General features: G+C 73.1%; 51 protein-coding genes. 26 read left to right on the forward strand and 25 right to left on the reverse strand.

What is annotated here, in order from left to right; all coding sequences use genetic code 11:
* Positions 1-153: 153 nt before the first annotated feature.
* From ACZ49B_RS04640 to ACZ49B_RS04650, 3 genes are read right to left on the reverse strand one after another with little or no spacing between them, the layout of a single operon-like run.
* Entirely contained in the window at positions 154-1,095 is a 942-nt protein-coding gene (locus tag ACZ49B_RS04640; protein ID WP_468300389.1) for a 3-oxoacyl-ACP reductase, read from the reverse strand.
* A gap of 14 nt (positions 1,096-1,109) precedes the next feature.
* On the reverse strand, positions 1,110-2,189 hold the full coding sequence (locus ACZ49B_RS04645; RefSeq protein ID WP_468300391.1) for a Zn-dependent alcohol dehydrogenase: 1,080 nt from the start codon (positions 2,187-2,189) through the stop codon (positions 1,110-1,112).
* Between the two features lie 34 nt (positions 2,190-2,223).
* Complete coding sequence (locus ACZ49B_RS04650; protein WP_468300393.1) at positions 2,224-3,078, reverse strand: MaoC/PaaZ C-terminal domain-containing protein; 855 nt, start codon at positions 3,076-3,078, stop codon at positions 2,224-2,226.
* A gap of 287 nt (positions 3,079-3,365) precedes the next feature.
* Here ACZ49B_RS04650 and ACZ49B_RS04655 point away from each other — a divergent pair, with 287 nt between their 5' ends.
* Positions 3,366-3,782 (forward strand): response regulator, encoded by a 417-nt coding sequence (locus tag ACZ49B_RS04655; protein WP_468300764.1) that lies wholly within the window; start codon positions 3,366-3,368, stop codon positions 3,780-3,782.
* Here ACZ49B_RS04655 and ACZ49B_RS04660 read toward each other — a convergent pair.
* The 8 genes from ACZ49B_RS04660 to ACZ49B_RS04695 all read right to left on the reverse strand — a co-directional run bounded on the left by ACZ49B_RS04660 (position 3,757) and on the right by ACZ49B_RS04695 (position 13,579).
* Entirely contained in the window at positions 3,757-4,293 is a 537-nt protein-coding gene (locus tag ACZ49B_RS04660; protein ID WP_468300395.1) for a YcxB family protein, read from the reverse strand. The two genes, ACZ49B_RS04655 and ACZ49B_RS04660, sit on opposite strands and share 26 nt — an antisense overlap.
* Before the next feature lie 43 nt (positions 4,294-4,336).
* A complete protein-coding gene (locus ACZ49B_RS04665) occupies positions 4,337-5,527 on the reverse strand; it encodes a lipid-transfer protein (RefSeq protein WP_468300397.1) in 1,191 nt (396 codons plus the stop codon).
* A gap of 12 nt (positions 5,528-5,539) precedes the next feature.
* The gene (locus ACZ49B_RS04670) at positions 5,540-7,672 is read right to left on the reverse strand and encodes an acyl-CoA dehydrogenase (RefSeq protein WP_468300399.1); all 2,133 of its coding nucleotides are present in this window, start codon (positions 7,670-7,672) and stop codon (positions 5,540-5,542) included.
* Between the two features lie 72 nt (positions 7,673-7,744).
* On the reverse strand, positions 7,745-9,391 hold the full coding sequence (locus tag ACZ49B_RS04675) for a serine/threonine-protein kinase (RefSeq protein ID WP_468300401.1): 1,647 nt from the start codon (positions 9,389-9,391) through the stop codon (positions 7,745-7,747).
* Between the two features lie 34 nt (positions 9,392-9,425).
* Positions 9,426-10,979, reverse strand: a complete 1,554-nt coding sequence (locus ACZ49B_RS04680; protein WP_468300403.1) for a serine/threonine-protein kinase — start codon at positions 10,977-10,979, stop codon at positions 9,426-9,428.
* Positions 10,979-12,508, reverse strand: coding sequence for a serine/threonine-protein kinase (locus ACZ49B_RS04685; protein ID WP_468300405.1), 1,530 nt, complete (start codon positions 12,506-12,508; stop codon positions 10,979-10,981). Before ACZ49B_RS04685 ends, ACZ49B_RS04680 begins: the two co-directional genes overlap by 1 nt.
* A 2-nt stretch (positions 12,509-12,510) precedes the next feature.
* Entirely contained in the window at positions 12,511-12,771 is a 261-nt protein-coding gene (locus ACZ49B_RS04690; RefSeq protein ID WP_468300407.1) for a DUF397 domain-containing protein, read from the reverse strand.
* Positions 12,731-13,579 (reverse strand): helix-turn-helix domain-containing protein, encoded by an 849-nt coding sequence (locus ACZ49B_RS04695; protein ID WP_468300409.1) that lies wholly within the window; start codon positions 13,577-13,579, stop codon positions 12,731-12,733. Before ACZ49B_RS04695 ends, ACZ49B_RS04690 begins: the two co-directional genes overlap by 41 nt.
* Before the next feature lie 147 nt (positions 13,580-13,726).
* Between ACZ49B_RS04695 and ACZ49B_RS04700 the strand changes: the two genes are divergently transcribed.
* The gene (locus tag ACZ49B_RS04700) at positions 13,727-14,128 is read left to right on the forward strand and encodes an ATP-binding protein (RefSeq protein ID WP_468300411.1); all 402 of its coding nucleotides are present in this window, start codon (positions 13,727-13,729) and stop codon (positions 14,126-14,128) included.
* A gap of 74 nt (positions 14,129-14,202) precedes the next feature.
* Positions 14,203-15,207 (forward strand): polyprenyl synthetase family protein, encoded by a 1,005-nt coding sequence (locus ACZ49B_RS04705; RefSeq protein ID WP_468300412.1) that lies wholly within the window; start codon positions 14,203-14,205, stop codon positions 15,205-15,207.
* 20 nt (positions 15,208-15,227) lie between these two features.
* Here the strand turns inward: ACZ49B_RS04705 and ACZ49B_RS04710 are convergent, their stop codons facing one another.
* A complete protein-coding gene (locus ACZ49B_RS04710) occupies positions 15,228-15,608 on the reverse strand; it encodes a hypothetical protein (protein WP_468300414.1) in 381 nt (126 codons plus the stop codon).
* Between the two features lie 731 nt (positions 15,609-16,339).
* On the opposite strand from ACZ49B_RS04710, the gene ACZ49B_RS04715 reads away from it, so the two are divergent.
* The 4 genes from ACZ49B_RS04715 (at position 16,340) to ACZ49B_RS04730 (ending at position 20,429) form a co-directional block, all read left to right on the forward strand.
* Positions 16,340-16,981: a class I SAM-dependent methyltransferase gene (locus ACZ49B_RS04715; protein ID WP_266994215.1), complete on the forward strand. Its 642-nt coding sequence runs from the start codon at positions 16,340-16,342 to the stop codon at positions 16,979-16,981.
* A 377-nt stretch (positions 16,982-17,358) separates the two neighbouring features.
* Positions 17,359-18,327 carry an N-acetylmuramoyl-L-alanine amidase gene (locus ACZ49B_RS04720; protein WP_468300416.1) on the forward strand — a complete coding sequence of 323 codons (969 nt, stop codon included), beginning with the start codon at positions 17,359-17,361 and terminating at the stop codon, positions 18,325-18,327.
* Positions 18,328-18,461: 134 nt separating this feature from the next.
* Positions 18,462-19,271, forward strand: coding sequence for a hypothetical protein (locus ACZ49B_RS04725; protein ID WP_468300418.1), 810 nt, complete (start codon positions 18,462-18,464; stop codon positions 19,269-19,271).
* 147 nt (positions 19,272-19,418) lie between these two features.
* Complete coding sequence (locus ACZ49B_RS04730; RefSeq protein ID WP_468300420.1) at positions 19,419-20,429, forward strand: LLM class F420-dependent oxidoreductase; 1,011 nt, start codon at positions 19,419-19,421, stop codon at positions 20,427-20,429.
* Here the strand turns inward: ACZ49B_RS04730 and ACZ49B_RS04735 are convergent.
* Positions 20,419-20,835: a hypothetical protein gene (locus ACZ49B_RS04735; protein WP_468300422.1), complete on the reverse strand. Its 417-nt coding sequence runs from the start codon at positions 20,833-20,835 to the stop codon at positions 20,419-20,421. The genes ACZ49B_RS04730 and ACZ49B_RS04735 overlap by 11 nt on opposite strands.
* A 111-nt stretch (positions 20,836-20,946) precedes the next feature.
* Positions 20,947-21,435, reverse strand: coding sequence for a hypothetical protein (locus ACZ49B_RS04740; protein ID WP_468300766.1), 489 nt, complete (start codon positions 21,433-21,435; stop codon positions 20,947-20,949).
* A 328-nt stretch (positions 21,436-21,763) separates the two neighbouring features.
* On the opposite strand from ACZ49B_RS04740, the gene ACZ49B_RS04745 reads away from it, so the two are divergent.
* Positions 21,764-22,066 carry a hypothetical protein gene (locus ACZ49B_RS04745; RefSeq protein ID WP_468300424.1) on the forward strand — a complete coding sequence of 101 codons (303 nt, stop codon included), beginning with the start codon at positions 21,764-21,766 and terminating at the stop codon, positions 22,064-22,066.
* 68 nt (positions 22,067-22,134) lie between these two features.
* Here the strand turns inward: ACZ49B_RS04745 and ACZ49B_RS04750 are convergent, their stop codons facing one another.
* The 3 genes from ACZ49B_RS04750 to ACZ49B_RS04760 are packed head-to-tail and all read right to left on the reverse strand — an operon-like array spanning position 22,135 to position 25,323.
* Complete coding sequence (locus ACZ49B_RS04750) at positions 22,135-23,217, reverse strand: prenyltransferase/squalene oxidase repeat-containing protein (RefSeq protein WP_468300426.1); 1,083 nt, start codon at positions 23,215-23,217, stop codon at positions 22,135-22,137.
* Positions 23,214-23,948, reverse strand: coding sequence for a class I SAM-dependent methyltransferase (locus tag ACZ49B_RS04755; protein ID WP_030291475.1), 735 nt, complete (start codon positions 23,946-23,948; stop codon positions 23,214-23,216). Before ACZ49B_RS04755 ends, ACZ49B_RS04750 begins: the two co-directional genes overlap by 4 nt.
* Positions 23,949-24,006: 58 nt before the next feature.
* On the reverse strand, positions 24,007-25,323 hold the full coding sequence (locus ACZ49B_RS04760; RefSeq protein ID WP_468300428.1) for a glycosyltransferase family 4 protein: 1,317 nt from the start codon (positions 25,321-25,323) through the stop codon (positions 24,007-24,009).
* Between the two features lie 260 nt (positions 25,324-25,583).
* Between ACZ49B_RS04760 and ACZ49B_RS04765 the strand changes: the two genes are divergently transcribed.
* Positions 25,584-26,243 (forward strand): TetR family transcriptional regulator, encoded by a 660-nt coding sequence (locus ACZ49B_RS04765; RefSeq protein WP_468300430.1) that lies wholly within the window; start codon positions 25,584-25,586, stop codon positions 26,241-26,243.
* 112 nt (positions 26,244-26,355) lie between these two features.
* Here the strand turns inward: ACZ49B_RS04765 and ACZ49B_RS04770 are convergent, their stop codons facing one another.
* Together ACZ49B_RS04770 and ACZ49B_RS04775 are read right to left on the reverse strand one after the other, a co-directional pair.
* Positions 26,356-26,589: a ferredoxin gene (locus tag ACZ49B_RS04770; protein ID WP_053785199.1), complete on the reverse strand. Its 234-nt coding sequence runs from the start codon at positions 26,587-26,589 to the stop codon at positions 26,356-26,358.
* A 5-nt stretch (positions 26,590-26,594) separates the two neighbouring features.
* The gene (locus tag ACZ49B_RS04775; RefSeq protein ID WP_383507545.1) at positions 26,595-28,058 is read right to left on the reverse strand and encodes an aldehyde dehydrogenase; all 1,464 of its coding nucleotides are present in this window, start codon (positions 28,056-28,058) and stop codon (positions 26,595-26,597) included.
* Positions 28,059-28,271: 213 nt separating this feature from the next.
* Here ACZ49B_RS04775 and ACZ49B_RS04780 point away from each other — a divergent pair, with 213 nt between their 5' ends.
* The 7 genes from ACZ49B_RS04780 to ACZ49B_RS04810 all read left to right on the forward strand — a co-directional run bounded on the left by ACZ49B_RS04780 (position 28,272) and on the right by ACZ49B_RS04810 (position 36,848).
* The gene (locus ACZ49B_RS04780) at positions 28,272-29,381 is read left to right on the forward strand and encodes an MBL fold metallo-hydrolase (protein WP_468300432.1); all 1,110 of its coding nucleotides are present in this window, start codon (positions 28,272-28,274) and stop codon (positions 29,379-29,381) included.
* Positions 29,382-29,706: 325 nt separating this feature from the next.
* Positions 29,707-30,945, forward strand: coding sequence for a prenyltransferase/squalene oxidase repeat-containing protein (locus ACZ49B_RS04785; protein ID WP_468300434.1), 1,239 nt, complete (start codon positions 29,707-29,709; stop codon positions 30,943-30,945).
* The gene (locus ACZ49B_RS04790; protein WP_468300436.1) at positions 30,945-31,592 is read left to right on the forward strand and encodes an SCO2322 family protein; all 648 of its coding nucleotides are present in this window, start codon (positions 30,945-30,947) and stop codon (positions 31,590-31,592) included. The genes ACZ49B_RS04785 and ACZ49B_RS04790 overlap by 1 nt, the downstream gene beginning before the upstream one ends.
* A 380-nt stretch (positions 31,593-31,972) precedes the next feature.
* Positions 31,973-33,097, forward strand: a complete 1,125-nt coding sequence (locus ACZ49B_RS04795; RefSeq protein WP_468300768.1) for an energy-coupling factor transporter transmembrane component T family protein — start codon at positions 31,973-31,975, stop codon at positions 33,095-33,097.
* Positions 33,094-35,250, forward strand: coding sequence for an ABC transporter ATP-binding protein (locus ACZ49B_RS04800; RefSeq protein ID WP_468300438.1), 2,157 nt, complete (start codon positions 33,094-33,096; stop codon positions 35,248-35,250). Before ACZ49B_RS04795 ends, ACZ49B_RS04800 begins: the two co-directional genes overlap by 4 nt.
* On the forward strand, positions 35,247-36,056 hold the full coding sequence (locus ACZ49B_RS04805; protein WP_468300440.1) for an ECF transporter S component: 810 nt from the start codon (positions 35,247-35,249) through the stop codon (positions 36,054-36,056). Before ACZ49B_RS04800 ends, ACZ49B_RS04805 begins: the two co-directional genes overlap by 4 nt.
* 387 nt (positions 36,057-36,443) lie before the next feature.
* Positions 36,444-36,848, forward strand: coding sequence for an aggregation-promoting factor C-terminal-like domain-containing protein (locus ACZ49B_RS04810; protein WP_468300442.1), 405 nt, complete (start codon positions 36,444-36,446; stop codon positions 36,846-36,848).
* A gap of 146 nt (positions 36,849-36,994) precedes the next feature.
* On the opposite strand, the gene ACZ49B_RS04815 is transcribed toward ACZ49B_RS04810, so the two are convergent.
* Positions 36,995-38,164 carry a steroid 3-ketoacyl-CoA thiolase gene (locus ACZ49B_RS04815; RefSeq protein ID WP_468300444.1) on the reverse strand — a complete coding sequence of 390 codons (1,170 nt, stop codon included), beginning with the start codon at positions 38,162-38,164 and terminating at the stop codon, positions 36,995-36,997.
* Positions 38,165-38,405: 241 nt separating this feature from the next.
* Between ACZ49B_RS04815 and ACZ49B_RS04820 the strand changes: the two genes are divergently transcribed.
* Both ACZ49B_RS04820 and ACZ49B_RS04825 read left to right on the forward strand, forming a co-directional pair.
* Positions 38,406-39,650 (forward strand): cytochrome P450, encoded by a 1,245-nt coding sequence (locus ACZ49B_RS04820; RefSeq protein WP_468300446.1) that lies wholly within the window; start codon positions 38,406-38,408, stop codon positions 39,648-39,650.
* 205 nt (positions 39,651-39,855) lie between these two features.
* Complete coding sequence (locus ACZ49B_RS04825) at positions 39,856-40,239, forward strand: DUF6193 family natural product biosynthesis protein (RefSeq protein WP_468300448.1); 384 nt, start codon at positions 39,856-39,858, stop codon at positions 40,237-40,239.
* Between the two features lie 137 nt (positions 40,240-40,376).
* Here ACZ49B_RS04825 and ACZ49B_RS04830 read toward each other — a convergent pair whose 3' ends face one another.
* On the reverse strand, positions 40,377-42,395 hold the full coding sequence (locus ACZ49B_RS04830) for a bifunctional glycosyltransferase 87/phosphatase PAP2 family protein (protein WP_468300450.1): 2,019 nt from the start codon (positions 42,393-42,395) through the stop codon (positions 40,377-40,379).
* A 120-nt stretch (positions 42,396-42,515) separates the two neighbouring features.
* Between ACZ49B_RS04830 and ACZ49B_RS04835 the strand changes: the two genes are divergently transcribed.
* Positions 42,516-42,854: an antibiotic biosynthesis monooxygenase family protein gene (locus ACZ49B_RS04835; RefSeq protein WP_468300452.1), complete on the forward strand. Its 339-nt coding sequence runs from the start codon at positions 42,516-42,518 to the stop codon at positions 42,852-42,854.
* Positions 42,855-42,938: 84 nt separating this feature from the next.
* Here ACZ49B_RS04835 and ACZ49B_RS04840 read toward each other — a convergent pair whose 3' ends face one another.
* The gene (locus tag ACZ49B_RS04840; protein ID WP_266667397.1) at positions 42,939-43,334 is read right to left on the reverse strand and encodes a nuclear transport factor 2 family protein; all 396 of its coding nucleotides are present in this window, start codon (positions 43,332-43,334) and stop codon (positions 42,939-42,941) included.
* Positions 43,335-43,440: 106 nt separating this feature from the next.
* On the opposite strand from ACZ49B_RS04840, the gene ACZ49B_RS04845 reads away from it, so the two are divergent.
* A complete protein-coding gene (locus tag ACZ49B_RS04845; RefSeq protein WP_468300454.1) occupies positions 43,441-44,019 on the forward strand; it encodes a GNAT family N-acetyltransferase in 579 nt (192 codons plus the stop codon).
* A 59-nt stretch (positions 44,020-44,078) separates the two neighbouring features.
* Here ACZ49B_RS04845 and ACZ49B_RS04850 read toward each other — a convergent pair whose 3' ends face one another.
* Positions 44,079-46,145, reverse strand: coding sequence for a DHA2 family efflux MFS transporter permease subunit (locus ACZ49B_RS04850; RefSeq protein ID WP_468300456.1), 2,067 nt, complete (start codon positions 46,143-46,145; stop codon positions 44,079-44,081).
* Positions 46,146-46,368: 223 nt separating this feature from the next.
* Here ACZ49B_RS04850 and ACZ49B_RS04855 point away from each other — a divergent pair, with 223 nt between their 5' ends.
* Complete coding sequence (locus tag ACZ49B_RS04855; protein ID WP_468300458.1) at positions 46,369-47,214, forward strand: peptidoglycan-binding domain-containing protein; 846 nt, start codon at positions 46,369-46,371, stop codon at positions 47,212-47,214.
* Positions 47,215-47,342: 128 nt separating this feature from the next.
* Entirely contained in the window at positions 47,343-48,026 is a 684-nt protein-coding gene (locus ACZ49B_RS04860; RefSeq protein WP_468300460.1) for an HAD-IA family hydrolase, read from the forward strand.
* A gap of 2,094 nt (positions 48,027-50,120) precedes the next feature.
* Here the strand turns inward: ACZ49B_RS04860 and ACZ49B_RS04865 are convergent.
* Both ACZ49B_RS04865 and ACZ49B_RS04870 read right to left on the reverse strand, forming a co-directional pair.
* The gene (locus ACZ49B_RS04865) at positions 50,121-50,642 is read right to left on the reverse strand and encodes a DinB family protein (RefSeq protein ID WP_468300770.1); all 522 of its coding nucleotides are present in this window, start codon (positions 50,640-50,642) and stop codon (positions 50,121-50,123) included.
* A 122-nt stretch (positions 50,643-50,764) separates the two neighbouring features.
* Positions 50,765-51,358, reverse strand: coding sequence for a TMEM165/GDT1 family protein (locus tag ACZ49B_RS04870; protein ID WP_468300462.1), 594 nt, complete (start codon positions 51,356-51,358; stop codon positions 50,765-50,767).
* A gap of 600 nt (positions 51,359-51,958) precedes the next feature.
* Here ACZ49B_RS04870 and ACZ49B_RS04875 point away from each other — a divergent pair.
* From ACZ49B_RS04875 to ACZ49B_RS04890, 4 genes are all read left to right on the forward strand, one after another.
* Positions 51,959-52,603 carry an HNH endonuclease family protein gene (locus ACZ49B_RS04875; RefSeq protein WP_468300772.1) on the forward strand — a complete coding sequence of 215 codons (645 nt, stop codon included), beginning with the start codon at positions 51,959-51,961 and terminating at the stop codon, positions 52,601-52,603.
* A gap of 237 nt (positions 52,604-52,840) precedes the next feature.
* Positions 52,841-54,508 (forward strand): alkaline phosphatase D family protein, encoded by a 1,668-nt coding sequence (locus tag ACZ49B_RS04880; protein WP_468300464.1) that lies wholly within the window; start codon positions 52,841-52,843, stop codon positions 54,506-54,508.
* Between the two features lie 165 nt (positions 54,509-54,673).
* Entirely contained in the window at positions 54,674-55,294 is a 621-nt protein-coding gene (locus ACZ49B_RS04885; RefSeq protein WP_468300466.1) for a DedA family protein, read from the forward strand.
* A gap of 175 nt (positions 55,295-55,469) precedes the next feature.
* Complete coding sequence (locus ACZ49B_RS04890) at positions 55,470-55,979, forward strand: hypothetical protein (RefSeq protein WP_468300468.1); 510 nt, start codon at positions 55,470-55,472, stop codon at positions 55,977-55,979.
* The last annotated feature ends 28 nt before the right edge of the window (positions 55,980-56,007 follow it).

Genomic DNA, 56,007 nt, shown 5'->3' on the forward strand with positions numbered 1-56,007 from the left:
ACGGGATCCGTACATCTTCACCGCGACCTCTGACGGCACGGAGATCCCCGTCCCCTGGACCCCCACCCCCCCCCCCCCCCTCCCCCCCCCCCCCCTCCCCCCCCCCACCCCCCCCCCCCCCCCCCCCCCCCCCGCGCAGCGGAATCGATACCCCTAGTCGTGCTTGAGGCTCAGGACCTCCACCGCGGCGAACGTCTCGTTGGCCGGGCGGGAGGCGTAGTGCGGGGTGAGCAGCTCGTCCAGCTCCTCGTAGGAGAAGGCCTCCTTGCCCGTGTCGAACTTGGCGGCCACCTTCGGGCGTTCCATCACGACCACGATCCCGCCGTGCACGACGAACAGCTGCCCGTTGGCCCTCGCCGAGGCCGGCGAGGCCAGGTAGCCGACCAGTGGCGCGACGTGCTCGGGGGCCAGCGGGTCGAGCTTGCCCTCCTCCGGGACCTGGAAGCCCGCGAACACGTCCTCCGTCATCCGGGTCCGGGCGCGCGGGCAGATGGCGTTGGCCGTCACCCCGTACTTGGCGAGGGCCAGGGCGGTCGAGGTCGTCAGGCCCACGATGCCGCCCTTGGCCGCCGCGTAGTTCGGCTGGCCGGCCGAGCCGCCGAGGAAGGCCTCGGAGGAGGTGTTGACGATCCGGCCGTAGACCGGGCCGCCCACCGCCTTCGAGCGTTCGCGCCAGTGCACGGAGGCGAAGTGCGTGGTGTTGAAGTGGCCCTTGAGGTGCACCCGGATGACCGAGTCCCACTCCTCCTCCGACATGGAGAAGACCATCCGGTCGCGCAGGATGCCCGCGTTGTTGACCAGGATGTCCAGCTTCCCGAAGCTGGACACCGCCAGGTCGACCAGTTCGCGCGCCTGCTCGAAGTCGGCCACGTCGCCGAGGTGCGCCACCGCCCGCCCGCCCGCGGCGCGGATCTCGGCGGCCACCTCCTCCGCCGGGGCGGCCGAGGCCTCCCCGGAGCCGTCCCGACCGGGCTGCCCGAAGTCGTTGACGACCACGCTCGCGCCGAGCCGCGCGAGCTCGATCGCCTCGGCCCGGCCGAGCCCGCGGCCGGCGCCGGTGACGACGGCGCACAGCCCCTCAAGTGGCAGTGACATGTACCGGATTCCTCTCAGAGTTCGATGCAGGTGCGCAGGGCGACACCCGTACGCATCTGGTCGAGGGCGTCGTTGATCTCGGCGAGGTGCACCCGGTGGGTGATCAGGCCCGCCAGGTCCACCCGGCCGGCCCGCCACAGCGCGATGGTGCGCTCGTACGAGCGGAGCACGTCCCCGCCCCCGTACATGGACGGCAGGATCTTCTTCTCGTCGAAGAACAGCGAGAACATGTTGATCGAGTAGTTGTCGTCGAGCGCGCCCGCGCCGACCACGACGACGGAGCCGCCGCGCCGGGTCATCTCGTAGGCGGTCTGCGTGGTCGCGGACTTGCCGACGACCTCGAAGACGTAGTCGAAGCCCTCGCCGCCCGTGATCCGGTTCTTGGCGTCGGCGAAGGCCTCCGGCGCGACCCCCTCGGTCGCACCGAAGCGCAGTGCCGCCTCGCGCCGCGAGGCCACCGGGTCCACGGCGACGATCTGCGCCGCGCCCTGCACCTTGGCGCCCTGGATGACGGAGATGCCGACGCCGCCGCAGCCGATGACGGCGACCGAGGACCCGGCCTTCACCTCGGCCGTGTTGATGGCCGCGCCGAGGCCGGTGGTCACCCCGCAGCCGATCAGCGCGGCGATGTCGTACGGCAGGTCGTCGGGGATCGGTACGGCGCACGCGGCGGGCACCACCATCTCCTCGGCGAAGGTGCCGGTGCCGGCGAAGCCGAAGATGTCCCCGCCGCCCGTGCGGCGGAAGTTGGGCGTGGCCACGTTCGCGAAGGACTCCAGGCACAGGTGACCCTGGCCGCGCTTGCACGCGGGACAGTGCCCGCACGGCGGCAGCCAGCAGACGAGGACCCGGTCGCCGACGGCGTGGGTGGTGACCCCGTCGCCGACGTCGACGATCTCGCCCGAGCCCTCGTGGCCGGGTATGAAGGGGGCGGGCTGCGGCAGTACTCCGCTCATGGCGGAGAGGTCCGAGTGGCACAGGCCGGTGGCCTTGATGCGGATCTTGACCTTGCCGGGGCCGAAGCCCGCGGTCTCCATGTCGTCGACGACTTCGAGCTTGTCCTGGCCTATCTCGCTCTGCAGTGCTGCGCGCACGGTGCGGCTCCTTGTGTGTCGCGAAGGTCGGGCGTTACGCGTGTTCGACGACGGTGTCGGCGAGGACCGGCGCGTCGTCCCGTTCGACGGCGGTCACCGAGACCCGGACCCGGCCCGGCTCCTCCCACATCCGGATCCGCAGGGTCTCGCCCGGGAAGACGATCCCGGCGAAGCGCGTGCGGTAGGCGCGGACCCGCGAGACGTCCCCGCCCAGCGCCGTGTCGACCACGGCCTTGAGGGTCATCCCGTACGAACACAGGCCGTGCAGGATGGGCCGGTCGAAGCCGGCCATCTTGGCGAACTCGGGGTCGGCGTGCAGGGGGTTCCAGTCGCCGGACAGCCGGTACAGGAGCGCCTGCTCCTCGCGGATGTGCCGCTCCTCGACGCGGTCGGGCGCCCGCTCGGGCAGCTCGGACTTGACGGAGGGCCCGCGGTCGCCGCCGAACCCGCCCTCTCCCCGTACGAAGATCTGCGCGTCGCTCGTCCACAGCGGCCCGTCGGCGTCCACGACTTCGGTGCGCAGCACGATCACGGCGGCCTTGCCCTTGTCGTAGAGGGCCGCGACCTTGGCGGAGGAGGTGGCGCTGCCCTTGACGGGGATGGGCCGGTGCAGCTCGATGGACTGGCCGCCGTGCAGGACGTGGGCGAGGTTGACCTCGATCCCGGGGGCGGCGAGGCCGCCCATCATGGCCATGCCGGCGCCGGCGACGGTCGCGAAGCTGGGGAGTACGTGGAGTTTGGACTCCAGCGTGTAGCGCAGCTCGTCGGGGTCGGTGGCAGGGATGCCTGCTCCGAGACCGAGGTGGTAGAGCTGGATGTCCTTGTGGTCCCAGGCGATGGTCCCCTGGCGGGGGTCTGCGGCGAGGGCCCTGGCGGCATCGATCGGCATTGAGGATGCTGCTCCTTGTTTCGGTTCCCGTTTGCTTCTGCTTGGAAGACCTCGGTGCGGTCGTCCGCACCGTCGGCCGCACCGAGGTCGTTTGCGGGACCGGCCGCCTTCTAGAACGCGTTCTAGGTCGGACCGGTGAAGGAATGTATAACGCACGCCCCATCACTTGGGAAGACTCCTGACTCCACGTCAGGATGACGTTCGGCGGGGCGTGTTGCCGGGCGCTCGGGCGGCGTGGGACGTGCCCCCACACCCTCGGGGCCGCTTAGGGTGGCGGGGTGAGCGAGATGCCTCGGAATTTCCGTACGGCGAGGTCGTTGCGGGTCCTGCTGGCGGAGGGTCCGGGCACGTCGGCCGGCGCGCTGGCGGTTCTGCTCGAGCTGGAGCCGGACCTCGACGTGGTCGCCCGGGTCGCGCCCGGTGCGGACGTGGGCGCTGCGGCGCTGACGGCCCGTCCGGCCGTGGCGCTGGTGGACGCGGACCGGCCGCAGGTGCTCGCGGAGGTGGCGGCGGTGTGCTGCGAGGCCCCGGAGTGCCGGGTGCTGCTGCTGGCCGGGTCGGCCCGGCCGGGCCTGGTCGAAGGAGCGCTCGCCGCGGGAGCGGCGGGGGTGGTGCTGCGGGACGACCCGCCCGGGGCGCTGGCGGACGCCGTCCGCCGCGCCGTGACGGGCGAGGCGGTCACGGACCCGACGCTGGAACCGTAGAGCCGTCGCCTGCGCGGGAGCGGGCGAGGGCGGCGAGGAGGTCGCTCTCGCCCGGGTCGGTGAACAGCCGCTTCGGCAGCGCCACGAGACACGTCCGGCGGCGCGAGCGGCCCACGAACACGTGCAGCCGGGGCGTCTCGTGGTACCGGCGCACCTCGTCCCACACGATCCGCTGCGACTCCCCGCCGCGGAACACCTCGATGCCCGCACCGTCCACCACGGCCCGCTTCTGCTCGGCGGCCCGGCCGGAGCGGAAGCCCAGGGCCACCGCCAGCCGCGGCAGGACGAGCAGCACGACGAGGCCGTACGCCACCGCCATGCCGAGGGAGACGGGGTGCACGGTCAGGCCGCCCGGGGTCGGCGACACGCTCGCCGCGCCCAGGAAGACCGTGCCGAGAGCGGCCACCGCCCGCCCCCTGCGCAGCAGCCCGGCCGCCTTGGCCGCCTCGGTGTACTCGTCCCGGGTCACGTTGCCGGTGACGCTGAAGGAGGTCTCGCGCATGTCGCTCACGGGGCCGGAGCCTATCCCCGAGCCCCCGGAGCCGCGGAACGGGTCAGCCCCGCCGCAGCAGCGTCACGACGGCCGCGCCGCCCAGGCCTATGTTGTGGGCCAGGCCGATGCGGGCTCCCGGGACCTGCCGGGGGCCCGCTTCGGCGCGGAGCTGCCAGACCAGTTCCGCCGCCTGCGCGAGCCCGGTGGCGCCCAGGGGGTGGCCCTTCGAGATCAGGCCGCCCGAGGGGTTCACCACCCACCGCCCGCCGTACGTCGTCGCGCCCGACTCCACCAGTTTCCCGGCGGCGCCCTCCTCGCACATGCCGAGCGCCTCGTACGTCAGCAGCTCGTTGATCGAGAAGCAGTCGTGCAGCTCGATCACGTCCACGTCGTCGATGCCGAGTCCGCAGGACGAGAACACCGCCCGCCCGGCCGCCGCCGTCATCGGCTTGCCGACCACGTCGATGCACGAGCCGGAGGCGAACGACTCCTCCGTGTCCGTCGTCATCGCCTGCGCGACGATCTCGACCGCCTTGTCGTGCAGGCCGTGCCGGACGACGAACCGCTCCGAGACGACCACCGCGGCCGCAGCCCCGTCCGAGGTCGGCGAGCACTGCAGCTTCGTCAGCGGCTCGTGGATCGGCTTCGCCGCCAGGATCTCCTCCACCGTGTACACGTCCTGGAACTGCGCGTTCGGATTGTTCGCCGAGTGCCGGTGGTTCTTCGCCCCCACCGCCGCCAGCTGCGCGGCCGTGGTCCCGTAGCGCTCCATGTGCTCGCGCGCCGCGTTCCCGAAGATCTGCGCGGTGGGCGGGGACATCTCGAAGCCGTGGCCCGCGGCCATGATCCCGTAGTGCCGGGCCACCGGCGAGGTCTTGAAGTCGCCGCCGTCCGCCCCGCCGCCCAGCGCCCCGCGCTTCATCTTCTCGAAGCCGAGCGCCAGCACGCAGTCGCTGATCCCGCCCTCCACGAACTGCCGCGCCATCATCAGCGCCGTCGAGCCCGTCGCGCAGTTGTTGTTCACGTTGTAGACCGGGACCCCGCTCAGCCCCAGCTCGTACGCGGCCCGCTGCCCCGCCGTGGAGGCCTGGAAGCAGTACCCCACCGGCACCTGCTCGACGTCCTCGTACGAGATCCCCGCGTCCGCCAGCGCCGCGGTCCCGGCCTCCTTCGCCATGTCCCAGTACTGCCAGTCCTTCGACTCCGGCTTCTCGAACTTCGTCATGCCGACGCCCACGATGTACGACTTCATGCCCGACAACTCCTAGTCCCTGGGGAGGCCGAGGATCCGCTCGGCGACTACGTTGAGCTGGACCTGCGTGGTGCCCCCGGCGATGGTCAGGCAGCGGGACATGAGCATCCCGTGCACCGCCCGCTCCCCCGCCCCCTCCCGTACCGCGCCCGCCGGGCCCAGCAGTTCGAGCGCGAGCTCGGCGGTCCGCTGCTGGTGCGGGGTCTGGACGAGCTTGCGTACGGACGCACCCGCGCCCGGCTCCAGCCCCGACACCTGCTGGAGCGTGGTGCGCAGCCCGATGCAGGCCAGGGCGTGCGCCTCGGCGGTGAGGGCCCCGATCCGCGCCCGGTACGCACCGTCGAGTTCCGCCGAGCGGGCGATCAGCGCCTCGAGCGCGGTGTCGAAGGTCATCTGGTCGGCCATGTGGACCCGCTCGTTGCCGAGCGTGTTGCGGGCGACCTTCCACCCGTCGTCGGCGGCGCCGACGAGGGCGTCCGCCGGCAGCAGGACGTCGTCGAACCAGACCTCGTTGAAGAGGGCCTCGCCGGTGATCTCCTTGAGCGGGCGCACGTCGATCCCCGGGGTGTTCTTCATGTCGACCACGAAGTAGCCGAGCCCCTTGTGCTTGGGGGCGGCCGGGTCGGTCCGGGCCAGCAGGATCCCGAAGTCGGCGCTGTGCGCGGAACTCGTCCACACCTTCTGTCCGTTGACCTTCCAGGAGCCGTCCGCCGTCCGCTCCGCCCTGGTCCGCAGCGAGGCCAGGTCCGAGCCCGCCCCCGGCTCGGAGAAGAGCTGGCACCAGGCGACGTCCCCGCGCAGGGTCGCCGGCAGGTACCGCTCCCGCTGCGCGTCGGTCCCGTAGGCGAGCAGCGAGGGCACGACCCAGGTGGCGATCCCGAGGTCGGCGAGCCTGACCCCGGCCGCGCGCAGTTCCTGCTGGACGACGAGCTGCTGGGCGGGCCCGGCGCCGAGCCCGTAGGGCGGCGGCAGGTACGGGGCCGCGTACCCGGTGGGGGCCAGGATCCGCCGGGCGGCCGCCGGGTCGAGCCCGCGCACGTCCTCGATGGCGGTACGGGCCTTCGCGCGGTGGGTCTCCGCGTCCGCGGGCAGTTCCAGGCGCAGCTCGCGCCGGGCTCCGGCCGCCGCCAGCCGGACGGCCCGCAGGCGGTGCCCGTCGCCGGGCCCCAGGAGCTGGCGGGCGACGACGGCCCGGCGCAGGTACACGTGCGCGTCGTGCTCCCAGGTGAAGCCGATCCCGCCGAGGACCTGGATGCAGTCCTTGGCGCAGGAGTAGGCGGCGTCGAGCGCGCTCCCGGCGGCCAGCGCGGCCACGAGCGAGCGCACCGGCGCCGGCTCGTCCCTCACCTGGGCGGCGTCCCAGGCCAGGGCGCGGGCCTGTTCGAGGCGCACCAGCATGTCGGCGCACAGGTGCTTGACGCCCTGGAACTGCCCGATGGGCCGGCCGAACTGCTCGCGCACCTTGGCGTACTCGGCGGCGGTGTGCAGCGCCCAGGCGGCGGTGCCGCAGGCGTCGGCGGCGAACAGCGTGCAGGCCAGGTCCCGGACCAGGGCCGCGTCCAGGCCGAGCAGGCGCCCGGGCGGCACGCTGACGGCGCGGGCCCGCACCTCGGCGGTGGGCCGGGTCGGGTCGGCGCTCTCGTGCGTACGGATGTCCAGTGCGGCGGCGTCCACGGCGAACCAGCACGTGCCGTGCGCGGCCTCGGCGGCGAGCAGCACGAGGTCGGCCTCCCCGGCGCCGAGCACCGGGGGTGCTTCGCCGTCGAGGAGGTACCCGCCGCCCTCGACGGCGACGGCGTTCAGGGTCCCCGGGCCGAGGGCGACCGCGCCGACCCGCCCGTCGAGGGGCTGCGCCCCGGCCCGCTCCAGCAGTACGGAGGCCAGCGCGCTCGGCAGGAACGCCCCGGGCAGCGCGGCCCGGGCGGCCTCCTCGACGACGACGGCCAGGTCGAGCAGGGTGCCGCCCTCCAGGTGCGGCTCGAGCAGCCCCTGCGCGGCCATCGCGTCCCAGTAGGCGGGGCGCACCCCGGTCTGCGGCGGGGTGTCGAGCAGCTTGCGCACCTCCTCGGGCGGCACGGCCCGCGCCACCCAGCCACGTACGGCTCCGGCCAACTCCCGCTGTTCCCCAGTGATTCCGATGCCCATGCGCGGCAGATTAGAACACGTTCCATTCTGACGGAAGGTCAGACAACCGTGTTCTTCGGCCGGGGTGCCGGATCAGCGAGTGGCGGCCTTCAGCGCGGCCCGGGCCACCTCCTTCGCCTTCGTCTCGCAGTCGCCCTTGGTGTACGGCTTCGCCTGGAGGCCCACCCAGACGGAGAGATTGCCCTCGCGGACGGAGAGGACACAGCTCCAGTCCGAACCGGGGGAGCCCCAATAGGCCTCGGTACCGAACCCGAGGCGGGGCGCCTCGCGCCGGCCGGTCGCCTCCCCTTGGAAACGCCGCCTCTGCGCCGCCGCGTTGGTGTCCGCGTTCCCGCCGAGACTCAGGTCCCACCGGACCAGTCCGGCCGGCGAAGCGGCGGTGCGGAGCCCGTCCCAGTTGCAGGCCGCCTGCACGCGCTCGGCCGTCTCGGAGCGGGTGTCACCTGCCGGCGACGCGAACGCCAGGGGCACTTTCCCGTACGCCGTCCGGCAGGTCGGGACGGCTGTGTACGCAAGAGGGGTCGTGACCCGGTCCCGTACGTACAGCGCGACCCCTGTACCGGCCACGAGGAGGACACCGACCGCCGCCAGGGCCGCGACCCGGCGCGGAGCGCGCCACGGGCTGCGGGAGCGGGGGGTGTCCGGGGGGACGGCCGGGGTGGGCGGGACGGACGGGATCAGCGGGACGCTCGGCGGGGTCTCCTTCGTGTCCGCAATGGCCGGACCCTTCTGCGGCTCGAGCGCGGGTCGGGGTACGGGGGCCGGGACGGGCGGCGCCGAGGGCTCGGCGGGGCCGTCGCCGTCGGGGTGGCCGTGGCCGTGGCCGTCGACCAGCCGGTCGATCTCCGCCCGCTGCGCGGCGATCATCCCGTACACGGCGGAGGGCCACTGCCGACCCGCCGGCGCCACCGGACCGATCAGCTCGCGCAACCGCGCCGGGCACGGCCGGGCGGCCGGGTCCTTGGCCAGGCAGCTCGCGACGACCTCGCGCAGCCCCGGCGGAACGGCGCTCAGGTCGGGCTCGGCGTGCACCACGTCGTAGAGCGTCTTGAGGGCGGAGGGTCCGGCGAACGGACTGCGGCCGGTCACCGCCATGGCCAGCACCGAGCCGAGCGAGAACACGTCGCTGGCAGGGGTGAGCGGCTTGCCCTCGGCCTGCTCGGGCGACATGTACGAGGGCGAGCCGACGACCCAGCCGGTCCGCGTCAGCTCGGTGTCGCCCTCGGCGTCGGGCTCCGTCGCCCGCGCGATGCCCAGGTCGATGACCCGTACGCCGTCCTCGGCGAGCAGCACGTTGTCGGGCTTGAGGTCCCGGTGCACCAGCCCGGCCCGATGGATTTCCGCCAGGGCGGACGCCAACCCGGCCGCGAGGCGCCGTACGACGTCCTCCGGCAGCACCCCGACCTCCCCGACGACGGCGCCCATGGACGGCCCGGCCACGAACACCGAGGCGAGCCAGGGCGTCGGGGCGTCCGCGTCGGCGTCGATCACCGCCGCCGTGTAGGCGCCGGACACCTTCCGCGAGGCCGTGACCTCACGCCGGAACCGGGCCCGGAAGCCCTCGTCGTCGGCGTAGTGCGCGAGCACCTGCTTGACGGCGACGAGCCGCCCGTCCGGCCCGGCGGCCAGCAGCACCCGCCCCATCCCGCCCTGCCCGAGCACGCCGAGCACGTCGAACGGCCCCACGTGCTTCGGTCCCGACGGCCCCAGGTCTTCCATACCGCCCTGTTCCCCCTCTCCACTCGGCCCCCGCTCAGCGGGGCATCGCCTCCAGCGCGGCCTTGGCGATCTCCTTCGCCTCGCTCTCGCAGGTCGCGGCGGGATGCTGCGGACCGCCGAGGGCCACCCGCACCAGGAGGTTGCCGTCGCTCACACCCAGCGCACAGGTCTGCCCGGTCATCGGAGTCGACCACTGCGCGCCGTCCCCCACCCCGAGACCGGTCTCGGGCCGCCCGCTGCCCAGGTTGAACCGCGTGCGCTCCGTCCCGCTGCCCGGGACGCGGCCGCTGCGCTCCACGGACCAGCTGACGGACGCGTGCGGCTTCGGCTCCTCCTCGCCGCCGACCACGTCGAAGGCCGCCCGCCAGCTGCAGCCCACGGACGACTTCACGGGCGAATCGTTGTCGCCGGACGGCCGCATCTCCTGCTGCGGCAGCGGGAGCTTCCCGGTCGCCTCCGTGCAGAGCGGCACGCTCAGGTACCGGTCCGCCTCCGCCGGCGGCGGCTCCTCCAGCGCGCGCAACCCGTACGTCACCCCGGCCCCGGCCGCCGCGAGGACGCCCGCGGCCAGCAGCAGGTTCCGCGGGCGCAGCCGCCGGCCGCGTGGCGCGTGGGCCCGCTCCGGGCGGACCGCCACCGCGGTCGCGGTCGCCGCGTCCGGGTCCGCGTCCGGGCCCCCGAGCGGGCGAGCCGTACCGTCCGGGGCCCAGAGCAGCCCGTCGATCTCCTCGCGCTGGGCGGCGGCCATCCGCTCGACCGCGGGCGGCCACTGCGTACCGTCGGCCGCGCCGGTCAGGCCCAGGATCTCCGCCGGGGACGGCCGGGCCGCCGGGTCCTTGGCCAGGCAGCGGGTGACGAGCTCGCGCAGACCCGGCGGGAGGCCGAGGAGGTCGGGTTCGCAGTGCACGACGTTGTACAGGGTCAGCACCACCGTCGCCGCCACGAAGGGGCTGTGGCCCGTCGCGGCCAGCACCAGGACCGACCCGAGGGAGAACACGTCGCTCGCCGGGGTCAGTTCACCGCCCTCGGCCTGCTCGGGCGACATGAACGCGGGCGAGCCGATCACGGTGCCGGCCTGCGTCAGCTCGGTGACCTCGCCGGGCCGGGCCACCCGCGCGATTCCGAAGTCGATCACCCGCACCCCGTCCCGGGCGAGCAGTACGTTGTCCGGCTTGAGGTCCCGGTGCACCAGCCCCGCCCGGTGGATCTCGGCGAGGGCCGTCGCCAGCCCGGCGGCGAGCCTTCGTACGGTCTCCTCGGGCAGCGCCCCGGCGCGCTCCACCACGGCCCCCAGCGAAGGCCCGGCCACGAACACCGAGGCCAGCCACGGCGCCTCCGCGTCCGCGTCGGCATCCAGGACCGCGGCCGTGAAGGCGCCGGACACCCTCCGCGAGGCGGCGACCTCCCGCCGGAACCGGACGCGGAAACCGTCGTCGTCGGCGAACCGGGCGTGCACCTGCTTGACGGCGACGAGCCGCCCGTCCGGTGCGGCGCCGAGCAGCACGCGACCCATGCCGCCCCGGCCGAGCTCGGCGAGCAGCCGGTACGGTCCCGCCGTGGCCGGATCGGACTCCTTGAGCGGCCTCATCACTTCCCCACCCGTTCCACGACCGAGGCGGCGACCTCCCGCGTGACGGCCTCACACGTGCCGGTCGGGTAGCGGGGGCCCGTCACCGAGACGTGGAGCACCATGTTGACGTCCCGTACGTACAGACGGCAGTTCGGAAACCTGTCGTCCTTGGGCGGCGGCTGCCACATACCCTCGTCGGCGAACCCGAGGTCGATGTCACGCCGGGTCTTGCCGGGCTCGTAGAAGATCTCGAGGCGCTTCCTCGCCCGCTCGGCCCCGCTGCCCGCGCCCTTCTCGGTCGAGAAGAACGTCCACTCCGCTTCGATCTCGTCACCGGTCCGGTTGGTCCAGGTGCAGCGGGCATAGGCCGAGCCGGACTGCTCGACCGGCCCGAACCCGGCCGGCTGGTCGAAACCGGACGGCACGCTCAACTCGCCCCGGACCTGTTCACAGGACGGGGGCTTCGCCGGGTACTTGTCCTTCTTCTGCCCCAGCCCTACCGACCGGACATCCAATATGAAGTCGCGGTACGTCTCCCCGAGGTACGACCGCCCCACGGTCAGCCCGGCCGCGGCCACGACGCCCACCAGGGCAATCGCCACGACCAGCGGCCGCGGCCAGCGGCGACGCCACCAGGGGACTGTTTCCGGAGCCGTTGCGGGAGCCGTTTCGGGACCCGTGGCCTGGCGCAGCAGCGCGCCCATCACGACCAGCTGGTCGTGGATCAGCGTGTTCACCGCCTCCGGCCACGGCCGCGCCGCCGGCGTCAGCCCGCCGACCCTGCTCAGCAGCTCGCGCGTGGTCGGCCGGCCGGCCGGGTCCTTGGCCAGGCACCACGCGATGACCTCGCGCAGGCGGGGCGGTACCCCGCTCAGGTCCGGTTCGGCGTGCACGACCTCGTGCAGGATGCGGGGCACCGAGCTCCCGGCGAACGGCGCCTTGCCCGTACAGGCCATGACGAGGGTCGCTCCGAGCGAGAACACGTCGCTGGCCGGGGTGAGTTCCTGCCCCAGCACCTGCTCGGGCGACATGAACGCGGGCGATCCCATGAGCGAGCCGTCGTGCGTGATCCGCGTCTGGTCGCCGACCGCCCGCACGATGCCGAAGTCGATGACCCGTACGCCGTCCTCCGCGAGCAGCACGTTGGACGGCTTGAGGTCCCGGTGGATCAGCCCCGCCCGGTGTACGTCGGCCAGGGCGTGCGCGAGCCCGGCGGCCAGCCGGCGCACGGCTTCCTCGGGCAGCGGCCCGGCGGTCTCCACGGCCCGGCTCAGCGAGGGCCCCGGCACGAACTGCGAGGCCAGCCACGGAATCTCCGCCTCGGGATCGGCGTCGACCACCGCGGCGGTGTAGCCGCCGGCCACCCGCCGCGAGGCGTCCACCTCGCGGCGGAACCGCGCCCGGAACCCCTCGTCCCCGGCCAGCTCGGCATGCACCTGCTTGACCGCGACGTACCGCCCGTCCGGCCCCACCCCCAGCACCACCCGGCCCATCCCCCCCTGGCCGAGCACAGCGACCGTCCGGAACGGCCCTATGTGCTGCTCCACTCCTAGAGGGCGCCGACGAACGCAGCGAAGGCGGCGGGACTCACGGTGAAGGCGGGGCCTTCGGGGTTCTTGGAGTCCCGGACGGCGATCCGGCAGGGCTGGGCGGCGACCTCGACACAATCACCGCCGGTGGTGCCGCTGTACGAAGCCTTGCGCCAGGCGGCGGCGCCGAGGGGGGCGCACTCCACGCACTCGCCGCCCGTGTCGCCGCTGTACGAGGACTTACGCCACCTTGCGCCCGTCAGGTTCTGGTTGGTGCCCATAACGCTCCTCCATTACACGGGCGATCCGCGCCGCCGAGTCCTCCACGGAGAGCGCGGCGGCCTGCAAATGATCGTAACGGAGCGAACCCTCCCTGAGAGCCTGTGGATTGGCCGTCATATGGCCCTGGACAAAGTCCTCGGTATAGACGAGGTCCGGGTCGTCCTCGAAGCGCAGGAGGGTAAACGAGCCCATCAGCCCCGCATGGGCGCCCGCCTCGAAGGGCAGGATCTGCACCCGCACCCACTCCCGGCTCTGCAGAGCCAACAGGTGGTCGAGTTGGTTCCGCATGACCGCCCGGCCACCGATCTCCTGGTACAGCACGGCCTCGCTCATCACCACCCACATCAGTGGCGGGTTCTCGCGGTCCAGGATGCGCTGCCGATCCATCCGGGCCGCCACCTTCACGTCGAGCCCGTTCGTTCCCCGCACGCCAAGCACTGCCTGCGCGTACTCCACGGTCTGCAGCAGGCCGTAGACCAACTGCGGCTGGAAGGTGGAGATGTACGAGGCCTGGGCCTCCATCTCCGCGTACTCCTGGAACCACGACGGCAGCTGACTCCTCAGTACCAACCCAACCAGCCGCGAGAACAGCCCGTCGGTGTCCAGCGAGGCGTCGAGCCGCTCCGAGAACTCCCGGGTCGGGACCTTCCTCGCCGTTTCGATCTGGCCGATCAGCGAGGCCGTGCAGAAGATCAGGTCCCCGAGCTGCCCTTGTTTCAGCCGGGCGGCCTCCCGCAGCCGGCGCAGTTCCGCGCCGTAGTAGTCCAGCGGGGACGCGCTGGGATCGAGGTCGCGGATGTTGACCATGAGGCGGTCACCCCCAAGTACACGCCTTGCGGCGTTCGTTTCGGTCCGTAGCCGAGCGTAACCACCTCGCCCCACTCTGGTGACGTGAATCACGTAACTGAGCATTCAGCAACCGGACTTGGCGAGAGCTACCGCATGGGCTTCACCGTGAGTGAGCATTCGGCCCGGCACATGCGGCGCATCCTGCGGATCTACCTGGCCAGTTGGGGCCTGGCCGGGCTGACCCACGCCGCCGAGCTGGCGCTGACCGAGCTCGTCTCCAACGTCGTCCGGCACGTACCCGGCCGGGCCTGCTCGGTGCTCATCCTGTGCGGGCCGGGCGGGCTGCGTGTCGAGGTGGCGGACGACTGCCCGAGCCCGGTGCGCGTGGTGCACCCCGACGGCGGGGAGCTCGCCGAGGGCGGGCGCGGGCTGCGTCTGGTCGAGGCCGTCACCGACCGCTGGGGCATCGAGCCGACGGACACCGGGAAAACGGTGTGGTTCGAATGCGACGGACCCCGCACCGAACCGGCGCGGGCCAATACCGGCCAAGTCCGAAAATCGCTCTAGATCCCCTCAGTACCAAATGATCCAATCTGGGGCGTTAACGCCGACCCCATTTCACTTCAGGAAGGAAATCGCCTGTGAATTGCGTAACGTACGCGGACCTGCACCGGCAAGTCTCCTTGGACATAGACGCGGAATTGGCGACCGCCCTCTTACGCCTCGCCCCGGCCCCGGGTACGGGCGCCGCGAAGAGCGCGGTGAGCAGACTCCTCCGGCATCAAAAACTGAAGCATCCCCTGTCGGTGCTCCCGATGATGGTGCACGCCGTCGAGACGGGGGATCCCGGGCCGGCCGTCCCGCTGGCCGCGGTGCACGTGCTGTGGTGGACCTCGGCCTGCTACCTCGACGACCTGGCCGACGGGCACGGCACGTCCGCTTCGGACAGCCTGACCCAGAACGAGGCCCTGCTGGCCTCGGTGCTCAGCGGCGCGGTGGTCCCGATCCAGATCATCCGGTCCCTCCCGGTGTCGGCGGAGGTCCAGGGCGCCCTGACGGCCGAGATCGCGACCGGCTGGGTGGTGGGCACCGAGGGGCAGCTGAGCGACATCGACGGAGATGCCGACGGCGCCACCCGGAACTCGGTGATCGAGGCCTACCGCGGGAAATCCGGCGGACCGTTCTCGATGATCACGGCGATGGGGGCGATATTGTCGGGCGCGAGTGACGAAAGAGTGGAACTGTGGCGGGAGTTCGGCTACATATTCGGCATCCTGTGGCAGTTGTTCAACGATCAGGAAGACATCCTGTCCGGCCGCAATGAGGACCTCCTCAACGGGACGGTCACTTATCTGCTCACCTGCGTCCTCGATGACGCCGCCACGCCTCGGGCCCGGCAGGAAGTCCTCGGCTGGTGCGCCGCCGCGCGGAATTCGGAGGAGGCGCGCGAGGAGCTGACCCGCCTCCTCCTCGCGCCGGCCGTGCTCGACCGGTACGCCGCGGACCTCGACGCGTTCCGCGGCGAGGCGCACCGCCTGCTCACCACGCTGGACGGCGACGAGCAACACGTACCGGGCATGCGGCATCTCGTGGACCACGCGGCGCAGATGCTCCTGCGGACGCACCTCGTCCCTGCCGCCGTATAGGCGCCGCGGTCCCGGCTGGGTCAGCGCGGCACGGCCGCCGGCGCGGTACGGGCGAGTTCCTTGGCGTCCTGCTCACACGACGACCCGGGGTGCCGTTCACGGGTGAGGGTCGCGTCGACGGTGAGGTTGCCGTCGCGGACGGCGAGGGCGCAAACGGTCTTGGATCCTTTGTCCGTCCGGCAGGCCTCGTCACCGACGCCCAGACCGGTCTCCTGGTCGCCGTCGCCCCATGCCGTGTTGAAGCGACGCTGCTGTTCGTCGGCTGCGAGCCCGGGTCCGAAGCCGCTCAGCATCAGGTCCCGCTGGACCGCCTCGCCCGGCGGCTCGGACGGGCCGGAGGCATAACAGGCGCAGCTGGTCTGCGCCGTGTCGGCCTGCTCGGCATGGCGGTCCTCGGCCACGGTCCGCCCCTTGGGCAAGTGCCCCGCCCTCTCCCCACAGGTGGGGATCTTCGCGTACGTGCCGAGGCCGACGGCGATGGCCGCGGAGGCGGGCGAGGAGGCGGGCGCTTCCCCCTTCCCCGTCGGGGATCCGCCCCCGCCCTCGGGCCACCACGACGCGGGCGGGGCGACGACGCCGGCCGGGGCGACCGGACCGAGCAGGTCGGCAGCCCGGCGGCGGTCGGCCGGTGGATCAGCCCGGCCCGGCGGGCCTCCGCCGCGCCGAGGCGAGCCCCGCCGCCAGGCGGCGCGGGAGCTCCTCGGACAGCACCCCGGCGGACTCGACCGCGGCCCCGAGCGAAGGCCCGGCGACGACACCGCCGGCGCTCGAGGCGCAGGGGCTCGGGGCACCGCCCCCGCAACGGCGCCGCACCCGACCCGATCCAGCCCCGCCGGCGCTCGAAGCGCAGGGGCTCGGGGCACCGCCCCCACAACGGCGCCGCACCCGACCCGATCCAGCCCCGCCGGCGCTCGAGGCGCGGGGGCTCGGGGGCAGCGCCCCCCGCAACGGCGCCGCACCCGACCGGAGTCCGGGCGGAGCCCGGGGAAACGGTGAAAGGGCGGGACGGGGAGACGGCCCCGCGCAGCGGCACCCCCACCCCGAAGGCCCCCGACATGGTGCGCTACCAGCCGGTAAGGCACCATGGGCCGCCCAGCCCACCGCAACACGCCCCACCCCCTCGGAGGAACACATGGCCACCCCCAAGCCGGAGACCCTCGCCGCCTTCGAGGCCGCCAAGGGGTTCATGCCCGTACGAGAGGGCCTGGCCCTGTACGAGGCCGCCACCGCGGCAGCGGCACTGGGGCTCCCCCTCCTCGAGGTCGGCACGTACTGCGGCCGCTCCACCATCCTGCTGGCCGACGCCGCCCGCGAGGCCGGGGTGGCCGCCATGACGGTCGACCACCACCGCGGCAGCGAGGAGCAGCAGCCCGGCTGGGAGTACCACGACCCGACCGTGGTGGACCCGGAGGTCGGACTGATGGACACCCTCCCGACCTTCCGCCGCACCCTGCACCGGGCGGGCCTCGAGGACCACGTCATCGCAATCGTGGGCCGCTCCCCGCAGGTCGCCGCGGCCTGGGGCGGCAAGCTCGGCCTGGTCTTCATCGACGGCGGCCACACCGACGAGCACGCCACGGGCGACTACGAAGGCTGGGCCCCGCACGTCGCCGAGGGCGGCACGCTCGTCATCCACGACGTGTTCCCGGACCCGGCCGACGGCGGCCAGGCCCCGTACCGGATCTACCTGCGCGCCCTCGCCTCCGGCGCCTTCGAGGAGATCTCGGTGACCGACTCCCTCCGCGTCCTGCGCCGCACGGCCCCCGGCATCTGACGGCGCCGCGGCCGGGACCCGGCCCGTCGGCATCCCACGCCCCCGGGCCCCCGGCGGACCCGGCACCGAGGCAGCCCCGCAGCCCCGGCCCGGCAGCCCCGGAAGCCGGAGGCCGGTCGCACGCCTCCGGCGGCCCGGCACCCCCGGGGGCCGCAGCCCCAGGCGGCCGCGCGGCCCCGCAGCCCCGCAGCCCCGGGATCCGAAGGCCCGGCCCCCGCTCCAGTGGCGCGGGTCCGGTGCTCAGGACCCCGAAGGGGCAGGTCGGCGGCCCGTCAGGGCCATTCGGAACATCCAGGCATATAACGGTATAAGCGCACCACGCCCCCGTATGGCCCACGGTCCGCGCCGCCGGCCGGTGGCCGGTCTAGCATCGCGACGTGCCCTACGACGACAGTCCCCCATCCCCCGAGTCCTCCTCCTCGGTCAGCCCGGAGCCGCGGTCGTTCGCACGCCGCTCCGGCCTCGCCGTCGGGGCCGCCGTGCTCGCCCCGACCGCCCTGGCGGGGTGGGTCCTCGTACAGGTGACGACCGGTGCGGGGGCGGACGACGCCCGCCCGCCCCGGATCGTGATGCCGGCCGCCTCCCCCACGGACGGCACGGCCGCGACCCCGAGCTCCGCCCCCACCGGGAGCCCCGCGGAAGGCCCCGCCAACAGCCAGAGCCCCGCCAAGGGCCCGCTCGCCGGCAAGACCGTGGTCATCGACCCCGGCCACAACACCGGCAACTTCAAGCACACCGCCGAGATCGACAAGAAGGTCGACATCGGCACCAACCGCAAGGAGTGCGACACCACCGGCACCACCACCAACTCCGGCTACATGGAAGCGGAGTTCACCCTCGACGTGTCCCGCCGGCTGCGGGCCGCCCTGGAGGCCAAGGGCCTCAAGGTGGTCCTCACCCACCAGGCCGACCGCCCCTTCGGCCCCTGCATCGACGAGCGCGCCCGCATCGGCAACGAGGCCACCGCCGACGCCGTGGTCTCGGTCCACGCGGACGGCGTCTCCGAGGGCAACCGCGGCTACCACATCATCCTCCCGGCCAAGGTCAAGGGCGGTGCCGCGGACACCGCCAAGATCGTCGCCCCCTCGCGGGACCTCGGCGAGCGGATCGCCTCGAACTTCGCCCGGACCACCGGCTCCGCCCCCGCCAACTACCTCGGCAGCGGCACCGGTTTGGTCGTCCGCGACGATCTCGGCGGACTCAATCTCTCGACGCGGCCCAAGGTGTTCATCGAATGCGGCAACATGCGTGACGCCAAGGACGCGGCGCTGCTGACGAGTCCGGAGTGGCGGCAGAAGGCGGCCCAGGGCATCGCGGACGGCATCGTCGGCTTCTTGGGCGGGTAGTCCCACCGGGACAGCCTGCCGCCCCGATCCTCTCGGCCGCGGGGAACCTCCGTACCATGGTCCCGCCCGCCCCGCTCCTGCACGTGCGACCGCGGCACCACGAGACGACCGAGACCGAGAAGGACACCTAAGACGTGAACATCCGCTCCCTCACTCGAGGCGACGGCGTGGTGATCGGAGCAGCGGTGCTGCTGTTCATCGCCTCGTTCCTCGATTTCTACTCCGCGACCGGCCTCGACCTGCCGAGCGTGTGGGACACCGACGTGTACCGTCTGGCGCTTCCCACCATCTTCCTGCTCGGCTTCATCGCGGCCGGCCTGATCATCGCGGCCCGCTTCCAGCCGGAGACCCGGAAGCTCGCGGGCCTGCCCCTGGCCGCGTGGGGGACGGTACTCGCGGTTGCGGCCGCCTGGTCCTCCCTCTGGTCCCTGATCACCAGCCCGAGCGGCGCCGACCTCGGCGCGGGCTGCATCATCGCCTTCCTGGCCACCCTCGCGCTGGCCGGTGTGGCCGTCGCGGGCGCCAAGATCCCGGCGCTCGCCGGCCCGCTGATGCCGGAGGCCAAGCCCGTCGCCCCCGCGCCGTACGGGGCGCAGCCCCAGCCCGGCGCCGGGTACGGCTACCCGGGCGGCCAGCAGCCGCAGCCGTACGGCTCCACCCCGCAGCCGGCCCCGCCGTACGGCGGCACCCCGACCCCGACCCCGGCTCCGGCGCCGCAGGACCAGACGCCCGCCCCGGCGGGGGACTTCACCCCGTTCTGGTTCGCGGTCCCGGTGGCCCGCCCCCTCTTCCCCGAGGACGGCTCCCCCAGCCCGATCGCCGAACTCGCGCCGGGCACCTGGTACCTGGCGGTCGACCAGCGCGGCCCCGCCACGCTGATCGCCCAGACCCAGGACGGCCGCCGCGGCGTCCTGAACGACACCTCGGGCATCCAGCGCGGCTGACCCCGCGCCGACGGCCGGTGCAGCGTCCCGACGGCCCCCCGCCCTTCCGGGCGGGGGGCCGTTGCCCTACAGTCACCTGACGCATCGTCAGATACGGCTGTGGCGCGGCACGCACGGCGCCACCACGGCATCGCGGAGGGGACGCACATGCGCCTCGGACTCGCACTCGGCTACTGGGGCCGCGGCCCCGACCCGGCCCACCTCGACCTCGCCACCGAGGCCGAGAACCTCGGCTACGACTCGGTGTGGACCGCCGAGGCCTGGGGCTCGGACGCCTTCACCCCGCTCACCTGGATCGCCGCGCACACCTCGCGGATCCGCCTCGGCACCGCCATCGCGCAGATGGCCGCCCGCTCCCCCACCGCCACCGCCATGCACGCCCTGACCCTGGACCACCTCTCCGGCGGCCGGATGATGCTGGGCCTGGGCCTCTCCGGCCCCCAGGTGGTCGAGGGCTGGTACGGCCGCCCCTTCCCCTCGAGCCCGCTCACCGCGACCCGCGAGTACGTCGACGTCGTGCGCCAGGTGCTGCGCCGCGAGGCCCCCGTCGCCCTCGACGGCCGCTTCCACCAGCACCCGTACCGCGGGGAGGACGGCACCGGCATCGGCAAACCGCTGAGGCCCATCACCCACCCGCTGCGCGCGGACCTGCCGGTCCTGCTGGGCGCGGAGGGCCCGAAGAACATCGCGCAGACGACCCGGATCGCGGACGGCTGGCTGCCCCTGTACTGGTCGCCGACCCGCACCGACGTCTACCAGGCCTCGCTCACCGACCTGCCCGAAGGGTTCATGATCGCCCCGATGGCCCGGGCCAAGGTCTGCGACGACGTCGCCGAAGGACTGCTTCCGGTCAAGGCGATGCTCGGCTTCTACATCGGCGGGATGGGCCACGCCGCCCGCAACTTCCATGCCGACCTGATGGCGCGGATGGGCTATGAAGAGGAAGCCCGCCGCATCCAGGAGCTGTTCCTCGCCGGCCGCCGGGAGGAGGCCGTGCTCGCCGTCCCGGACGCGTTCGCCGACGAGATCTCGCTGATCGGGCCGCGCGAGCGGATCGCCGAACGCCTCGACCTGTGGCGCAAGGGCCCGGTCACCGACCTCCTCCTGACGGCCCCGGACCCGCACACCCTGCGCGTCCTGGCGGAGCTCAACAGCTAGGGGTGTCACCGGCGTCGGCCTCGGCCTGCGGGACCGCCGCCAGCAGTTCCCTCAGGTCCAGCGGCATGACGGCGATCTCGATGCTCCCGCCCTCGCCGGTCCCGTACGTGCAGGCCACGATCCGCGATCCGGGGTTGATGGACATGCCCTCCTTCACGGACGGCGCCCGCACCCCGGTGGCCCGGCCGCCGGGCAGCGGTACGGGCTCCCCGCGCCGGGGCACCCAACGGGCCCCGGCGGGGCCGGGGAACACCCGGCCCGTGCGCCAGCGGCCCGCGCCGGCCGGGTGCCGGGCCATGCACGGGATCCCGTCCGGGCTCCCGGCGGCGACCCGCTGCCGGTGCCTGCGCCGGACGAGCCAGCCGATGCCGGCGGCGGCGGCCGCGAGGGCCAGGAACTCGATCATCCGCCCATTGAAGCAGGCAGACAGGCGGCGGGCCGGAGGGGCGACGCTGCCCCGTCCGGCCTGCCTGTCTGCCTGTCTGCTTGTCTGCTTGTCGGGGTGGGACCCGTAGGCCTATCCACCGCTGAGCTGGGAGGCGCTCGGAACCTTGTCGGTCACCGGGGCACCCGCGCTCTTGCCGGCGTCCTTGACCCCGCTGATGACGCCTTCGAAGGAGCCGATGTCGGCATCGCCCGCGTCACCCTTGCGCAGCTTGGAGCCCAGCCCCTTGAGGGACGCGATGCCCGCCGTCAGCGGGGCCACCGCCTTCGACAGCAGCGGGTCGCCCTTGGCGTTGTCCGCGGCCGCCTTCAGCCGGTTGTACGCGAAGGCTCCGGCGAGGCCCGCCTTGATGAGCGCGAACGTACGGCCCTTGGCGCCCTTCTTGAACTTGCCCGCGCGGTACGGCTTGATGATCCACTGGTACGTCGCCCCGGCTGCGAGCCCCGCGTTGGCGACGAAGCGCGTCTTGGCGAACTTCTGCTTCTCCGCGGAGGTGCTGGGCGTGGGCTCGGCGGCGAGCGCCTCCTCGGTGCCCTGCGCGGCAACCGCCTCTGCGGCGATCACCTGCGCGGCGAGCGCCTCGTCGGCGACCGCCTGCTGCGCGGCCACGGATACGGGGACGGCCTCGCGCTGGCCCCTGCTGCCGCCGGCGCCGCTGCCGCACGCGGTGCCTCCCGCGACCAGCGCGGTGGACACGAGCAGCGCCGTGACGGCGCGGCGGAGTCGGGAAGTTCCGGGTATGGACACGCCGGGTATGGAAACGCTGGGTTTGGACACGTTGACCTCCGGGGAGTGAGGTGTCTCCCGCAGAGTCACCCGGGCCCCGGCGATCCGCCACTTGGGGGACCCGTTCGGGTTTGTTTCGCACGGCCGGGGCAAGACGCGCAGCATGCGCACACACACCCGAGTACACGCCCGCGGAGGCGTTCAGGCCGGCCGGGTCGTCGCCGCGGTGGCAGACGTGCTGGCCTTCGTGATCGCCCTGTGGATCCTGCTGTATTTCCTCGACGCCAACCGGGGCAACGGCCTCGTGGAGTTCATCCACGACGCCGCCACCTGGCTGGCCGGCTGGTCCTACGACCTGTTCACCTTCGACCAGGAGTGGGTCCAGGTGGTGGTGGGCTACGGCGTGGCGGCCGTGGCGTACCTCGTCATCGGACACCTCGTCGCGGGCCGGCTCTACCGCCACTGACCGCGAGTTCCCCCACGGGCAGGCCTCCGTCCGCGGCGGCCTGCCCCCTCACGTGCCCGCAACGCCGCCTACCGGCAGCAGTCCGGCTCCAGCCCGGCCGGCAGCTCCAGCCCCCCGAACACCGCCCCGGTGGCCTCGTCACCGCCCAGCGCGGCCACGGCCAGCAGCAGCGACCCGGCCGTCCAGGTCGTCTGCTCGACCGGCCACACCGCCTTGTCCTCGAAGACGTAGCCCGTCCAGTACATGCCGTTGTCGGCGCGCAGGTGCGTGATGGAGCGCAGGATGTCCAGCGCCCGGTCCGACTCGCCCGTTGCCCACAGGGCCAGGGCGAGCTCGCAGGACTCCCCGCCCGTCACCCACGGGTTCGGCAGGACGCAGCGCACTCCGAGGTCCGGGACGACGAACTCGTCCCAGCGCCCGTCGATCCGCGCCTTCGCGTCCGCGCCGGTGAGGGCGCCGCCCAGCACCGGGTAGTACCAGTCCATCGAGTAGCGGGACTTGTCCAGGAACCGCTCCGGGTGCCGCCGGATCGCGTGCCCGAGGGCCCCGGCCGCGAGCTCCCAGTCCGGCTGGGGCTCCTCGCGGTGCTCGGCGATCGCCAGTGCGCACCGCAGCGCCTGGTGGATCGAGGAGGAGCCGGTGAGCAGCGCGTCCGTGACGGGACTGCCGTCGGCCTCCCGCTTCCAGCCGATCTCGCCGCCCGGCTGCTGGAGCGCGAGCACGAACTCGGTCGCCGCGTACACGACGGGCCACATACGGTCCAGGAACGGGTCGTCGCCGGTGGCCAGGTAGTGGTGCCAGACGCCGACGGCTATGTACGCGACGAAGTTGCTCTCGAGGCTCGCGTCCTGCGGCTCGGCGGTGTCCACCCCGTCCGGCCGGTCGGCGTACGCCGCGTACCAGGAGCCGTCGGCGTTCTGGTGCCGGGCCAGCCAGTCGTACGCCCGCTCCGCCGCCTCGTGCTCGCCCGCCGCGTCCAGCGCCATCGCGGCCTCGGTGTGGTCCCACGGGTCGAGGTGGTGCCCGCGGAACCACGGGATGGCCCCGTCGGAGCGCTGCGCGGCGAGGATGCCGGCCACCGTCCCGGCGGCCTCCTCGGCGGTCAGCACCCCGTCCAGGACCAGGCGTTCGGTGCGCCCGGGCGAGCTCACTTCGCCGCGCCGACGGGCAGGTGCGGCTTCGTCGCGTACGCCACGAAGCTCTTGCCGATGAGCGGGTTGAGCGCCTGCTCCGCGAGCCGTGTGGCCAGCGGCTTCTTCATGATGTCCCAGACCAGCAGCTTGTGGTACGCCTTCACCGGCAGCGCCTGGTCGTTGTCGACGCCGAACGCGCACTTGAGCCACCAGTACGGGGAGTGCAGCCCGTGGGCGTGGTGCGTGCCGTACGGCTTGAGGCCGGCGGCCTTCATCTTGCCGAGCAGCTCGTCGGCCTTGTAGATGCGGATGTGGCCGCCCTCGACCTCGTGGTACGCGTCGGAGAGCGCCCAGCAGATCTTCTCCGGGCCGTAGCGCGGCACGGTGATGGCGATGCGGCCGCCCGGCTTGAGGACGCGGACCATCTCCGCGAGCACGCCCTTGTCGTCGGGGATGTGCTCCATCACCTCGGAGATGATGACGACGTCGAAGGACTCGTCGGGGAAGGGCAGGGCCAGCGCGTCGCCCTCCATGGCGGTGGCGGTGGCGCCGGCCGGGGCCTCGCCGGCCTCCTTCATGGCGGCGAACCACTTGGCGACCTCGCGGATCTCCTCGCCGTTGCGGTCGACTGCGACCACCTGGGCGCCGCGCCGATAGCACTCGAAGGCGTGCCGGCCGGCGCCGCAGCCCAGATCGAGCACACGGTCGCCTGCGGCGAGCGGGAACCGGGAGAAATCGACGGTCAGCACGGGGTCCTGCCTTCGCGGTCGCGGGGGTGATCGGGGGTGGTGTGGATGAGGCGGAAGGTCACCGCGCGCGGCGGGTGCGGCCGGCTGCCTGCTCGATGGCGGCGCGGTAGTGCGCGGCGGTGCCCTCGGCGGCTCTGGCCCAGGTGAACCGGGCCAGCACCCGCTCGCGTCCGGCGGCGCCGAGGCGGGCCCGCAGCTGCGCGTCGCCCAGCAGCCGGCCCAGCGCGGCGGCCAGCGCGCCCGCGTCGCCGGGCGGCACCGCGAGGCAGGTCTCGCCGTCGGGGCCCGCGACCTCGGGGATCGCGCCACCGGTGGTGGCGACCAGCGGGGTGCCGGTGGCCATGGCCTCGGCGGCGGGCAGCGAGAAGCCCTCGTACAGCGACGGCACGCAGGCGACCTGTGCGCTGCGCACCAGGTCGACGAGCTCGGCGTCGGTGATGCCCTTGACGAAGCGGACCGCGTCCTGGAGGCCGTACGAGTCGATCGCGCGGGCGACCGGACCCTGCTCGGCGCGCTTGCCGACGACGACGAGGTGGGCGTCGGGCTGCTCGGTGCGCAGCTTCGCGAGCGCCTCGACGAGGTGGACGAGGCCCTTGAGGGGGACGTCGGCGCTGGAGGTGGTGACGATCCGCCCCGGTACCTCGGCCACGGACGCGTCGGGCGACCACAGGTCGGTGTCTGCGCCGATGTGGACGACGTGGATGCGCTCGTCGCGGACGCCCAGGTGCTCGGCGATCTCCTGCTTGGAGGATCCGGAGACGGTCAGCACGGACGGCAGCCTGCGGGCGACGCGCCCCTGCATCCGCGTGAAGCCGTACCAGCGCCGGACGGAGAGCCGCTTCTTGCGGTCCTTGGCGGCATCGAGGTCGAGCTGCCGGTCCACGGTGATGGGGTGGTGGATGGTGGTGACCAGCGGCGCGCCGAGGTCGGCCAGCAGGCCGTAGCCGAGCGTCTGGTTGTCATGGATGACGTCGAACTCACCCGCACGGGCGGCGAGGTGGCGCCGGGCCCGCAGCGAGAAGGTCAGCGGCTCGGGGAATCCGCCGGTCCACATGGTGGCGACCTCGAGCGCGTCGATCCAGTCCCGGTATTCGTCGCGCTTCGGCGTGCGGAACGGGTCGGGGTGCCGGTACAGGTCGAGGCTCGGCAGTTCGGTGAGCGTGGCGCCGGTGTCGAGGACCGGGTACGGCTGCGCGCCGAGGACCTCGACGGAGTGCCCCAGCCTCACGAGCTCCCGCGAGAGGTGCCGGACGTAGACGCCCTGGCCGCCGCAGAACGGGTTCCCCTTATAGGTGAGGAGTGCGATGCGCAACGGGCGGTCGCCGTCGGTGGCGGAACCCGCAAAAGGGCTCGTCACCATGGCCTCAGCGGTCACTCTCGGCCCCCTTCTCCCTGCACTTTCGCCGGAGCGTAACCGCTCGCATAATGTAGAACAAGTTTCAGACTTGATCCGTCGAAGACCATTGAATCTACCGGCCGGAAACCACACCGTAAGAGGCGGAGCAGGTGATTCACGCCACGGCTTCGGCGCCTGAGATGCTGGTTGTCGATCACCTGCCGATCACCTGCCGATCACGACGAGAACAGCCCGGAAATCAGCACCGCAACGACACGGAACGCCATGGAACGGGACAGATGACAGCGGATGCGAAAGCCGTCGCCACGACGGCGTCCCCTCCCCTGACGGAGCGCCAGGAGGCGCGCCGCCGCCGGATCCTGCACGCCAGCGCCCAGCTGGCCAGCCGGGGCGGTTTCGACGCCGTCCAGATGCGGGAGGTCGCGGAGGCCGCCGGGGTCGCTCTGGGCACCCTGTACCGGTACTTCCCGTCCAAGGTGCACCTGCTCGTCGCGACGATGCAGGACCAGCTCCAGCACATGCACACGACGCTGCGCAAGCGGCCCCCGGCGGGCGAGGACCCGGCCGCCCGGGTCGCGGAGACGCTGATGCGGGCCTTCCGCGCGCTGCAGCGGGAGCCGCAGCTCGCCGATGCGATGGTCCGCGCCCTGACGTTCGCGGACCGGAGCGTGAGCCCCGAGGTGGACACGGTGTCCCGGCTGACCACGGCGATCATCCTGGACGCGATGGGCCTGGACGCCCCGCCGACGGCGGAGCAGCTCTCGGCGGTCCGGGTGATCGAGCACACCTGGCACTCGGCACTGATCACCTGGCTCTCGGGACGCGCCTCGATCGCCCAGGTAAAGATCGACATCGAGACGGTGTGCCGCCTGATCGACATGACGGCGCCGCCGGCGGGTGGGGCTGCCGGGGCTGCCGGGACCGCGCGAAAGGCCTGATCCCGCCCTACGTGTGCGCGCATGCATGCATACGTACGCACGCACGCGGCGGCCCCGGCGGCGGCCGGCCGGTGCCCGCCGCCGCCAGGGCCGCCGTTCGGCGCTTCTCCGGTCATTCCTCCGGGGGGAACACCGCCTCGCCGGTGGCTGCCAGGGTGATCATGATGGCCTCCACCGGGCAGCCCTCCGCCGCCGCCAGGACCGGCTCGTTCGCGTCCGTCTCCGGATCCCGGGGGTGCGACTGGCGCGCCGAGTCCAGCGCGAAGCCCTCCGGCGCGTGGTTCACGCACATCCCCGAGCCGATGCAGACCCCCCGGTCCACCTCCACCACCCAGCGGTCGCCCATGGCGCTCACGCACCCGCCGCGTAGCCCGCCGGCAGGTGGATCATCTTGTGCTCCAGGTACTCGCCGAGCCCCTCGGGCCCGAACTCCCGCCCCACACCGCTGTTCTTGTAGCCGCCGAACGGCCCCAGCATGTCCAGGCTGAAGGTGTTCACGTTGAACGTGCCCGTGCGCACCTGCCGCGCGAAGTCGATGCCGTGCTCGACGTCCCCCGTCCAGACGCTGCCGCTCAGCCCGAACTCCGAGTCGTTGGCGACCCGTACCGCCTCCGCCTCGTCCCCGTACGGGATCAGGCAGACGACCGGTCCGAAGATCTCCTCGCGGGCGATCCGCATCGAGTTGTCCACGTCCCCGAACAGCGTCGGCTCCACGTACCAGCCCTGCTCGAGCCCCGCCGGGCGGCCGCCGCCCGCCAGGACCTTCGCACCCTCCTCCTGGCCGATCCGGATGTAGTCCAGCGACCGCTGCTGCTGCCGCCTGGCCACCAGCGGCCCGAGCTGCGTCGCCGGGTCCAGCGGGTCGCCGACCACCAGCGCGCCGGCCGCGGCCGCGAGGGCCTCGGCGACCTCCTCGTACCGGCTGCGGGGCGCGAGCACCCGGGTCTGGGCCACGCAGGCCTGCCCGTTGTTCATCCAGGCCGCCGGAACGATCCCCGCGATGGTGGACTCGAGGTCGGCGTCCGGCAGGATCACGGCGGCGGACTTGCCGCCGAGTTCGAGCGTGACCCGGGTCAGGTTGCGGGCGGCGACCTCCATCACGCGCCTGCCGGCCGCGACCGAACCGGTGAACGCCACCTTGTCGACGCCGGGGTGGCCGACCAGGTACTCGCTGACCTCCCGGTCGGCGGGCAGGATCGACAGCACGCCCTCCGGCAGCCCGGCCTCCCGTGCGATGTCGGCGAGGATGTACGAGTCCAGCGGCGACTCGGGGGACGGCTTCAGGATCACCGTCGACCCCGTCAGCAGCGCCGGGGCGAGCTTGGCGGCGGCCACGAACTGCGGCACGTTCCACGGAATGACGGCCGCGACCACGCCCACCGGCTCCCGGCGCACCAGGATCGGCCCGAGCACTCCCTGGCGGTGCTCCTCGTACGGGTAGGCGCGCGCGACCTGGATCGCGGCGTCGTAGACCATCATCGGGCCGAGCGCCTGCGCGAGGACGCTCCAGGAGTACGGGGACCCGTTCTGGGAGCTGATCGACCGGGCGATCTCCTCGTGCCGGACGGCGATCGCGTCCTTGATCCGGGTGACGACGGCGATCCGCTCGTCCAGGGACATCCGGGGCCAGGGGCCCTCGTCGAAGGCCCGGCGGGCGACGGCGACGGCGCGGTCCACGTCCGCGCGGGAGGCGTGCGGGACGCTGCCGATGACCTGCTCGGTGTGGGGGGAGACGATCTCGATCGTGTCGGTACCCAGCGGATCCGTCCACTCCCCGCCGATGAACAGGTGTCCGTGTTCCACGAGCTCGGTCATGGCTGCTGCCTCCTGCGGCTTGGCGTTCCCGAACTGATACCAGTTCTAGTTCTAGGAGTCCACGGCCAGGACGGAACAGCCCGGGTGATCCAACGAAGGGTTACGACTAGTCAGAACGGGCCGCAGATGGTCGACTTGGGCGACTACTGCAACACGTTCTCGTGAGAGTGAGCCGGCGGCGCAGGCGCGGCCGGGCGCAGACAGGGAGCTCCCATGCCGCAGGACACGCCGCCCACCCCGCCCCACGCCACGCCGGACCCGGCACCGGACACCGAGCCGCAGGTCACCCCGCACGTCACCGACCACGGCGGCGGCGTCCACGGCATCAAGGTGCCGATCCCCGACAACCCGCTCGGCCACACCCTCGTCCACGTCCTCGACACCGGCCGCGGCCCCGTCCTCGTCGACACCGGCTGGGACGACCCCGCGTCCTGGGACACCCTCGTCGCCGGCCTCGGCGCCCTCGGCATCGCGATCGCCGACGTCCACGGCGTGGTCATCACCCACCACCACCCCGACCACCACGGCCTCTCCGGCCGGGTCCGCGAGGCTTCCGGCGCCTGGATCGCCATGCACGCCGCCGACACCGAGGTCGTCGTACGGACCCGCTCCGCCGAGCCCGGCGTCTGGTTCGACTACATGAGCGAGAAGCTGGCCACCGCCGGAGCCCCCGAGGAACACATCGCCCCCCTGCGGGCCGCCCGCGCGAGCGGCCGCATGCGCACCCTGCCCGGGCTGCGGGCCGCCGTCCCCGACCGGGAGATCGTCCCCGGCGAACTGCTCCCCCTCGCCGGGCGCCGGCTGCGCGCCATCTGGACCCCGGGGCACACCCCCGGCCACGTCTGCCTGCACCTGGAGGAACAGCACCCGGCGAACCTCCCCGGCAACGGCCGCCTCTTCTCCGGGGACCACCTGCTGCCCGGGATCTCCCCGCACATCGGCCTCTACGAGGCCCCGGAGGACACCCGGGTCACCGACCCCCTCGGCGACTACCTCGACTCCCTCGAGCGGATCGGCCGCCTCGACCCCGCCGAGGTGCTCCCGGCCCACCAGCACGCCTTCACCGACGCCCCGGCCCGGGTCCGCGAACTGCTGCGCCACCACGAGGACCGGCTGAGCGGGCTGTGGGAGCTGCTGGCCGAGCCGCTGACCCCGTGGGGGCTGGCGGAGCGCATGGAGTGGAACCGGCCCTGGGAGCAGATCCCGTACGGCTCGCGCAACATCGCCGTCTCGGAAGCCGAAGCCCATCTGCGGCGGCTGGTGAAGCAGGGCCGGGCCGAAGCGGTCCCGGGCAGCGACCCGGTCACGTACCGCGCGGTGTGACGTAGGTCCCGCCGGATCCCGCCGGCCCCGCCTGTAAGGGGCGCTACGGCCGGACGCCACCTTTCCGGACTGCTACGGGCCGGTACAGTGAGCCCGTCGTCCACCCTTCCGTGCGGGGAAGAAGCCGGTGCGATTCCGGCGCTGACCCGCAACCGTGACCCGCCCCGGCCCTGCCGGGCGGGGAGCCGGACCGCCCCGTACGCGAGGTGCGCGGCTCGCGCCGCCGGAGCCCCGGCGGCCGGCACCGTCGAGGTAAACGGAGCCGGAGCCCGGTGCCCTGTGCGCGCCTGCCTCCTGCTCCCCAGCACGAGAGGCACCCGCCCCCATGAACGTCCGCCGCAGCGCCGCCGCGCTCGCCGCCTCCGCCGTGCTCTGCGTGGGCGCCGCCCCCGCAGCCCTCGCCGCGCCCTCCCCCTCCACCCCGCCGGCCCCGGTGATCCCGTCCGGGCTGTACGGCAAGAACGACCCGACGTACGACGGCGTGTGGCGGCAGTCCTTCGCGCTGCTGGCCCAGCAGACGGTCGGCGTCAAGCCGGCCGACGAGGCCGTCGCCTGGCTCGTCGGCCAGCAGTGCGCGAACGGCGGCTTCGCCTCCTTCCGCGCGGACGCGGGCGCGGCCTGCGACGACAAGACGATGTTCGACACGAACGCCACCGCGATGGCCCTGCAGGCGCTGAAGGCGCTGGGCGGCCAGGACGCGGCGGTGAAGAAGGGCGTGGACTGGCTGAAGTCCGTCCAGAACGAGGACGGCGGCTGGGCCTTCGTGCCCGGCACCCCGAGCGAGGGCAACTCCACCTCCATCGTCATCAGCGCGCTGGCCGTGGCGGGCGAGAAGCCGGCCGAGGTGAAGTCGAAGACGGGCAAGTCCGCTTACGAGGGCCTGCTCGCCTTCCAGCTGGGCTGCGCCACCGAGCCCGCCGCCGACCGGGGCGCCTTCGGGTACCAGCCGGCCGACGGCAAACTCCCCGCCAACGCCGACGCCACGGCCGCGGCGGTCCTGGCCGGCCTCGGCCAGGGGGCGGTCGTGGCCCCTGCCGCGACGGACACCCCCGCGGCCGCACTGGCCTGCCCGGCGGGCACCACCGACCCGGCGGCCGCCGCCCAGGGCGCGGCCGGCTACCTGGCCGAGGCCCTGAAGAAGGACGGCCACCTCACGGCCGTCACCCCCGGCGCCGAACAGCCGACCGCGGACACCGGCAACACCGCCGACGCGGTGATCGCACTGGCCGCGGCCGGGCACAAGGCGTCGGCGGCGGCCGCGCTGGAGTGGCTGAAGGCCAACTCGGCGCAGTGGGCCCAGGGCAGCCCGGCGGCGCTCGGCACCCTGGTGCTGGCCGCACACGCGACGGGCACGGACCCGAAGTCGTTCGGCGGCACGAACCTGGTGACGGCCCTGAACGCAACGGGCCCCGCCCCGCAGACGGGTGAGTCGGCGGCGCCGAAGCCCAAGGCGGACTCGAAGTCGTCGAACCAGAACGTGTGGTGGATCGTGGGCGCGGGCCTGGCGGCCGGCATGGGCATCGGCGTCCTCCTCAGCGGCCGCCGCAAGAAGAACCAGCTCTGATGCGGCGCCGCAGCCCGACCACCCCGCCGGCCCTCGCGTTCGGCATCCTCCTCACGCTCCTGGCGGCCTCCCCCGCGCTGGCGGCGGGCTACCGCTACTGGTCGTTCTGGGAGGGCACGGGAGGCCAGTGGCAGTACGCCACACAGGGCCCCTCGACGGCCCGCCCGGCGGACGGCTCGGCCCTGGGCTTCCGCTTCGCGGTGAGCAAGGATGCGGCGGCCGAGGCGGCGAAGCCGCGCGCGGCGGCCGACTTCGCGGCGGTCTGTGCAGCCACTCCGGCCGTGGAGGGCCGCAAGCGGATCGCCGTGGTCGTCGACTTCGGCGGCCCGGCGGACGCCCCGGCGGGCGACGCCCCGCCGCAGGACGCCCCGCGCACGGTCTGCGCCCAGGTCGCCCCGGACGCCACGGCGGCCGAGGCCCTGGCGGAGGTCGCCAAGCCGCTCCGCTACAACAGCGCGGCGCTGCTGTGTGCGGTGTCCGGCTACCCGAAGCAGGGCTGCGGCGAACAGATCGCCGACGCGGGACCCGAGCCGACGGACACCGCGCCCGAGGACGGCGGCCCGTCGACGGGCCTCCTGGCCGGCCTGTCGGCGGTGGCCGCCCTTGCGGCCGCCGCGGTCTGGCAGTCCCGCCGCCGCCACCGATGACCCCCTCCCCCGCAGGTCCGGCCCCGGCCGAGGGCCCCCGGCCGGGGCAGCCGCAGACCGCCGGGCCGGCGGCTCCGGCCGGCGTCTCGCACCTCGCCGGGGTCGACGCCGCCCACGGCCTGCGGCCGACCGCGCCCGCCGGCGACGCCGGGCACCCGCCGCAGGGCGGCCCCGGAGCGGTGGCCCAGGCGGGGTCCGGCCGGGGTGGCGACGATCAGCCGTCGACCGGGGCCGCCCGCACGCGGACTCCGCTCCGCCCCGGTGGTGCGGGGCGGACCCGCCGGCTCGCAGACGGCGACGTGATCCCGGCCGGGGCCGGACCCGCCGGGGCGGGCGACCCCGGGTCGTGGCCGACGTACGAGAAGAGCCGGATCCGCCGCATGGCTGCGCCGCAGGCCCGTCGGGGGAACGCCCTGCACGCGGGAGCGTGGTGGCTCTGGGCGCTCGGCCTCGCCACGGCCGCCTCCCGCACCACCAATCCCCTCCTCCTCGGCCTGATCGTCGGCGTGGCCGGCTACGTCGTGGCCGCCCGCCGGACCTCCGCCCCCTGGGCCCGTTCCTACACGGCCTTCCTCAAGCTCGGCCTCTTCGTCATCGGGCTCCGCCTCCTCTTCTCCGTGCTGCTCGGCTCCCCGATCCCCGGCGCGCACGTGCTGCTCACCCTCCCCGAGCTCCCGCTGCCCGCCTGGGCGGCCCAGGGCATCCGCATCGGCGGCCGCGTCACCGCCGAGCAGCTCGTCTTCGCCTTCTACGACGGCGCCAAGCTGGCCACCCTCCTCGTCTGCGTCGGCGCCGCGAACGCCCTCGCCAACCCGGCCCGGCTGCTGAAATCCCTCCCGGCCGCCCTCTACGAGGCCGGCGTCGCCGTCGTCGTCGCCATGACCTTCGCGCCGAACATGGTCGCCGACGTCGCCCGTCTGCGGACCGCCCGCCGCCTGCGCGGCCGCCCCACCGGCGGCGTCAAGGCGATCCTCCAGATCGGCCTGCCCGTCCTGGAGGGGGCGCTGGAGCGTTCCGTCGCCGTCGCCGCCTCGATGGACGCCCGCGGCTACGGCCGTACCGCGCAGGTCCCGCCCGCCGTCCGGCACACCACCAACGTCCTCACCCTCGGCGGCCTGCTCGGCATGTGCGCCGGCACGTACGGACTGCTCGCCGCCGAGGGCGCCGGGTACGGGCTGCCGGTCCTGCTCCTCGGCCTCGCCCTGGCCCTCGCGGGCCTGCGCCTCGGCGGCCGGCGCAGCATCCGGACCCGCTACCGGCCCGACCGCTGGGGGTGGCGCGCGTGGCTGGTCGCCGGGTCGGGCGCGGCCGTCGCCGCCGTCCTGATCCGTGCCGGGACGGTGGACCCGGCCGCCCTGCAGCCCGGCGTCGTCCCGCTGGTCGCCCCGACCCTCCCCCTGTGGCCGGCGGCGGCGATCCTGATCGGCCTGCTCCCCGCCTTCGTGGCGCCCGTACCGTCCGCACCGTCCGCACCGTCCGCACCTCCGAAGGAGGCATCGCAGTGATCCGCTTCGAGCAGGTGTCGGTCACGTACGACGGCGCCGCGCAGCCCACCCTCCGCGACGCCGACCTGGTGATCCCGGAGGGCGAGCTCACGCTCCTGGTCGGCCCGTCGGGCGTCGGGAAGTCGACCCTCCTCGGTGCGGTCTCCGGCCTGGTCCCGCATTTCACGGGGGGCACGCTGCGGGGCCGCGTCACCGTCGCCGGCCGCGACACCCGCACCCACCGGCCGCGCGAGCTCGCCGACGTCGTGGGCACGGTCGGCCAGGACCCGCTCGCGCACTTCGTGACGGACGTGGTCGAGGACGAGCTCGCCTACGGCATGGAGTCCCTGGGCCTGGCCCCGGCCGTCATGCGCCGACGGGTCGAGGAGACCCTGGACCTGCTCGGCCTGAACGAGCTCCGCGACCGCCCCATCGCCACCCTCTCCGGCGGCCAGCAGCAGCGGGTCGCGATCGGCTCGGTCCTGACCCCGCACCCGACGGTCCTGGTCCTGGACGAGCCGACGTCGGCGCTGGACCCGGCGGCCGCCGAGGAGGTCCTGGCGGTCCTCCAGCGCCTGGTGCACGACCTGGGCACGACGGTCCTGATGGCGGAGCACCGCCTGGAACGCGTCGTCCAGTACGCGGACCGGGTCCTCCTCCTCCCGGCCCCGGGCGCGGCGCCGGTCCTCGGCAGCCCGTCCTCGATCATGGCCGTCTCCCCGGTCCACCCCCCGGTGGTGGCCCTGGGCCGCCTGGCAGCCTGGTCCCCCCTCCCCTTGTCGATCCGCGACGCCCGCCGCCAATCCCCCACCCTCCTCTCCCGCCTCCCCCTCACCCCCACCCCCACACCCCAGCCCACCCCGCCCCGGCCGGCGCCCCCGATCCCGCCGGGCACCCCGGCTCCGCCGCACCATCCAGCTCTGCCGGCCACCTCGGCCGAGCTGACGCCCGCGGCACCGTCGCCCACTCCGACCCGGCCGGCGTCGCCCACCCCCCTGCCCGCCGCGGCCCAGCCCGTGTCCCCGCCCCCGCCGGGTACCCCGGCTCCGCCGCGCCAGCCGGCCCCGCCGGCGTTTGAGGCGCGGGGGTCCGGGGGCGGAGCCCCCGGTTGCGGGAAGGGGCGGGGTGGGGAAGAAGCCCCGCGCAGCGGCCCCGCCCCCCGCCCCGGCCTCCTGGCCCGCCTGCTCCGCCGGAGCGAGCCGACCCCCGGACCCGCCACCGGTAGCGGAACCGGCAGCGCGACCCCGACCGTGCCCGGACCCGGCACCGGCACGCGGAGCGGCACCGGCACCGGCACGCGCAGCGGCATCGGCACCGGCACCACCCCGGCCGAGCCAGTGGCCGAGGCATCCGCCCTCTCCCTCCGCCGCGGCCGCGCCGAAGTCCTGCACGGCATCGACCTCTCCGTGGCCCCCGGCGAAACCATCGCCCTCATGGGCCGCAACGGCGCCGGCAAGTCCACCCTCCTCGCCACCCTCATCGGTACGCTCGCCCCCACCACCGGCACCGTGACCGTCGGCGGCCGCACCCCCCACCGCACCGCCCCGCAGGAGATGGTCCGCCGCGTCGGCCTCGTCCCGCAGGAGCCCCGCGACCTCCTCTACGCCGACACCGTGGCCGCCGAGTGCTCCGCCGCCGACTCCGACGCCGGCGCGGCCCCCGGCACCTGCCGGGAGCTCGTCTCCGCCCTGCTCCCGGACGTCCCCGACGACACCCATCCCCGGGACCTCTCCGAGGGCCAGCGCCTGGCCCTCGCCCTGGCCCTCGTACTCACCGGCCGCCCCGCGCTGCTCCTGCTCGACGAGCCCACCCGCGGTCTGGACTACGCCGCCAAGGCCCGCCTGATCGAGATCCTCCGCGGTCTCGCCGCCGACGGGCACGCCATCGTCCTCGCCACCCACGACGTGGAGCTCGCCGCCGAGCTGGCCCACCGGGTGGTGATCCTGGCCGGCGGCGAGATCGTCGCGGACGGCCCGAGCGCCGAGATCGTCGTGTCGTCCCCCGCCTTCGCTCCCCAGGTGGCCAAGATCCTGGCCCCGGGCCACTGGCTCACGGTGACCCAGGTCGCAAAAGCCCTGGCCGAAGCAGAAGCCGAGGTCGAAGCCAAAGCCGAAGCGAACGCAGACGCAGAGGCAAACGCAAACGCAGAGGCAGAGGCAGAGGCCACGTCATGAGCCACCCCGCCCGCCCCCTCCGCATGGGCCCCCGCGCCGCCGCGGCCCTGCTCCTCGTCACCTTCATCGGCATCGCGGCCTTCGGCTGGCCCCTCCTCGCCGACCGCCAGTCCGGCCTCGCCCACTCCCAGGACGCCCCCTGGCTCTTCGCGGCGCTCCTCCCCCTCCTCGTCGCCGTCGTCGTCGCGACCATCGCCGACCAGGGCATGGACGCCAAGGCGGTGGCGATGCTCGGCGTCCTCGCCGCGGTCGGGGCCGCCCTCAGACCGCTGGGCGCCGGCACGGCCGGCCTGGAGCCGATGTTCTTCCTGATGGTGCTCAGCGGCCGCGTCCTCGGCCCGGGCTTCGGCTTCGTCCTCGGCTCGGTCACGATGTTCGCCTCCGCCCTGCTCACGGGCGGGGTCGGGCCGTGGATGCCGTTCCAGATGCTGGCGATGGGCTGGTTCTCGCTGGGCGCCGGGCTGCTGCCCGGCCCGGACCGGCTCCGGGGCCGGGGGGAGCTGCTGATGCTGGCGGCGTACGGCTTCGTGGGCTCGTTCGCGTACGGCACGATCATGAACCTGCAGGGCTGGGTGCTCCTGCAGGGCATGGGCCAGGGCATTTCGTTCCACCCGGGGGATCCGGTCACCGCCAACCTGGCCCGTTTCCTCGCGTACTGCGCGGCGACCTCGCTCGGCTGGGACCTGGGGCGGGCCGTGCTGACCGTCGTACTGACGCTCGCGATCGGCGGCACGCTGCTGAAGGCGCTGCGGCGGGCGGTGCGAAAAGCGGCGTTCGAGGCACCCGTTTCCTTCGGTTCGGGTTGAAAGTGGCCCCGCACACACCCCATTTCGGGTAACGAAACACCACAGAAGGTGACATTCGGGCCTTATCCCGGTGACTCACCCCATAGGACCCACGTCACATACGACGCGGGGTAGTAGCCCTCAGGGCCTCCTCCCGCAGCCTTGAAACCGGCCCTCACCAGCGAGAACGCCGGCATCCCGGCCACCGGTCCGGTGGTCCCGCACTGCGAGGACGGCTAGTAATAGGGGTCGTTGCCAGAGCCCCGGGGACCTGGCTAACTGGTGTTGTCGCCACGGCGGCCGGGGTCTTCGCCCCCCGCCCGACGAACCCCTCTCCTCCGCGTGAGTGGCTCACGCATGTCCTCGACATGCCCGCGACCGCCCTTGTCCCCTTCGGAAGGTTCATCCGTGTCCAACACCGTCATCCGCCGCATCGCCGCCTCCAAGAAGACCCTCGCCGGCTCCATCGTCGCCCTGGGCGTCGCCGGCACCATGCTCGCTGCGGTTCCCGCCCAGGCGGCCCCGATGAGCGCCAAGGCGATCGCGCGTCAGATGATCAAGGACCCGGCCCAGTTCGCCGCCTTCGACAAGATCATTTCCCACGAGAGCGGCTGGGACCACACCGCCACGAACGCCTCCTCGGGTGCGTACGGCCTGGCCCAGGCCCTGCCGGCCTCGAAGATGGCCTCCGCGGGTGCCGACTGGAAGACCAACCCGGCCACCCAGATCAAGTGGGGCCTGGACTACATGAACTCCCGCTACGGCAGCCCGGTCGGCGCCTGGAACTTCTGGAGCGCCAACCACTGGTACTAAGCCACTGGTAACGGCTCTGCCAACAGCTCGGCCAACGGCCCCGCAGCATGAGCAGTGCGAAGGCCCCGGTGGCCGGACCTCCCCAGGTCCGGCCACCGGGGCCTTCTGTTTCCCATCCCACAGGGTTCAGTGGACGCCGCGCCCGCTCACAGCCGCTGGATGATCGTCCCGGTCGCCAGCGCGCCGCCCGCGCACATGGTGATCAGCGCGAACTCCTTGTCGCGGCGCTCGAGCTCGTGCAGCGCGGTGGTGATCAGCCGGGCTCCCGTCGCGCCGACGGGGTGGCCGAGCGCGATGCCGCCGCCGTTGACGTTGACCTTCTCCAGGTCCTGTTCGAAGACCTGGGCCCAGCTGAGGACGACGGAGGCGAACGCCTCGTTGATCTCGACCAGGTCGATGTCCTTGAGCGACATCCCGGCCTTGCCGAGCACGGCCCGCGTCGCGTCGATCGGCCCGTCGAGGTGGTAGTGCGGGTCGGCGCCGACCAAGGTCTGGGCGACGATCCGGGCGCGCGGCTTGAGCTTGAGCGCGCGGGCCATCTTGCGTGAGGCCCACATCACGGCGGCGGCCCCGTCGGATATCTGCGAGGAGTTTCCGGCGGTGTGCACGGCGGTCGGCATGACCGGCTTGAGCCGGGCCAGTGCCTCCATGCTGGTGTCGCGCAGCCCCTCGTCGCGGTCGACCAGCCGCCACATGCCCTGCCCGGCGCCCTGCTCCTCCTCCGTCGTCGGGACCTGGACGGCGAAGGTCTCCCGCTTGAACCGCTCCTCGGCCCATGCGGTGGCGGCCCGCTCCTGGGAGAGCAGCCCGAGCCGGTCGACGTCCTCGCGGGTCAGGCCCCGGTGGCGGGCGATCCGCTCGGCGGCCTCGAACTGGTTCGGGAGGTCGACGTTCCACTCGTCCGGGAAGGGCTTGCCCGGGCCGTGCTTGGAGCCGGAGCCCAGCGGCACCCGGCTCATCGCCTCGACGCCGCAGGCGATGCCGATGTCCATGACACCGCCGGAGATCATGTTGGCGACCATGTGGTTGGCCTGCTGGGAGCTGCCGCACTGGCAGTCCACGGTGGTCGCGGCGGTCTCGTACGGCAGGCCCATCGCGAGCCAGGCGTTGCGCGCCGGGTTCATGGACTGCTCGCCGGCGTGGGTGACGGTGCCGCCGACGATCTGTTCCACGCAGTCGGGCTGGATTCCGGTCCTGGCGAGGAGTTCGCGGTACGTCTCGCCGAGCAGGTAGGCGGGATGGAGGTTGGCGAGCGCGCCCCCGCGCTTGCCGATGGGGGTGCGTACGGCTTCGACGATGACGGGTTCCGCGGCCATGAGCTCGTCCTCTCCTGCACTGTGCCGGCACGGCGGGCCGTCCCGGCGCCCCGCCCGAACTAGTACGCGTTCTAGTTCTCCTCGCAGTCTTATGACCCGGAGGCCCGGCACGCAAGGGTCTTGCACGCGGCTTCCACGGATTCCACACGCAACAGTTGGCGCGAGGACCCTTGTCACTTCTAGAACTCGTTACTACCTTCAAGCCAACTTCTGATGGGCCGTCAGACTTTGGAGTCGCCCGATGCCCTGTCCCGCGCTGCCCGAAGGCTTCGACGCCACCGACCCCGACCTCCTCCAGGACCGGGTCCCCTTCCCCGAGTTCGCACAGCTGCGGCAGACCGCACCTGTGTGGTGGTGCCCCCAGCGGCGCGGCATCACCGGCTTCGACGACGAGGGCTACTGGGTCGTGACCCGGCACGCGGACGTCAAGTACGTCTCCACGCACCCCGAGTTGTTCTCCTCCACCACCAACACGGCGATCATCCGCTTCAACGAGCACATCCAGCGCGAGCAGATAGATGCCCAGCGCCTGATCATGCTGAACATGGACCCGCCGGAACACACCCGCGTACGCCAGATCGTGCAGCGCGGTTTCACCCCGCGGGCCATCCGCGGCCTGGAGGAGGCCCTGCGCGACCGGGCCGGGAAGATCGTCGCGCAGGCGCTGGAGGCCTCGGCCGACGGCAGCTTCGACTTCGTCACGCAGGTCGCGTGCGAGCTCCCGCTGCAGGCCATCGCCGAACTGATCGGCGTACCGCAGGAGGACCGCCTGCGCATCTTCGACTGGTCGAACAAGATGATCGCGTACGACGACCCCGAGTACGCGATCACCGAGGAGGTCGGCTCCAACGCCGCGATGGAGCTCATCGGCTACGCCATGAACCTGTCCGCCGCCCGCAAGGAGTGCCCGGCCAAGGACATCGTCACGCAGCTCGTGGCGGCCGAGGGCCAGGGCAACCTGGGCTCCGACGAGTTCGGCTTCTTCGTGCTGCTCCTGGCGGTCGCCGGCAACGAGACCACGCGCAACGCCATCAGCCACGGCATGCACGCCTTCCTGACCCACCCCGACCAGTGGGAGCTGTACAAGGCGACCCGGCCGGCGACGGCCGCCGAGGAGATCGTCCGCTGGGCCACCCCGGTGGTGTCCTTCCAGCGCACCGCCACCCAGGACACCGAACTGGGCGGGCAGAAGATCAAGGCGGGCGACCGGGTGGGGCTGTTCTACTCCTCCGCCAACCACGACCCCGAGGTCTTCACCGACCCCGACCGCTTCGACATCACCCGCGACCCGAACCCGCACCTGGGCTTCGGCGGCGGCGGCCCGCACTTCTGCCTCGGCAAGTCCCTGGCCATCATGGAGATCGACCTGATCTTCAACGCGCTGGCCGACACCCTGCCCGACCTGCGGCTGACCGGAGAGGAACCGCGCCGGCTGCGCGCCGCCTGGCTCAACGGCATCAAGGAGCTCCGGGTCAGCCACGGTTGAGCACGACTCCGTGGCCGTACCGGTTCCACGGCGGCAGGGGCCGCTCCTCCCACGCCCCGGCCCCTGCCGTCCCCGGAATGCCGCCGGGGAACGCACGCGGGGGGCGCGCCCGGCGCGCGGACGGGGCGCATCGGGGGCACACGTATGCCGGATTGTTGACTTCCGGACCATTGTCCTGAGACCGGTGGGGCGTCACACTGCGCGGATGAACCTTCACGCTGCCGATACAGACACCGCTCCCCGGGTGGATGCCCGCTGGCAGCGGCTGCCCACGACGTGGCGGCTGATCCAGGAGCGCGGCGGACCCGAGACGCTCTGCCGCGGCGTCATCGACCTCATCGAGGCCGCCGCCGCGCAGCCGCAGCTACGCCGGCTGTACCCGTTCACCCGCCAGTGGACCCTCTGGTTCAGCTCCCGCACCCGCCACCCCTTCGAGGTGGAGGCACCGGCCGTCGAGCCCACGCCCGACGGTCGCTTCCGGGTGCGCAGCCCCAGCCTGAACACCGTCATCGCCGAGACCGACACCGCCGAAGCCGCCATCGCGCTCGTCGTGGACGGGCTCACCGCGGGCGGCGCGACGGCGGGCTGATCGCCCCGGGTGGCGCAGGGGCCGCCGACGGCGGATCCTGACAGGACGCGGCGATCCACCGAAGGGGTGTCGGAGCGGGCACACGGCCTGCCCCGACACCCCTTCGCGTTGCGGAACCCGCCCGTGGGCCCGGCCGCTCAGGCGCGGCTGCGCGTGGCGGCGGCCACCCGCTCCGGCTCCCGCGGCCGCGGCACGCTCAGCCCGGCCGGCAAGGCGGCGCCGCGCGGCCCCGACAGCACGTACACGAGCCCGAACCCGGCGCCGATGACGACCGCGCCGCCGACCGCGTCGAGCACCCAGTGGTTGGCGGTGGCGACGATCGCGCACACCGTGATCAGCGGGTGCAGCGCCCCGAGGAGCTTCTGCCAGCCCTTCGGCGCGAGCGTGATGATCACGATCCCGCACCACAGCGACCACCCGAAGTGCAGCGAGGGCATCGCCGCGTACTGGTTGGAGATCGCGGTCATCGCCCCGTACTGCGGATGGGCCAGATCCTGCGGCCCGTGCACGGTGTCGATGAAGCCGAGCGCGGGCATCAGCCGCGGCGGCGCCAGCGGGTACAGCCAGAAACCGACGAGCGCGAGGACGGTGGCCAGGCCCAGGGAAGCGCGGGCCCAACGGTAGTCGCCCGGCCGACGCCAGTACAGGACCGCCAGGATCGTCAGCGGCACCACGAAGTGGAACGACGTGTAGTAGAAGTTGAAGAACTTCTCCAGCCAGGGCAGGTTCACGACGGCGTGGTTGACGGCGTGCTCGATGTCGATGCCCAGCGCCCGCTCGACGGCGTGGATCTGGCTGCCGTGGCCCTCGGCGACGCTGCGGCTGCTCGGCGCGGCGGCCCGGATGTGCGAGTACAGCGAGTACCCCACCCGTATCAGCAGCAGCTCCAGCAACAGGTTCGGGCGCGAGAGCACGCGCCGCCAGAACGGCATCAGCGGCACCCGCGACCACCGGGCGGCGGCGGGTCGGCTGTACTCCGTCGCGACGGGCTCGCGCCAGTACGGCGAGGAACGCGGCAGGAACGGCACCGCGCAGGCCGCCGCCAGCGCGGCGAGCAGCAGCACGTTGTCCCGTACGGGGGCCAGCGCGGCCAGGTTGGGCAGCAGCACGTCGGCGGGCAGCGTCATGGCGAGCACCACGGCCACCGGCCACACGGGCCGGTCCGCCGCCCGCTTGCCGACCTTGCCGGCCACCGCGAGCAGCACCCACAGCAGCTGGTGGCGCCAGCCGGTCGGCGCCACGGCGACGGCCACGCAGCCGGTGACGGCCACGGCGAGGAGCAGCTGGCCGTCGCGGGCGTAGCGGGCCGCGCGGCGCAGGCCGACCCAGGCGATCCCGGCCGCGAGGGCCACGTACAGCAGGATCTCGAGGGGGCCGCTCAGGCCGAGCCGCAGCAGCGCGCCGTGCACGGACTGGTTGGCGAGGCTGTCGGGGGCGCCGCCGAGGCCGGTGCCGGCCAGGTGGTGGACCCAGTACGTCCAGGAGTCGCGCGGCAGGGCCGCCCAGGACAGGGCGGTGGCTCCGGCGAACGTCGCGGCGGCGGCCTTGGCGGTGGGGCGGCGGCCGGTGAGCCACAGCAGCGGCGCGAACAGCAGCAGGGCCGGCTGGAGCGCGGCGGCGAGGCCGACGAGGAAACCGGCCGGGCGCTCGCCGGGCACCCGGAACACGGCCAGCAGCACCAGCAGCACGGGCAGGACGGCGGTCTGGCCCGGCGAGGCGGCCGCCCGGACGGGCAGCGACACCATCATCAGGCCGACCAGCACGGGCGCGGCGAGCAGCGCGGTGCGCCGCGGCACCGGATCGGGCAGGCCGCGCGCGGCGACCAGCCCGACGGCGGCGACGAACAGCAGCGTCACGCAGGTCCAGGCCACCTCCAAGGAGGGCGCCGCAAGACCGAGGAACGGCCTCAGGACCAGCCCGGCGAAGGGGCTCCCGGTGAACTGGCCACCGTCGTAGAGCGAGCCGGGAAAACTGCCGGGGAGCTGGAACTCGCTGAGCCATTCGCCCGGTGGCACGCGCAGCACCGCGGCGGCCTGCCTGACGGCGAGGACACCGGCCAGTGCCCACAGGAGGAACCGTGCCGCCCCCAGCCTGCCGCTACCGCCTATGACCCCGGCATGTCCGTTCGCACCACTGTGCTCTGCCGCGTTAGCCACGCCTCGCCGGCCTCCCGCCCTGTTGACCGCAACCTTGACTTCGCCTGGCTGCCGCGTTTCATGCACCGCTTCATTACCTGGGAGGACGATATCCCGCACGGGATCCCTAGGATGGCGGGCATGAGCATCGTGAAGATCAACGCACTGACCGTGCCCGCCGAGCAGCGGGAAGTACTGGAGCAGCGGTTCGCCTCGCGGGCGGGTGCCGTGGAGGGTTCGGACGGGTTCGAGTGGTTCGAGCTGCTGCGTCCCGTGGAGGGGACGGACCAGTACCTCGTGTACACGCGGTGGCGGTCGGAGGAGGACTTCCAGGCGTGGATGGAGGGGCCCATGAAGGCGGCCCACCAGGGCGGCGGCGGGGGCGAGGGCGGGGGCGAGCGCCCGAAGCCGGCGGCCTCGGGGTCGACGGTGTGGTCGTTCGAGGTCGTGCAGCAGGCGGCGCCGAAGCCGCAGGGCTGAGGCGGGGGCGGTCCATGGGCCGCGGGACGAGGAGGCCGCGAAGGCTGCTGTTTCCAGGACTGCCTGGTCAGCCCCGGAGCGGGATCAGCCCCAGAACCGGTCCTCCTCGTCGATGTCCTGCGTGCACTGGTCGACGTCGGTGATCTTCCCGCCGACGATCGTGAAGAAGAGGCCGCCCTGGATCTCGATCCCGTGGTCGCCGCGGTCGCCGCGCGCCGTGTGGAAGGTCATGCCGTGGCCGCGCCCGTCGACCAGCACCGAGTGCAGATCGACCTGGAAGGTGCCGTTCGTCTCCTCGCCGAACCGCCGGTAGAGGTCGAGGACGGCTTCACGGCCCTTGTGGTGCCCCGAAAGCGGGTTGCTGCCGGGCACGTGGTGGATGACGTCGGCCGTCATCAGCGTGCCCAGCGTCTCCATGTCGCCCTTGCCGAAGGCCTCGTAACCGCGGCGGATCAGGGCAGCGTCAGGGTGCTCGGACATGGCGTATCACGCCCTCCATCTGAGTGATATGCGTCTTTTCCTATCATCGGCCCGTACCTGTGGATATTCCACGCGGCGAGACGCGCACGAACTCCACAATGGCGCCATGAACATCAACAGCACGAGCAGCAGCCCCACCGCCGACACCCCCCGCGAGGCGGGCCACCGAACCGTCGGCAACCGGACCGTCGGCAACCGGACCGTCGGCAATTGGACCGTCGTCGCCGAGCACTTCGCCACCGCCGACGCCACCGCGCTGCGCCGCGCGTACTACGCGGAGGTCGCCGGCCGGTACTGGAAACGGTCCGTCACCGAGGCCGAGATCGACGAGGGCCTGCGGAACGACCCGGCCGACGGGCTCCTCCCGCCGACGGGCCGGTTCGTGGTCGGCCGGCTGGACGGCAGGCCCCTGGCCTGCGGCGGCATTCGGCTGCTCGACCCGGTGACCGCCGAGCTCACCAGGGTGTACGTGGACCCCCGGGCCCGCGGCACCGGCGGCGGGGCGGCGCTGCTCGGAGTCCTGGAGGACGAGGCCCGGGCGCTGGGCGCCGGGCGGGTCCGGCTCGACACCCGGTCGGACCTGGTGGAGGCGCGAGCGTTGTACGCGCGGCACGGGTACGCGGAGATACCGGCGTACAACGCGGGCCCGTACGCGGAGCACTGGTTCGAGAAGCCCCTGGTCTGAACCCGGCCGGCGTCCTGCCTGCCCGGTGTCCTGCCTGCTCGGCTGCCTGCCCGTCGGGGTCAGTGCGCGGCGTGGTCCCGGCGCGCCGCGGAGTCGTAGGGCTCCTCGGCGTCGGACCCGCAGAGCTCCGCGTTGATCTCCTTGACCAGCTTGACCAGGTCGGTCGGGCGGTCCGGGCCCCACCAGTCGCCGAGCAGTTCGGCGAGCGACTCCTCGCGGGCCTCGGCCAGCTTCTCGGCGTACTCCCGCCCGCGTCCGGTCAGGACCAGCGGCAGTCCGTCCCGTACGGCGAGTCCGCGCTCTTCGATCTGGCGGGCCGCGTCCGTGATCACCTTCAGCGGCACGGTGGTCCGGTCTGCGAGCATCGCGGGCTCGGCCGACCCGTACTTCTTGATCCGCAGCAGCAGCCAGCTGGCCGCGGGCAGCAGATCGAAGCCGGCCTTCTCGGTGATCTTCTCGTAGACGTGGCGGCGGCCCTCGCGCGTCCCGAGGACGGTCAGCGCGCGGGCGACCTCGTCGCGGGAGGAGCGGTGGACGGGGTTCGAGGCGAGGGTCTCGGTGACGTCGGGCGCGGTGACCGAGCCGCGGAGCACGTCCTCCTTGAGGAACCAGGCGATGACGAAGGCGAGGAGCACGACGGGCACCGCGTAGAGGAAGACGTCGGTGATGGAAGAGGCGTACGCGTCGAGCACGCGGGGCTGCAGCTCGGCGGGCAGCCGTCCGATGGCCCGCGGATCGGCCTCCACCTGCGCGGCCGAACCGGGTGGCACCGGCAGCCCGGCGAAGGCGGTGGCGAGCTTGCCGTCGAGCCGGTTGGTGAAGACCGTCCCGAAGATCGCGACACCGAAGGAGGCTCCGATGGAGCGGAAGAAGGTGGCACCGGAGGTGGCGACGCCGAGATCGGCGTAGCTGACGGCGTTCTGCACGACCAGCACCAGCACCTGCATGACCAGACCCAGACCGGTACCGAAGACGAAGAAGTAGATGCTCATCTCCCAGGTGCCGCTGGTGCGCTCCAGCTGGTGCAGCAGGAGCAGCCCGACCGCGGTCACGGCCGTGCCGGCGATCGGGAAGACCTTCCACCGTCCGGTGCGGCTGACGATCTGGCCGGACGCGGTGGAGGAGATCAGCATGCCGAGCACCATCGGCAGCATGTGGACGCCGGACATCGTGGGCGATACGCCCTGGACCACCTGGAGGAACGTCGGCAGGTAGACCATCGCGCCGAACATCGCGAAACCGATGACGAAGCTGATCACCGAGCAGAGGGTGAAGGTGCGGATCCTGAACAGCCCCAGCGGCAGGACGGGTTCGACGGCCCGCCGCTCGACGAGGAGGAAGCCGGCGAGCAGCACGGCGCCGAGGACGGCCAGGCCGACGATCCGGGCCGAGCCCCAGCCCCAGGTGCCGCCGAGGGAGGCGACGAGCACGAGGCAGGTGGCCACGCAGGCGATGAGGAAGGTGCCGAGGTAGTCGATGGTGTGCTTCAACCGTCGCACGGGGATGTGCAGGACCGCGGCGATGACGACGAGCGCGACGAGACCGATGGGGAGGTTGATGTAGAAGACCCAGCGCCAGGACAGGTTGTCGACGAACAGACCGCCCAGCAGCGGTCCGAGGACACTGGTCGCGCCGAAGACGGCGCCGAAGAGGCCTTGGTACTTGCCTCGCTCGCGGGGCGGGACGATGTCGCCGACGATCGCCATCGACAGCACGATCAGTCCGCCGCCGCCCAGGCCCTGCAGGGCGCGGAACCCGATGAGCTGCGGCATGTCCTGGGCGATCCCGCACAGCGCCGATCCGATGAGGAAGAGCACGATGGCGCCCTGGAACAGCTTCTTGCGTCCGTACTGGTCGCCGAGCTTGCCCCACAGCGGCGTGGCGGCGGTGGCGGCCAGCATGTACGCCGTGACGACCCAGGACAGGTGCGCCATCCCGCCCAGCTCGCTGACGATCGTCGGCAGGGCCGTGGAGACGATGGTCTGGTCGAGGGCCGCGATGAGCAGGCCGAGCAGCAGGGCGCCGATGGAGATGAGGACCTCGCGGGAGGTGTGTTCGGCGGCCGGGCCGGACTTGTGAGGGTGCGGAGCGGAGTCCGCGGCGTCCGTGGTCACGTCCTGAGCCATCCGTTCCTCCTCGGGCCGGAACAACATGTCCATCCTGAGCGGTGTGGCCGGATATGGCCTCTCGGGCGGGTTGGGCAGGCCCCGGAGGGTCTGCATAATCGCAGGCAATGGCCAGGGAGGGATTCCAGTGAGCGCTGAGCGCTGTCCAGAATGCGGCGCCGTGGGCGTCGACTGCGGGTGCGCGCCGGGGGCCGGTTTCGAGCCACTGCGCATCCGTCCGTACGTGACGCTTCCCGACCCCGGCCAGTCCGAGGACCCGCCGCCCCCGCAGCCGGTGCGGGGCGTGGTGGCCGGTCCCGCGGGCGGGTACGCCCGTCCCGCCGAGGCGCCGCCTGGGGACGACACCCCGGCGTACGGGATACCCGTGGCCTGGCCGGACGCGCCGCCGACGGCACACTGGCCGGCCGAGACGGTCCAGCTCCGGGCCGCCACCCCGGCGACCGGCACGAGGGGCGGGGGGAGGGGAGGGGGAGGGGGCCCCGAGAAGCGGACCGGCCCGTCCCGCCGGCGGCGGCTCCCGACGATCCTGGCCGGCGCCGGCACGGTGGTCGCCGTCGGCACGGCCGCCCTGGCGCTGGGGATGCTCCCGCGCTCCGGTGACAGCGACACCGTCCTGCTGGACGCCAAGCCCTCCGCGCCCGCCGTGAGCCTGGCTCCGGCCGGCCCCACGCAGCCGGCCCCCACGAGCAGCCCGTCCCGCTCGGCCTCGGCCTCGGCTTCGCCGTCACCGAGCGCCTCCAGGTCGGCGTCCCCCTCCGCCTCCCCCACGGCCTCCCGCAGCGCGGCACCCCCGTCCCCGACCCCGTCGGCCGGCATGAGCAGCAGCAAGCCGAGCGTCCCCGCACCACCCCCGTCGGCACCGACGCTGCGGTACGGGAATTCGGGCCCGGAGGTGGAGAAGATGCAGCGGCTCCTGGCGGGGCGGGGCTACTACCGAGGGAAGATCAACGGCAGGTTCGACGACCGTACGGAGAACGCGGTCTCGGAATTCCAGTGGCGCAACAACATCGACGAGGAGTGGGGCGTCTACGGCCCGGAGACCCGTCAGGCACTGGAGGGCACGGGCTGATTCCACGCGGAGTGGCGCAGACCGCCCCATGTTTTGTATCGTGTAGAAACAAAGTGGTTCCGCCCGCATTCCCTGACCGGTGGGCGGAGCCACTTGTTCTCTTTCCCGCCCCGTCTGGAGCACCGCCGATGTCGGCCAGCACCACCACCGCACCCGTCGCCCTCACCGCCAAGGCCCTGCTCCTGGACATGGACGGCACCATCGTCAACTCCGACGCGGTGGTCGAGCGCTGCTGGCGCGACTGGGCGGTGTCCCACGGGCTGGATCCGCAGGAGGCCCTCAAGGTGGTCCACGGCCGCCAGGGCTACGCCACGATGGCCATCCTTCTGCCGGAGCGCCCGATGGAGCTCAATTACGCCGAGAACACCGTGATGCTCGCCCGCGAGACCGCCGACACCGACGGTGTGGTCGCGGTCGGCGGAGCCGCGGAGTTCATGGCGGCGATCGACGGCCTGCCGCACGCCCTGGTCACCTCCGCCGATGCGGCCCTGGCCACGGCCCGAATGACCGCCGCCTCCCTGCCGATGCCCGAGGTACGGGTCACGGCCGAGTCGGTCCAGGCCAGCAAGCCCGACCCCGAGGGCTTCCTCAAGGGCGCCGCCGAACTGGGCGTGGACCCCGCCGACTGCATCGTCTTCGAGGACTCCGCAGCAGGCATCGCCGCTGGCCGGGCTGCGGGCATGCGCGTGATCGGCATAGGCCCCCGCGCCGCGGCCCACGCCCCGACGGCTCACGTCCCCGACCTCACGTCGGTCCGCGTGACCACCACCCCGGACGGCTCGATCCACCTGACGCTGACGCCGGGGGCCTGAGGGGCTCGAGGCGCCGGCTCGGCGACGGGGCTTTCGGCGGGGGTTCGGGGGTGGGCCCGGGGACAGGGACTTCGGCGGGGGTTCGGGGGTCGGCCCGCGTGCGCCGCGTTGAATGCGGGTCGGGACCTCCTCCGGGCCGGGGGCCGCGCATTCGGCGCCGGGAAGGCCGGCCGGGATCCTCGGGTGGGGGACCGCACCACTCCGCATCGCGCTAGCCGGCCGGGATCCCCGGGTGGAGGTCCGCACCACTCCGCATCGGAAAGGCCGGCCGGGATCCCCTGGTCGAGGACCGCACCACTCCCCTCCGAGAGCCCGACCGGGAATCCCCAGGTCGAGGACCACACCACTCCGCACCGCGAGCCCGACCGGGATCCCCAGGTGGACGACCACACCACTCCGCACCGCGCTAGCCGGCCGGGACTCCGGGCCGGGATGCATGTACTCGGCGTCGGGAGAGTGTCCGGGGGCGTCCCGCCAGTCCACTGTCCTTCCGTGTCGTGCCGGTCCCTCAAGGGCGCTCCTTCGTCGCGTCGCTTCGCGATGGCCTGCGGCCACCCTTGACCGACCGACCCGCCCCGGAATGCCAAAGACTGTCGGGAAGCCCCCGAAGGATGGCCGGGGGGTTCACGTTCCGATTGGCCCAGATCAGAGATGCCGAGCAGGGGCCCCTGGCCATCCGGAGTCTGTCCTCGGGACCAGCGAGCCGGAGCGGGATGGGGCCTGAGGGAGGGGACGGCCTCCTGAAGGGCCCATAGGCGCCCGTTCCGCGCCCCGACAGGGTCAACCTGCACCAGACAGCGATGAGATGACGATGCAGTGGGGGGTGGGCCCGTGGACGCACCAAATCGCTACGCGCTCCTCTCAGCTTGGCGTCCGCCGGCCGTCTGGCGCTGGTCATAAGCCGCCCACGATCTCCACCCGCTACCGGTGGTCTCGCGGCGATCAGCCCGCCGGCGGCTGGCCATCCCCCACTCCGCCCGCCACGGGCTCCCGGCCCTCCCTGGCGCCCATCGCGGCGTCTTCTGCGAGCGGCGATTGCGGGTGGCCTACGACCCTCGCTGCGCGATCCACCACCTGCCGCCTTGACGAGCCCGCCCCCTGCCCGCGGACGTACAGCCGCCGTCCGACTCGTCCCGGCCGGCGCGGACCTACAGCCATCCCCCGGGTCGCTGGGAGCCACCTTCGGCTGACATGCCCCCACCCACCGCGGCGGACGCAACCCCGCCCTCCACCGCGTGGGGCGGATGGGCGCCCCTTTTGGGGCCGCATAGGCCCTCCAAGCCCCTCGAGAGGGCGTATGGACCCCACAGGCCATCCCAGATGCCCTTCGCCCGCCGACAGAAAGGGCATCCGAGGCAGAAAAGCGGCCAGACGGAGTCTGATGCCAGTCTTCTCAACCTCACGCTCCGGCAGGCGCCCATTCACCTCCCTCCCGGCCGCCAAAATGGGACAAACGACCCGCAGTCGCATCGGCAGGGACGGCTGCAGCGATCACGGGCGGCCTATGTCCAGCCCCAGACGGGCGGGGACGCCAAGCCGGGCTGAGCGCGTAGCGATCTGGTGCGTCTGCGGGCCCGGCTGCACTGCAGCGCCGTCTCATCGCTGTCTGGTGCGGCTTGACCCTGCTCGGGTCCGGAAAGGGTGCCTCTGGGCCCTTGAGGGGAGCGTGCCCTCCCCGCGCCCTCGTCACTGGCTGGGCTCGGCGGTCCTGGTGGACTGACTCCGGATGACCAGGGGCCCCTGCTCGGCATCTCTGATCTGGCCAGGTCGGAATCCGAACCCCCTGGCCATCCTTCGGGGGCTTCCCGACAGTCTTCGTCTTTCCGGGGTGGGCCGGGCAGTCAAGGGTGGCCGAAGGCCATCGCGAAGCGACGCGACGAAGGAGCGCCCTTGACGGCCCGGCACGCACCGGAAGGACAGTGGACTGACGGGACGCCCCCGTACCCACTCCCGACGCCGCCCGGCCGAAAACCCCGCCCGCCCGAGATCCCGACCTGCTCCGCTCCCGCCGAGCACGCGAACCCCGCCACCCCGCCCCCACCCCACCCCACACCCACCCACCCACCCACCCCACGCAACGCCACACCACGCCCCCTACTGCCCCACCCGCCCGTCGATCCGCTCCCGCAGGAAATCGGCGTGGCCGTTGTGGCGGGCGTATTCCTCGATCATGTGGACCAGGACCTCGCGGAGCTCCATCGGCTGTCCGCCGCCGTCGCCCACGACGCCCAAGTCCGGGGTCCCGGCCACCAGCTGTTCCGCGAAGGCGATCTCGGCCCGCCAGGTGGCCCAGGCGTCCGCGACCACCGCCGGGTCGGCCACCGCCTCCGTGAAATCCGCCGCCGGATCCTCCGCCGAGCGGTAGTGCCGTCGTACGTCCTCGCCCGCCATCACGTGGCGGAACCAGTACTGCTCCACCCCCGCCAGGTGCCGCACGAGCCCCAGCAGGGAGAGGTTCGACGGCTCCACCGAGCGGCGCGCCATCGCCTCGGCGTCGAGTCCGGCGCACTTCAGCTCCAGCGTCAGCCGCTGGTCGCGCAGGTAGCCGGCGAGGACGGCGCGTTCGCCCCGGAAACCGCCATCGGTGCGGGTGTCGTCGTCGGGGTGGACGAACATGTTGGACCAGCCGAAGCGTCGTTCGGCGGCGGACGCGGAGTCGTTGCTGTCGATCACGCCCGCGAGCGTGCCCCGTACGTCCGCCACCTGCAACGGGATATCCCGGTCTGCGCCTCCGGCCGTCAGCCCGCGATGGCCTCGTACAGCGAGAACGCGGCCAGCGCCGCCATCACGCCCGCCGCGACCTTCGTGATCAGGCGCAGCGGCACGTACTTCATGAGGGTCTTCCCACCCAGGATTCCGATGCCCGCGACCGCCCACAGGGCGAGGACGGCGCCGATGCCGACCGAGACGGGGTTGTCGTAGCGTGCGGCGAGGTTGGCGGTCATGATCTGGGTCAGGTCACCGAACTCGGCCACCAGGATCAGCATGAATCCGGCCCCGGAGACCTTCCAGAAGGACTGGTCGGAAGGTGCCTTGACCTCCTCGTCCCCGTCGCTCTTCTTCAGGAGCAGCACGGCCGCGCCCGCGAGGAAGAGGACTCCGACGACGGCCTGGACGAGCCGGTGAGGGAGCAGCGTGAGCACGCTGCCTGCGGCGATGGCGAGTGCGACGTGTACGGCGAAAGCGGCGGCGACCCCCGCGAAGACGTACGAGGCGCGGTAGCGGGTGCCGAGCATCAGACCGGCGAGGGCCGTCTTGTCGGGGAGTTCCGCAAGGAAGACGACTCCGAAGGCGATCGCCGTGACGGTGATGCTGAAGGTACTGCTGAACACGGGGGCGGAACCTCAATCGGTCGGGCAGGACGCCATCGGTACCGAGAGACCTGGGGTGTTTCAGGGGTCGCTTCGGCTCGGCGGCGCCCTGACTGCGTCCACGCACCCGGGTGTGGACGGGTGCAGATGAACAGGAACAGGACACTGCGGCCGAAGGTCTCGCTGGCCGGCCGCTGCGTGCGGCCTGCCTCCGGGCGCCGGCTGGGGTGACCCAGCAGTATGTCGACGGTCCGGCGAAGAGCTACTCCCCTTCTGCTCCCCACAGAATACGCGACGCCTGCCGCCGCCCGGGATAGGCCGTTGGTCCCGCCCCGGGCTCCACCCTGCTCGCCGCACCCGGCCCCCTCACCAGGCCGGCGCACCCGGCAGGGCACGCTGTCGCAGCCCACCCCGCCTCCCCCTCCCCTCCCCTCCCCTCCGCCGGAAGCCCAACTTCCGCTTATCCCCGGCAAGTTGCGCGCCCCCACACCTGACGTGCCCATGTCGTAAAGCTGTAACCTTGCGCCCGCCGCCACGCAATCTGGCGCCGCCACCATGGCCGCGCCCCTCCGGGGCTGACCGGCCACACCCCCCACCCCAGGGAGCCCCCTCATGGCCCTCATACCGACTGTCTACGCGCGTCGAATCGGCGTGCTCGCGTCAGCAGCCACGCTCGCCGCCCTCACCTCCCTCGCGAACGCACCCGTCGCCCAGGCCTCCCCGCCCACCCCCATCAGCGCCGCGGCCGCCCGCTCCTACCTCGCCACGGTCACCCCGAAGACCGAGGGCTCGCTCAGCGGCTACAGCCGCAGCCTCTTCCCGCACTGGAGCACCGTCTCCGGAACCTGCAACACCCGCGAGACGGTCCTCAAGCGCGACGGCGTCGACGTCGTCACCGACTCGGCCTGTGCCTCCGTGAGCGGCAGCTGGTACTCCGAGTACGACGGCGCCACCTGGACCGCCGCCGCCGACCTCGACATCGACCACGTCGTCCCGCTCGCCGAGGCCTGGCGCTCCGGGGCCAGCTCCTGGACCACCTCCAAGCGCCAGCAGTTCGCCAACGACCTCACCCGCCCGCAGCTCATCGCGGTCACCGACAACGTCAACCAGGCGAAGGGCGACCTCGACCCGGGCAAGTGGCTGCCGTCGCGGACCGCCTACCGCTGCACGTACGCCCGGATGTGGGTCCAGGTGAAGCAGTACTGGGCCCTGAGCATGGACTCGGGCGAGAAGACGGCCCTGGTGAACATCCTCAACGGCTGCTGACACCGGACCGGCCCGGAGACCGAACCGGAAGGCGAACCGGAAGACCGACCGGAAGCTGAACCGGAGACCGAACCGAGGCGGACCCGGAAGGCCGAACCGGAAGCCCAACCGGAAGGCGAAACCCGAGGCCGGGCCGCCCTCCGGCCATTCACCCGGCCTTTCCCCCGCCAGGGGGAGGCCACGCTCCCCCTCCCCGTCGTACCGTGATCGAAGGGGCTACGGAGGAGGGGGAGTTGCATGGCCGGATTGCGTCTGGGGCCACTGCTTCGCTACGTCGACTGGGACACGGGCGGTTCGGCGACGATATGGGTCGAGGCCGACCGCCCGTGTACGGCCGAGGTGCGCTGCGCCGACGGGGGCGGCGGCAGCGTGCGTACCTTCCAGGTCGCCGGGCACCACTACGCCCTGGTGCCGGTGACCGGCCTGACGCCGGGGAGCACCACCGCGTACGAGGTGCTGCTCGACGGTGTGCACGTCTGGCCGCCGGCGGGGACGTCCTTCCCGCCGAGCACGATCACCACGCCCGCGGTCACGGCGGCCGGACGGCCGGGCCCCGGGCTGCGGGTGACGTTCGGGTCGTGCCGGCAAGCTGCGCCGCCGGCCGGGCGGCACGGGCCGCACGGTCCGGATGCCCTCGACACCCTCGCGGCGCGGCTGGCCGCCGATCCGGATGAGGTGCGGCCGGACGTGCTGCTCCTGCTGGGCGACCAGGTGTACGCGGATCAGCTGTCCCGGGAGACGAGACGGTGGATCGCGGCCCGCCGGGATCTGCGGGAGGCGCCCGGCGCCCAGGTCGCGGACTACGAGGAGTACACGCGGCTGTACTACGAGTCCTGGCTCGACCCGGAGATCCGCTGGCTGCTCTCCACCGTCCCCAGCCTGCAGATATTCGACGACCACGATGTCGTGGACGACTGGAACACGAGCGCGGCCTGGCTGGCGGAGATGCGGGCGACGCCGTGGTGGCAGGAGCGGGTGGTCAGCGGGTTGATGTCGTACTGGGTGTACCAGCACCTGGGCAATCTCTCGCCGGCCGAGCTCGCGGCGGACCCGCTGTACGAGGCCGTACGCGAGACCCCGGACGGTACGGATGCGCTGCGGGCCTTCGCCGCCGCGGCGGATGCCGATCCGGGCTCGGTGCGCTGGAGCTACCGGCGCGACTTCGGCCGGTCGCGGCTGCTGATGGTGGATACGCGGGCGGCGCGGGTGCTCGCGGAGGACGGGCGGGCGATGCTCGATCCGGCGGAGCAGCAGTGGCTCCGCGAGAACGCCCTCGCCGGGCACGGCGGTTACGACCATCTCCTCATCGGTTCGTCGCTGCCGTGGCTGATGCCGCCGCTGATACACGACGCGGAGGCGTGGAATGCCGCGCTGTGCCGTGGTGAGCGGGGGCCGCGGTGGGAGCGGATCGGGGAGGATCTGCGGCGGCGCAGCGATCTGGAGCACTGGGCGGCGTTTCCGGCCTCGTTCGCGGCGCTCAGCGATCTGATCGAGGAGGTCGGGACGGGGCCGCGGGCGCCGGCGACGGTGTGCGTGCTGTCCGGGGACGTGCATCACGCGTACGTGGCCGAGCCCCGAATACCCAGTACGGCGCGGGTGTTCCAGTTGACGTGCTCGCCCGTGCACAACTCGATCCACACGGTGGTGAAGTGGGGCTTCCGGCTGGGCTGGTCGCGGGCGGGGCGGTGGCTGGGGCGCGGGTTCTCGCGGCACGGGCGGACGGGCCGGCCGCCGCTGAGCTGGCGTCGTACGGGTGGGCCGTGGTTCGGGAACCAGCTGATGACGCTGGCGCTGGCGGGCCGGTCGGCCCGACTGCGGCTGGACCAGGCGCACAAGGCGCGGAAGGGACAGCAGCGGGCCCGGCTGGTGACGGTGCTGGACCGCGAGCTGACGGCGGCGGACTGAGCCGGACGGACGGGGCTGACACACTGTGGGCCCGGGCAGCCCCCGGGCGTACGGCGCACCAACGCCAGGCGTACGCTGTATGGCTGTCAAGCCGCCCCTGCCGCTCCCCCGCGACGTCGCGGCGCTTCATGCCGAAGCACGTCAATCGGACTGGGGAGTCCCGCTTTGTTTGAGACTCTGGGGTCGCTGACCACGAGCCCATGGATCTACGCCGTGGTGGCGCTGTCCGTCGTGCTCGACGTCTTCCTGCCGGTGCTGCCGAGCGGGGTTCTGGTGATCACTGCTGCGGCGGCTGCGGCAGCCGCCGGGGCGGCCGGGCCGGTGCCGGTTCCGGCGCAGGTGCCGGACATCCTGGCGCTGCTGGTGATCGCCACGACCTCGTCGGTGCTGGGTGACATGGCCGCGTTCCGGCTGGCCCGGCGCGGCGGGGCCCGGCTGGACCGCGCCATCGCCCGGTCCCGCCGCCTCACCCGGGCCCAGGAACACCTGGGCGCGGCGCTGGCCCGCGGCGGCGGCGCCCTGGTGGTGATCGCCCGCTTCGCCCCGGCCGGCCGCTCCGTGGTGTCCCTTGGCGCGGGCAAGACCCACCGCAAGGTGATGGAGTTCCTGCCCTGGTCGGTCCTGGCCGGCATGGCCTGGGCCGGGTACAGCGTGGCCCTTGGCTACTTCGGCACCCAGTGGCTCGGCGCCGCCTGGCTCGGCACGGCGGTCTCCGTGCTCGCGCTCTTCGCCGCGGGGGCACTGGCAGCCTTCGTCGTCCGCCGCCCCGTCCCGGCAGCGGCGTAGCCCGCAGCCGGCCCGTACCGGTTCCCCCGGGCGGAGCAGCGGCTCACCCGTTCACCCGGCCCCGATCGCCGCCCCGGGCCCGGGCTCCTAGCCTCCACAGCACGGTGCGCAACCGAATCCGCGTCACATCCGTGGCCTGGCCGTGCCGTTTCGAGGAGCCCGAGGAGTTCTCTCCATGCCCGCCAAGCCGCTCGCCCAGCTGCCGCACCGCCGCATCCTGGCAAGGGTCGCGGCCGCGACCCTCGTCCTCGCCGCATCCACTCCCCTCACGGTCGCGTACGCCGCCTCCCCTTCTGCCAGCGTCTCGCCCACCGCCGTCGCCCCCGGCGGCCGGGTCAGCCTGAACGTCACCGGCTGCGGGACCAAGACCGGCCTCGCCTCGTCCAGCGCCTTCGGCGACGTACGGCTGACCCCGGGCAACCTCGAGGCCACCAACCTCTTCGGCAACGCCACCGTCTTCAGCAACGCCAATTCCGGCGCGCACTCGGTCACCTTCGAGTGCGGCGGCGTCGGCGGCCAGCGCGTCACCGTCTCCCTCCAGGTCACCACCGGCGCGGCCCGCGGCGGGCTGGGCGGCAGCATGGGCGCGATGAGCACCGGTCAGATCGCCCTGGGCGGCACGATGGCCGCAGGCGCACTGGGCACCGGCATCTGGGTACTACGCCGCCGCTCCCGCACGTACTGACGCTGCTCATCAGGATCCGGTGGCCGCC

The organism is Streptomyces sp. NPDC031132, assembly GCF_055570595.1.

Excerpts from the sequence above, each read along its gene's own strand:
- ACZ49B_RS04815 (WP_468300444.1), bottom strand. The coding sequence starts at position 38,164 with ATGGCCGCGGAACCCGTCATCGTCGAAGCCGTACGCACCCCCATCGGC.
- ACZ49B_RS04690 (WP_468300407.1), bottom strand. The coding sequence starts at position 12,771 with ATGGGCACCAACCAGAACCTGACGGGCGCAAGGTGGCGTAAGTCCTCG.
- ACZ49B_RS04675 (WP_468300401.1), bottom strand. The coding sequence starts at position 9,391 with ATGGAAGACCTGGGGCCGTCGGGACCGAAGCACGTGGGGCCGTTCGAC.
- ACZ49B_RS04650 (WP_468300393.1), bottom strand. The coding sequence starts at position 3,078 with ATGCCGATCGATGCCGCCAGGGCCCTCGCCGCAGACCCCCGCCAGGGG.
- ACZ49B_RS04790 (WP_468300436.1), top strand. The coding sequence starts at position 30,945 with ATGCGGCGCCGCAGCCCGACCACCCCGCCGGCCCTCGCGTTCGGCATC.
- ACZ49B_RS04730 (WP_468300420.1), top strand. The coding sequence starts at position 19,419 with ATGCGCCTCGGACTCGCACTCGGCTACTGGGGCCGCGGCCCCGACCCG.
- ACZ49B_RS04655 (WP_468300764.1), top strand. The coding sequence starts at position 3,366 with ATGCCTCGGAATTTCCGTACGGCGAGGTCGTTGCGGGTCCTGCTGGCG.
- ACZ49B_RS04850 (WP_468300456.1), bottom strand. The coding sequence starts at position 46,145 with ATGGCTCAGGACGTGACCACGGACGCCGCGGACTCCGCTCCGCACCCT.
- ACZ49B_RS04840 (WP_266667397.1), bottom strand. The coding sequence starts at position 43,334 with ATGTCCGAGCACCCTGACGCTGCCCTGATCCGCCGCGGTTACGAGGCC.
- ACZ49B_RS04845 (WP_468300454.1), top strand. The coding sequence starts at position 43,441 with ATGAACATCAACAGCACGAGCAGCAGCCCCACCGCCGACACCCCCCGC.
- ACZ49B_RS04890 (WP_468300468.1), top strand. The coding sequence starts at position 55,470 with ATGCCCGCCAAGCCGCTCGCCCAGCTGCCGCACCGCCGCATCCTGGCA.
- ACZ49B_RS04770 (WP_053785199.1), bottom strand. The coding sequence starts at position 26,589 with ATGGGCGACCGCTGGGTGGTGGAGGTGGACCGGGGGGTCTGCATCGGC.
- ACZ49B_RS04820 (WP_468300446.1), top strand. The coding sequence starts at position 38,406 with ATGCCCTGTCCCGCGCTGCCCGAAGGCTTCGACGCCACCGACCCCGAC.
- ACZ49B_RS04880 (WP_468300464.1), top strand. The coding sequence starts at position 52,841 with ATGGCCGGATTGCGTCTGGGGCCACTGCTTCGCTACGTCGACTGGGAC.
- ACZ49B_RS04860 (WP_468300460.1), top strand. The coding sequence starts at position 47,343 with ATGTCGGCCAGCACCACCACCGCACCCGTCGCCCTCACCGCCAAGGCC.
- ACZ49B_RS04825 (WP_468300448.1), top strand. The coding sequence starts at position 39,856 with ATGAACCTTCACGCTGCCGATACAGACACCGCTCCCCGGGTGGATGCC.
- ACZ49B_RS04785 (WP_468300434.1), top strand. The coding sequence starts at position 29,707 with ATGAACGTCCGCCGCAGCGCCGCCGCGCTCGCCGCCTCCGCCGTGCTC.
- ACZ49B_RS04665 (WP_468300397.1), bottom strand. The coding sequence starts at position 5,527 with ATGAAGTCGTACATCGTGGGCGTCGGCATGACGAAGTTCGAGAAGCCG.
- ACZ49B_RS04865 (WP_468300770.1), bottom strand. The coding sequence starts at position 50,642 with ATGTTCGTCCACCCCGACGACGACACCCGCACCGATGGCGGTTTCCGG.
- ACZ49B_RS04795 (WP_468300768.1), top strand. The coding sequence starts at position 31,973 with ATGGCTGCGCCGCAGGCCCGTCGGGGGAACGCCCTGCACGCGGGAGCG.
- ACZ49B_RS04805 (WP_468300440.1), top strand. The coding sequence starts at position 35,247 with ATGAGCCACCCCGCCCGCCCCCTCCGCATGGGCCCCCGCGCCGCCGCG.
- ACZ49B_RS04835 (WP_468300452.1), top strand. The coding sequence starts at position 42,516 with ATGAGCATCGTGAAGATCAACGCACTGACCGTGCCCGCCGAGCAGCGG.
- ACZ49B_RS04735 (WP_468300422.1), bottom strand. The coding sequence starts at position 20,835 with ATGATCGAGTTCCTGGCCCTCGCGGCCGCCGCCGCCGGCATCGGCTGG.
- ACZ49B_RS04780 (WP_468300432.1), top strand. The coding sequence starts at position 28,272 with ATGCCGCAGGACACGCCGCCCACCCCGCCCCACGCCACGCCGGACCCG.
- ACZ49B_RS04680 (WP_468300403.1), bottom strand. The coding sequence starts at position 10,979 with ATGAGGCCGCTCAAGGAGTCCGATCCGGCCACGGCGGGACCGTACCGG.
- ACZ49B_RS04640 (WP_468300389.1), bottom strand. The coding sequence starts at position 1,095 with ATGTCACTGCCACTTGAGGGGCTGTGCGCCGTCGTCACCGGCGCCGGC.
- ACZ49B_RS04715 (WP_266994215.1), top strand. The coding sequence starts at position 16,340 with ATGGCCACCCCCAAGCCGGAGACCCTCGCCGCCTTCGAGGCCGCCAAG.
- ACZ49B_RS04775 (WP_383507545.1), bottom strand. The coding sequence starts at position 28,058 with ATGACCGAGCTCGTGGAACACGGACACCTGTTCATCGGCGGGGAGTGG.
- ACZ49B_RS04765 (WP_468300430.1), top strand. The coding sequence starts at position 25,584 with ATGACAGCGGATGCGAAAGCCGTCGCCACGACGGCGTCCCCTCCCCTG.
- ACZ49B_RS04670 (WP_468300399.1), bottom strand. The coding sequence starts at position 7,672 with ATGGGCATCGGAATCACTGGGGAACAGCGGGAGTTGGCCGGAGCCGTA.
- ACZ49B_RS04695 (WP_468300409.1), bottom strand. The coding sequence starts at position 13,579 with ATGGTCAACATCCGCGACCTCGATCCCAGCGCGTCCCCGCTGGACTAC.
- ACZ49B_RS04745 (WP_468300424.1), top strand. The coding sequence starts at position 21,764 with ATGCGCACACACACCCGAGTACACGCCCGCGGAGGCGTTCAGGCCGGC.